This is a genomic window from Nocardia thailandica NBRC 100428 (assembly GCF_000308795.1).
Taxonomy (GTDB): Bacteria; Actinomycetota; Actinomycetes; order Mycobacteriales; family Mycobacteriaceae; genus Nocardia; species Nocardia thailandica.
In genome coordinates, this window is the sequence record NZ_BAGK01000196.1 from 1 (window position 1) to 51,743 (window position 51,743).

56 protein-coding genes are annotated in these 51,743 nt (G+C 71.1%); 33 read left to right on the plus strand and 23 right to left on the minus strand.

Features of this window, described 5'->3' with window-relative positions; genetic code table 11:
• A partial coding sequence (locus ON36_RS21900) for a molybdopterin-dependent oxidoreductase (protein WP_043656832.1) occupies window positions 1-970 on the plus strand: 970 nt, incomplete at its 5' end.
• Window positions 971-1,077: 107 nt separating this feature from the next.
• On the opposite strand, the gene ON36_RS21905 is transcribed toward ON36_RS21900, so the two are convergent.
• From ON36_RS21905 to ON36_RS21915, 3 genes are all read right to left on the minus strand, one after another.
• Window positions 1,078-2,553, minus strand: coding sequence for a DHA2 family efflux MFS transporter permease subunit (locus ON36_RS21905; protein ID WP_043656835.1), 1,476 nt, complete (start codon window positions 2,551-2,553; stop codon window positions 1,078-1,080).
• Window positions 2,554-2,565: 12 nt separating this feature from the next.
• Window positions 2,566-3,264, minus strand: coding sequence for a PadR family transcriptional regulator (locus ON36_RS21910; RefSeq protein WP_245558159.1), 699 nt, complete (start codon window positions 3,262-3,264; stop codon window positions 2,566-2,568).
• Between the two features lie 137 nt (window positions 3,265-3,401).
• Window positions 3,402-4,280 carry a glycine betaine ABC transporter substrate-binding protein gene (locus ON36_RS21915; protein ID WP_043656838.1) on the minus strand — a complete coding sequence of 293 codons (879 nt, stop codon included), beginning with the start codon at window positions 4,278-4,280 and terminating at the stop codon, window positions 3,402-3,404.
• Between the two features lie 193 nt (window positions 4,281-4,473).
• Between ON36_RS21915 and ON36_RS21920 the strand changes: the two genes are divergently transcribed.
• A complete protein-coding gene (locus ON36_RS21920; protein ID WP_043656840.1) occupies window positions 4,474-5,406 on the plus strand; it encodes an ABC transporter substrate-binding protein in 933 nt (310 codons plus the stop codon).
• A 5-nt stretch (window positions 5,407-5,411) separates the two neighbouring features.
• Here ON36_RS21920 and ON36_RS21925 read toward each other — a convergent pair whose 3' ends face one another.
• Complete coding sequence (locus tag ON36_RS21925; RefSeq protein ID WP_043656843.1) at window positions 5,412-5,621, minus strand: hypothetical protein; 210 nt, start codon at window positions 5,619-5,621, stop codon at window positions 5,412-5,414.
• A 229-nt stretch (window positions 5,622-5,850) separates the two neighbouring features.
• Between ON36_RS21925 and ON36_RS21930 the strand changes: the two genes are divergently transcribed.
• Window positions 5,851-7,350: an MFS transporter gene (locus ON36_RS21930; RefSeq protein ID WP_043656846.1), complete on the plus strand. Its 1,500-nt coding sequence runs from the start codon at window positions 5,851-5,853 to the stop codon at window positions 7,348-7,350.
• Window positions 7,351-7,423: 73 nt separating this feature from the next.
• Here ON36_RS21930 and ON36_RS21935 read toward each other — a convergent pair whose 3' ends face one another.
• The 4 genes from ON36_RS21935 to ON36_RS21950 all read right to left on the minus strand — a co-directional run bounded on the left by ON36_RS21935 (window position 7,424) and on the right by ON36_RS21950 (window position 11,793).
• Window positions 7,424-8,635: an NAD(P)-dependent malic enzyme gene (locus ON36_RS21935; protein ID WP_373281824.1), complete on the minus strand. Its 1,212-nt coding sequence runs from the start codon at window positions 8,633-8,635 to the stop codon at window positions 7,424-7,426.
• A 395-nt stretch (window positions 8,636-9,030) separates the two neighbouring features.
• Window positions 9,031-10,572, minus strand: a complete 1,542-nt coding sequence (locus ON36_RS21940; RefSeq protein ID WP_043656852.1) for an FAD-dependent oxidoreductase — start codon at window positions 10,570-10,572, stop codon at window positions 9,031-9,033.
• A gap of 103 nt (window positions 10,573-10,675) precedes the next feature.
• Window positions 10,676-10,942: a hypothetical protein gene (locus ON36_RS21945; RefSeq protein WP_043656855.1), complete on the minus strand. Its 267-nt coding sequence runs from the start codon at window positions 10,940-10,942 to the stop codon at window positions 10,676-10,678.
• Window positions 10,939-11,793, minus strand: a complete 855-nt coding sequence (locus ON36_RS21950) for a PHP domain-containing protein (protein ID WP_043656857.1) — start codon at window positions 11,791-11,793, stop codon at window positions 10,939-10,941. Before ON36_RS21950 ends, ON36_RS21945 begins: the two co-directional genes overlap by 4 nt.
• Before the next feature lie 69 nt (window positions 11,794-11,862).
• Between ON36_RS21950 and corA the strand changes: the two genes are divergently transcribed.
• Window positions 11,863-12,939 (plus strand): magnesium/cobalt transporter CorA, encoded by a 1,077-nt coding sequence (gene corA, locus ON36_RS21955; protein ID WP_043656860.1) that lies wholly within the window; start codon window positions 11,863-11,865, stop codon window positions 12,937-12,939.
• Window position 12,940: 1 nt separating this feature from the next.
• Here corA and ON36_RS21960 read toward each other — a convergent pair whose 3' ends face one another.
• Genes ON36_RS21960 through ON36_RS21970 form a run of 3 tightly spaced genes read right to left on the minus strand, consistent with a single transcriptional unit; the run spans window position 12,941 to window position 14,966 of the window.
• Window positions 12,941-13,522, minus strand: a complete 582-nt coding sequence (locus ON36_RS21960) for a suppressor of fused domain protein (RefSeq protein WP_085999671.1) — start codon at window positions 13,520-13,522, stop codon at window positions 12,941-12,943.
• A gap of 3 nt (window positions 13,523-13,525) precedes the next feature.
• A complete protein-coding gene (locus ON36_RS21965; RefSeq protein WP_043656863.1) occupies window positions 13,526-14,023 on the minus strand; it encodes a YflT domain-containing protein in 498 nt (165 codons plus the stop codon).
• A gap of 13 nt (window positions 14,024-14,036) precedes the next feature.
• A complete protein-coding gene (locus ON36_RS21970; protein WP_043656865.1) occupies window positions 14,037-14,966 on the minus strand; it encodes an HpcH/HpaI aldolase/citrate lyase family protein in 930 nt (309 codons plus the stop codon).
• Between the two features lie 79 nt (window positions 14,967-15,045).
• Here ON36_RS21970 and ON36_RS21975 point away from each other — a divergent pair, with 79 nt between their 5' ends.
• From ON36_RS21975 to ON36_RS22015, 9 genes are all read left to right on the plus strand, one after another.
• Window positions 15,046-16,341, plus strand: a complete 1,296-nt coding sequence (locus ON36_RS21975) for a magnesium transporter MgtE N-terminal domain-containing protein (RefSeq protein WP_043656866.1) — start codon at window positions 15,046-15,048, stop codon at window positions 16,339-16,341.
• Window positions 16,338-16,928: a DUF1003 domain-containing protein gene (locus ON36_RS21980; protein WP_043656874.1), complete on the plus strand. Its 591-nt coding sequence runs from the start codon at window positions 16,338-16,340 to the stop codon at window positions 16,926-16,928. Before ON36_RS21975 ends, ON36_RS21980 begins: the two co-directional genes overlap by 4 nt.
• Window positions 16,929-17,047: 119 nt before the next feature.
• Window positions 17,048-18,466: a lytic transglycosylase domain-containing protein gene (locus ON36_RS21985; protein ID WP_043656876.1), complete on the plus strand. Its 1,419-nt coding sequence runs from the start codon at window positions 17,048-17,050 to the stop codon at window positions 18,464-18,466.
• 89 nt (window positions 18,467-18,555) lie between these two features.
• A complete protein-coding gene (locus ON36_RS21990; protein WP_043656878.1) occupies window positions 18,556-19,404 on the plus strand; it encodes a lytic transglycosylase domain-containing protein in 849 nt (282 codons plus the stop codon).
• A 20-nt stretch (window positions 19,405-19,424) separates the two neighbouring features.
• Window positions 19,425-20,561, plus strand: a complete 1,137-nt coding sequence (locus ON36_RS21995; RefSeq protein WP_043656881.1) for an Mrp/NBP35 family ATP-binding protein — start codon at window positions 19,425-19,427, stop codon at window positions 20,559-20,561.
• A gap of 16 nt (window positions 20,562-20,577) precedes the next feature.
• Window positions 20,578-20,913 (plus strand): DivIVA domain-containing protein, encoded by a 336-nt coding sequence (locus ON36_RS22000; protein ID WP_052314234.1) that lies wholly within the window; start codon window positions 20,578-20,580, stop codon window positions 20,911-20,913.
• Window positions 20,910-21,551, plus strand: a complete 642-nt coding sequence (locus tag ON36_RS22005; RefSeq protein WP_043656885.1) for a DNA-3-methyladenine glycosylase I — start codon at window positions 20,910-20,912, stop codon at window positions 21,549-21,551. Before ON36_RS22000 ends, ON36_RS22005 begins: the two co-directional genes overlap by 4 nt.
• A gap of 105 nt (window positions 21,552-21,656) precedes the next feature.
• The gene (locus ON36_RS22010; protein ID WP_011211259.1) at window positions 21,657-21,824 is read left to right on the plus strand and encodes a DUF3117 domain-containing protein; all 168 of its coding nucleotides are present in this window, start codon (window positions 21,657-21,659) and stop codon (window positions 21,822-21,824) included.
• Window positions 21,825-21,838: 14 nt separating this feature from the next.
• Complete coding sequence (locus ON36_RS22015) at window positions 21,839-22,648, plus strand: putative RNA methyltransferase (RefSeq protein WP_157224973.1); 810 nt, start codon at window positions 21,839-21,841, stop codon at window positions 22,646-22,648.
• Here ON36_RS22015 and glgA read toward each other — a convergent pair whose 3' ends face one another.
• Window positions 22,649-23,812 carry a glycogen synthase gene (gene glgA, locus ON36_RS22020; protein WP_043656962.1) on the minus strand — a complete coding sequence of 388 codons (1,164 nt, stop codon included), beginning with the start codon at window positions 23,810-23,812 and terminating at the stop codon, window positions 22,649-22,651.
• Window positions 23,813-23,886: 74 nt separating this feature from the next.
• On the opposite strand from glgA, the gene glgC reads away from it, so the two are divergent.
• On the plus strand, window positions 23,887-25,104 hold the full coding sequence (gene glgC / locus ON36_RS22025) for a glucose-1-phosphate adenylyltransferase (protein WP_043656891.1): 1,218 nt from the start codon (window positions 23,887-23,889) through the stop codon (window positions 25,102-25,104).
• Here glgC and ON36_RS22030 read toward each other — a convergent pair whose 3' ends face one another.
• Window positions 25,105-25,737 carry an O-methyltransferase gene (locus tag ON36_RS22030; protein WP_043656894.1) on the minus strand — a complete coding sequence of 211 codons (633 nt, stop codon included), beginning with the start codon at window positions 25,735-25,737 and terminating at the stop codon, window positions 25,105-25,107.
• Window positions 25,738-26,197: 460 nt separating this feature from the next.
• Here ON36_RS22030 and sigE point away from each other — a divergent pair, with 460 nt between their 5' ends.
• The 7 genes from sigE (at window position 26,198) to ON36_RS22065 (ending at window position 32,314) form a co-directional block, all read left to right on the plus strand.
• A complete protein-coding gene (gene sigE, locus ON36_RS22035) occupies window positions 26,198-26,806 on the plus strand; it encodes an RNA polymerase sigma factor SigE (protein WP_052314236.1) in 609 nt (202 codons plus the stop codon).
• 58 nt (window positions 26,807-26,864) lie between these two features.
• Entirely contained in the window at window positions 26,865-27,242 is a 378-nt protein-coding gene (locus ON36_RS22040) for an anti-sigma factor (protein WP_043656968.1), read from the plus strand.
• 10 nt (window positions 27,243-27,252) lie between these two features.
• The gene (locus ON36_RS22045) at window positions 27,253-28,788 is read left to right on the plus strand and encodes a S1C family serine protease (RefSeq protein ID WP_043656897.1); all 1,536 of its coding nucleotides are present in this window, start codon (window positions 27,253-27,255) and stop codon (window positions 28,786-28,788) included.
• Between the two features lie 195 nt (window positions 28,789-28,983).
• The gene (gene tatB, locus ON36_RS22050; RefSeq protein WP_043656898.1) at window positions 28,984-29,400 is read left to right on the plus strand and encodes a Sec-independent protein translocase protein TatB; all 417 of its coding nucleotides are present in this window, start codon (window positions 28,984-28,986) and stop codon (window positions 29,398-29,400) included.
• 184 nt (window positions 29,401-29,584) lie between these two features.
• Window positions 29,585-30,442, plus strand: a complete 858-nt coding sequence (locus ON36_RS22055; RefSeq protein ID WP_043656900.1) for a hypothetical protein — start codon at window positions 29,585-29,587, stop codon at window positions 30,440-30,442.
• Window positions 30,443-30,556: 114 nt separating this feature from the next.
• Complete coding sequence (locus tag ON36_RS22060) at window positions 30,557-31,120, plus strand: hypothetical protein (RefSeq protein WP_043656903.1); 564 nt, start codon at window positions 30,557-30,559, stop codon at window positions 31,118-31,120.
• Between the two features lie 99 nt (window positions 31,121-31,219).
• Window positions 31,220-32,314 carry an XdhC family protein gene (locus tag ON36_RS22065; RefSeq protein WP_043656905.1) on the plus strand — a complete coding sequence of 365 codons (1,095 nt, stop codon included), beginning with the start codon at window positions 31,220-31,222 and terminating at the stop codon, window positions 32,312-32,314.
• On the opposite strand, the gene ON36_RS22070 is transcribed toward ON36_RS22065, so the two are convergent.
• From ON36_RS22070 to ON36_RS22090, 5 genes are read right to left on the minus strand one after another with little or no spacing between them, the layout of a single operon-like run.
• Window positions 32,311-33,249 (minus strand): glucosyl-3-phosphoglycerate synthase, encoded by a 939-nt coding sequence (locus tag ON36_RS22070; RefSeq protein WP_043656907.1) that lies wholly within the window; start codon window positions 33,247-33,249, stop codon window positions 32,311-32,313. The two genes, ON36_RS22065 and ON36_RS22070, sit on opposite strands and share 4 nt — an antisense overlap.
• Entirely contained in the window at window positions 33,246-34,127 is an 882-nt protein-coding gene (gene folP / locus ON36_RS22075) for a dihydropteroate synthase (RefSeq protein ID WP_043656910.1), read from the minus strand. Before folP ends, ON36_RS22070 begins: the two co-directional genes overlap by 4 nt.
• 22 nt (window positions 34,128-34,149) lie before the next feature.
• A complete protein-coding gene (locus ON36_RS22080; RefSeq protein ID WP_373281830.1) occupies window positions 34,150-35,856 on the minus strand; it encodes a long-chain-acyl-CoA synthetase in 1,707 nt (568 codons plus the stop codon).
• 56 nt (window positions 35,857-35,912) lie between these two features.
• Window positions 35,913-36,488, minus strand: a complete 576-nt coding sequence (locus ON36_RS22085) for an LOG family protein (RefSeq protein ID WP_083885308.1) — start codon at window positions 36,486-36,488, stop codon at window positions 35,913-35,915.
• Window positions 36,485-37,288, minus strand: a complete 804-nt coding sequence (locus ON36_RS22090; RefSeq protein ID WP_043656917.1) for an LOG family protein — start codon at window positions 37,286-37,288, stop codon at window positions 36,485-36,487. Before ON36_RS22090 ends, ON36_RS22085 begins: the two co-directional genes overlap by 4 nt.
• Window positions 37,289-37,396: 108 nt before the next feature.
• Between ON36_RS22090 and ON36_RS36960 the strand changes: the two genes are divergently transcribed.
• From ON36_RS36960 to ON36_RS22125, 9 genes are all read left to right on the plus strand, one after another.
• Window positions 37,397-37,645, plus strand: coding sequence for a putative T7SS-secreted protein (locus ON36_RS36960; RefSeq protein WP_373281831.1), 249 nt, complete (start codon window positions 37,397-37,399; stop codon window positions 37,643-37,645).
• A gap of 1,917 nt (window positions 37,646-39,562) precedes the next feature.
• Window positions 39,563-39,907 carry a WXG100 family type VII secretion target gene (locus tag ON36_RS22095; RefSeq protein ID WP_043656920.1) on the plus strand — a complete coding sequence of 115 codons (345 nt, stop codon included), beginning with the start codon at window positions 39,563-39,565 and terminating at the stop codon, window positions 39,905-39,907.
• Window positions 39,904-40,203 carry a WXG100 family type VII secretion target gene (locus tag ON36_RS22100; protein WP_043656923.1) on the plus strand — a complete coding sequence of 100 codons (300 nt, stop codon included), beginning with the start codon at window positions 39,904-39,906 and terminating at the stop codon, window positions 40,201-40,203. Before ON36_RS22095 ends, ON36_RS22100 begins: the two co-directional genes overlap by 4 nt.
• 15 nt (window positions 40,204-40,218) lie before the next feature.
• Window positions 40,219-40,932 (plus strand): hypothetical protein, encoded by a 714-nt coding sequence (locus ON36_RS22105; RefSeq protein ID WP_157224974.1) that lies wholly within the window; start codon window positions 40,219-40,221, stop codon window positions 40,930-40,932.
• Between the two features lie 6 nt (window positions 40,933-40,938).
• The gene (locus tag ON36_RS22110; RefSeq protein WP_157224975.1) at window positions 40,939-41,454 is read left to right on the plus strand and encodes a hypothetical protein; all 516 of its coding nucleotides are present in this window, start codon (window positions 40,939-40,941) and stop codon (window positions 41,452-41,454) included.
• A 55-nt stretch (window positions 41,455-41,509) separates the two neighbouring features.
• Window positions 41,510-41,851 carry a hypothetical protein gene (locus ON36_RS22115; protein ID WP_043656930.1) on the plus strand — a complete coding sequence of 114 codons (342 nt, stop codon included), beginning with the start codon at window positions 41,510-41,512 and terminating at the stop codon, window positions 41,849-41,851.
• On the plus strand, window positions 41,838-42,329 hold the full coding sequence (locus ON36_RS34970; RefSeq protein WP_157224976.1) for a hypothetical protein: 492 nt from the start codon (window positions 41,838-41,840) through the stop codon (window positions 42,327-42,329). The genes ON36_RS22115 and ON36_RS34970 overlap by 14 nt, the downstream gene beginning before the upstream one ends.
• Window positions 42,330-43,049: 720 nt before the next feature.
• Window positions 43,050-43,616, plus strand: a complete 567-nt coding sequence (locus ON36_RS22120; protein ID WP_043656933.1) for a DUF3558 domain-containing protein — start codon at window positions 43,050-43,052, stop codon at window positions 43,614-43,616.
• An 18-nt stretch (window positions 43,617-43,634) separates the two neighbouring features.
• Entirely contained in the window at window positions 43,635-44,021 is a 387-nt protein-coding gene (locus tag ON36_RS22125) for a hypothetical protein (protein WP_043656936.1), read from the plus strand.
• Window positions 44,022-44,150: 129 nt separating this feature from the next.
• Here the strand turns inward: ON36_RS22125 and dapE are convergent, their stop codons facing one another.
• Window positions 44,151-45,254 carry a succinyl-diaminopimelate desuccinylase gene (gene dapE, locus ON36_RS22130; protein WP_043656939.1) on the minus strand — a complete coding sequence of 368 codons (1,104 nt, stop codon included), beginning with the start codon at window positions 45,252-45,254 and terminating at the stop codon, window positions 44,151-44,153.
• 167 nt (window positions 45,255-45,421) lie between these two features.
• Between dapE and dapD the strand changes: the two genes are divergently transcribed.
• Window positions 45,422-46,369 carry a 2,3,4,5-tetrahydropyridine-2,6-dicarboxylate N-succinyltransferase gene (gene dapD, locus ON36_RS22135; protein WP_043656941.1) on the plus strand — a complete coding sequence of 316 codons (948 nt, stop codon included), beginning with the start codon at window positions 45,422-45,424 and terminating at the stop codon, window positions 46,367-46,369.
• Window positions 46,370-46,422: 53 nt separating this feature from the next.
• Here dapD and ON36_RS22140 read toward each other — a convergent pair whose 3' ends face one another.
• Both ON36_RS22140 and ON36_RS22145 read right to left on the minus strand, forming a co-directional pair.
• Complete coding sequence (locus ON36_RS22140; RefSeq protein WP_043656944.1) at window positions 46,423-46,806, minus strand: PPOX class F420-dependent oxidoreductase; 384 nt, start codon at window positions 46,804-46,806, stop codon at window positions 46,423-46,425.
• Between the two features lie 23 nt (window positions 46,807-46,829).
• Window positions 46,830-48,263 carry an acyl-CoA synthetase gene (locus tag ON36_RS22145; protein ID WP_174377600.1) on the minus strand — a complete coding sequence of 478 codons (1,434 nt, stop codon included), beginning with the start codon at window positions 48,261-48,263 and terminating at the stop codon, window positions 46,830-46,832.
• Window positions 48,264-48,379: 116 nt separating this feature from the next.
• Here ON36_RS22145 and ON36_RS22150 point away from each other — a divergent pair, with 116 nt between their 5' ends.
• Window positions 48,380-49,231, plus strand: a complete 852-nt coding sequence (locus tag ON36_RS22150; protein ID WP_043656947.1) for an oxygenase MpaB family protein — start codon at window positions 48,380-48,382, stop codon at window positions 49,229-49,231.
• A gap of 100 nt (window positions 49,232-49,331) precedes the next feature.
• Complete coding sequence (locus ON36_RS22155) at window positions 49,332-50,051, plus strand: hypothetical protein (RefSeq protein ID WP_245558160.1); 720 nt, start codon at window positions 49,332-49,334, stop codon at window positions 50,049-50,051.
• 25 nt (window positions 50,052-50,076) lie between these two features.
• Here the strand turns inward: ON36_RS22155 and dapC are convergent, their stop codons facing one another.
• Entirely contained in the window at window positions 50,077-51,192 is a 1,116-nt protein-coding gene (dapC, locus tag ON36_RS22160; RefSeq protein WP_245558161.1) for a succinyldiaminopimelate transaminase, read from the minus strand.
• A 7-nt stretch (window positions 51,193-51,199) separates the two neighbouring features.
• Window positions 51,200-51,523, minus strand: a complete 324-nt coding sequence (gene fdxA, locus ON36_RS22165; RefSeq protein ID WP_043656952.1) for a ferredoxin — start codon at window positions 51,521-51,523, stop codon at window positions 51,200-51,202.
• Window positions 51,524-51,743: the final 220 nt, after the last annotated feature.

Below are 51,743 nucleotides of genomic sequence, written 5' to 3' on the forward strand. Positions count from 1 at the left end.
CGGCGATGTCGGCGCGGAGCGGGCCGCCGTGACGCTGCCCGCGCCGCGGGTGCCGACGCCGGGGCTGCCCGCCGACGCCGATCTCCCGGTCCCGGGGCTGACGCCGTACGTCACCGCCAACAGCGAGTTCTACCGGATCGACACCGCGCTGATCGTGCCGCAGGTGTCCAAGGAGTCGTGGTCGCTGCGGATCCACGGGCTCGTCGAGCGCGAGATCCGGCTCGGCTGGGACGATCTCGCGCGCCGCGCGCCGGTGGAGCGGCTGATCACCCTGGCCTGCGTGTCCAACCCGGTGGGCGGGGACCTGATCGGCAACGCCCGCTGGCTCGGCTACCGGCTCGACGAACTGCTCGCCGAGGCGGGACCGCTGCCCGAGGCGGACATGGTCCTGTCCCACAGCAGCGACGGCTGGACGGCGGGTACACCGCTGGCCGCACTCACCGACGGCCGCGACGCGCTGCTCGCGGTCGGCATGAACGGCGAGCCCCTGCCGGTGAAGCACGGCTATCCGGCGCGGCTCGTCGTGCCCGGGCTGTACGGGTACGTGTCGGCGACGAAGTGGGTCACCGAGCTGGAGGTCACCCGCTTCGACCGGGCCACCGCCTACTGGACCCGCCGCGGCTGGTCGGACCGCGGGCCGATCAAGACCGGGACCCGCATCGACACCCCAGGGGCGCGGATCCGCCCCGGCCGCACCGTGATCGCCGGTGTCGCCTGGGCACAGCATCGGGGCATCGCCGGTGTCGAGGTGCAGGTCGACGACGGCCCGTGGCAGCCCGCGCGGCTCTCGGCCGAGGTCACCACCGACACCTGGCGCCAGTGGGTCCTCGACTGGGACGCGACGGCGGGCCCGCACACCCTGCGCGCCCGCGCGATCGACGAGACCGGGCGGCCGCAGACGGCCGTGCAGACCGACGTGGTGCCCGACGGCGCCACCGGGTATCCGACGCGGACCGTCCAGGTCGCGTGATCCGCGCCCGCGGCGACCGCACCGCCGGGGCGGATGTTGACCGGCACGCACGACGGCGCCCGACCCCGGGGGCGGGGTCGGGCGCCGTGGACCGGGGACGAGACCCGTCAGACCGACGTGTCGGCCGCGACCTTGTCGACGGTGACCGTCCGCGCCGAGGCCTTGTGGCTGATGAACAGCGCCGAGGCGGCGACGCCGATCAGCAGGATGAAGCCCGGCAGCAGGATCGACTGGCTCAACGCCGAGGAGAACTCGTCGAGGATGTGCGGCGGGATCGGTCCCTGCCCCGCGCCGCCCTCGGCGACCTGGCCGCCGCCCAGACCGTGCGCGGCCATCCGGGACGAGATGAGCGCGCTGATCGCCGCGCTACCCAGCACCGAACCCACCTGGCGGGTCGTGTTGTAGATGCCCGCGCCCGCGCCCGCCTGGGTGACCGGCAGGTTGTGGGTGGCGGTGGAGGCCAGCGGCGCCCAGATGCACGCGTTGGCGATACCGGCCAGCCCGGCGGCGAGCAGGAACCACACCAGCGACGAGTCCGGCGTCATCAGCGCGGCGAAGGCGAACACCGAGGCGGCGAACAGGGTGAAGCCGATGGTCGGCACCACGCGCGGCGGGAGCCGGTCGGAGAACTTGCCGATCAGCGGGGCCGCGATACCGGTCAGGATGGCCATCGGCGCGAACACCAGCGCCGAACGGGTGGGCGACAATTCGCGCACCGCCTGCAGGTAGAAGTACGACGGCACCATCAGCGAGGTGACGGCGGCGCCCATGGCCGCGATGGCCAGGTTCGACAGCGCGAAGTTGCGGTCGCGGAACAGGCCGAGCGGTACCAGCGGCTCCCCGGTGTTGCGGGCCTGGTTGACCACGAAGACCGCGAGCACGGCCAACCCCGCGGCGATCAGCAGCCAGATCCGCAGCGACCAGTCGTAGGTGTTGCCCTCCTGGATGCCGAACACGAGCAGGAACATGCCGATCGCGCTGAGGAGCACGCCGGGGATGTCGAAGCGGTGCGAGCTGGTCGGCAGGGCGGGCACCAGCCACACCGCCAGCGCGAACGCCACGATGCCGACCGGGACGTTGACGTAGAAGATCCACTGCCAGCTCAGGTTGTCGATGAGCACGCCGCCGAGGATCGGGCCGACCAGGGTGGCCAGGCCCGCCACGCCGCCCCACAGGCCCATCGCGGCGCCGCGGCGATCCGGCGGGAAGGTGCGGGTGATGACGGCCATGGTCTGCGGGGTCATCAGCGCCGCGCCGATGCCCTGCGCGGCGCGCGCGGCGATCAGCATGCCGATGCTGGTCGACAGGCCGCACCACAGCGACGCGGCGGTGAACACCGCGAGGCCGATCAGGTAGATGTTCTTGGGGCCGAAGCGGTCACCGAGGCGCCCGGTCACCAGCAGCGGGACGGCGTAGGTGAGCAGGTAGGCGCTGGTCACCCAGATGACCTGGGAGATGTCGGCGTGCAGGTCGGTCATGATCGCCGGGTTGGCGACCGCGACGATGGTCATGTCCAGCAGGATCATGAAGAAGCCGACGACAAGCGCGAACAGCGCGTGCCACGGATTGCGTTCTGATGTCATGGGTTTCTCCGGTCAGGAGTAGCGAAAACTGCGTCGGGGATCGTGATGGACGGCGCGGGCCCAGCGGGGCACCGGCGCGGCCGACGGGTCGGCGTGATCGGTCCAGGCGAGGTCGTGCTCGTGGTCGCCGGTGTCGATCCGTACTCCGGTTTCGGGGTCGAACTGTTCCCAGGCGATGCCGCCCGCCTCGACCTCGGCGATGAACGCGCGCAGCCAGTCGAGTTCGGCGGTCGCCATGTGGTGGACGTACTCGAGGACGAACCAGTAGCGGCGGGGCACCTCGCGCCGGCGCGCCCACTCCCGCATCGCCGCGAAGTCGGCCACCTCGCCCGCCATGTGCTCGGCGCGCTCGGAGAGCAGGGCGACGACCTCGGCCTGCGGCAGGCTGTGCGCCTCGGCGAGGCCGACCCGGAAGATCGGGAACTCCTGCACCGGCTCGCGCAGGATGTCGGCGATCCGGGCGCGCAGCGCCTTCCGGCCCGCGTCGGTGATCCGGTAGGTGGTGCGTTCGGGCCGGTTGCCCGCCCGGTCGGTGCCGTCGGCGACGGCCAGTTCGGCCTCGGCGAGCCGGTCGACGGCGTGGTACAGCGAGCCGGGTCGGACCTTCACCAACAGGTCTTCCCGCCTGCTCACCAGCACCTGGTACATCTCGTAGGGGTGCATGGGCCGCTCGTCGAGTAGGGCGAGCACCGCTATCGCCAGCGGCTTCAACCCGGCACTCCTCGGCTGCCCCATCAAGGCGTACCTCCCTATCCCAGTCCGTATATTCCAATAGGAATATACGAGCTGGAACATCGATGGGCAAGGGGGTGCCGCGAGGCGGGGAGAACGAGGCGGGACCGCCGGGGTCAGAGGGCGTGGGCGTCGAGCCAGGTGCGGGCCGCGACCTCGGCCGGGGTGCCCGCGTCGACGGCGCGGATCAGCTCGACCAGCCCGTCGGTGGTGAGTTCGCCGGAGACGTAGTTGAGCTTGCGGCTCTCGACCCGGTCGAAGACCCCGGAGTGGTAGAGCGCCAGCACATTCTGGGCGCGCACCGCGTAGGCGCTGTCGCCGAGCACGGTCAGACCCTCGGCCGCGGGACCCGCCAGGGCGGGCGGGCCCGCGACCACGCCGGCCTGGACCTGCCCGTCCCGCAGCGCCTTCCGCAGCTCGGCCGCGTCCGGGAAACGGACCGAGGCCGCGAACTCGCACCCGTCGATCCGCAGGCCCAGGGGGTCGGCGGCGAGGCCGGGCAGGTCGGCATAGCCCGCGGTGTACCCGGCGCAGCGCGGCGCGAGATCGGCCACCGAGGCGATACCGTCGCGCGCGGCCAGCGCCGGATCGAGCAGGACCCGCGGGCGCAGGTCGGCGCCGTCGGCGGGGTCGGACACCGTGAGCCCCTGGGGCAGCGCGCCGTTGACGGCGGCGGCCACGTCGGCCGGTTTCCGGGCGGGCGCCGCGGGCTGCCAGCGGTCGAGCAGGGCGCCGGTGCGGGCGCCGAGGACCGCGACCCGGCCCGCGTCGAGATCGGCGTGCGGCGCGGCGAGGCCGGTGGCGACCGCGGTCCGCAGGCCGGTGCGCGCCAGCGCCTGTGCGTAGACGTGGGCCAGCACCACCGACTCGGTCGAGGCGTCCGCGCCGACGGTGAACACCGGTTCGGGGTCGTCGTTTCCGCAGGACACCGCGGCGAACGCGCCGGCGAGCGTCAGCACCAGCGCCGTCAGGCGCCTTGCCGCGGCCGATCTCATGGTCCCGACACCAACTCTCTGTTTTCCGGCTCTGCCCGTCCGAAACCCCGCGACGCGGGCAGTATGGACACCCAGAATGTACCCGTGGCCCCCGGGCCGCGCGCACATCGCACTGCCCGCCTTTGCCGGAAGGACACCAGTGAAAACCGCGTACGGCTCCACATCGACCGGACATCGACGGCCCGCCCTTCGCATGGCGGTGCGGGCGGGGAAAATCGTGGCGGCGGCGCTCGCCCTCGCGGCGGCCATGGTCGCGGCGGCCTGCGGCAGTTCCGACCCGGCGACGGCGGCGGGCGACTGCGTCAGCGACGAACTCGTCGTCGGCTCGGCCGGATTCCCCGAATCCGAGACAGTGGCGGGCATCTACACCGAGGTCCTGCGGATCAACGGCTTCAAGGTCCGTACGCGCACCGACGTGGGCACCCGCGAGGACTACGTGCCCGCCCTCCGCCGCTGCGCGATCTCGCTCGTGCCCGACTACACCGGAAACCTGTTGCGCTACCTGGACTCCGGGACCACCGCCACCGCGCCCGGCGAGGTCGACCGGGCCCTGCTCGGCGCGCTGGGCGACGAGCTGGCCATCGCCTCACCCGCGCCCGGCCAGGACGCCGACGCGATCGTCGTCACCCGGGCCACCGCCCAGCGCTGGAATCTCAAGGCCATCGGCGACCTCGCCGCCCACGCGGGCGAGGTCACCCTGGCCGCGCCCGCCGAGTTCGCGCACCGCCCCTCCGGCCTGCCCGGCCTGAAGAAGAACTACGGGCTCGACATCGCCCCGGCGGCTTTCGTGGCCACCGACGATCCCGAGGACGCGGTCCGGGCGCTGGTCGAGGGCAAGGTGATCGCCGCCGACATCTTCACCACCTCCCCCGCCATCGCCGCCAACGATCTCGTGGTGCTGTCGGACCCGAACCACAACTTCGCCGCCCAGAACGTGGTGCCGCTGTTCGCGGGCGCCAAGCGGTCGGACAAGGCGGTCGCGGTCCTGGATTCGGTCTCGGCCAGGCTGACCACGGCCGAGCTGATCGCCCTCAACGACGCGGTCGCCGGGGACGACCGGACCGAGCCCGCGGTGGTGGCCCGCGCCTGGGTCGCGGCGCAGGGACTCAACGCGCCGCTGGGCTGACCGGCTCAGTCGTCGCCGAGGAGGGCGCGCAGGGCGGGGTCGTCGTCGAGGGCGCGGCGCAGCCGGGCGCGGTCGGCGCTGCGGTGCGCGTGCGCGGTCAGCCAGCCCTCGGCCGCCTGGACCAGCGCGGCGTCGACGGTGAGGCCCTCGCTCGTCGCCGCGGCGCGCAGCTGCTCGAGCAGGTCGTCGGGCAGGTGCACACGCAGGGTCGCCATGCCGGAGATGATGCCATCGTCCCCGCGGCGCGGGCGCGGCGGCCGGGTCTGTGATACACGCCGAAACCGCTGGGTAACCCCGCCGCCCCCTCGGGTGACATGCCTGTCAGGCATATTCGCCTCCCACTGGATGGGAGGGCCGGAGCTATGACACGCCGGGGGAAAGTGTGATGTCGGGCACGCATTCCGACCGATCGCCGGATGCGGGAACGACCCGAAAGGACCACTCATGGTCGCTGCACCCCCTCCCCCCGACACCACCCGGCGCTGGAGCCCACGGCTGATCTTCTCGCTCGCCTCGATCGTGCTCCTGCTCGAGATGCTCGCGGTCAGCTACATGATGATCTCCACGGCGCTGCCGTCGATCGCCGCGCACTACCGGACCACCCAGGGCGCCTGGCTGCTCACCGCGTTCCTGCTCGTCGGCGCCGTCACCGCCCCGCTGATCGGCAAGCTCGCCGACATGTACGGCAAGCGCAAGGCCCTGCTCGGCTGCGTCGCGATCAGCGCGGCGGGCTCGCTGCTGTCCGCGGTCGCGGGCAGCTACGCGGTGCTCATCGCGGGCCGCGCGCTGTCGGGCCTGCTCGTCCCCTGCCTGTTCCTGAGCTACTCGCTGATCCGGGACGTTTTCCCGGCCAGGACCATCGCGCTCGCGGTCAGCATCGCCACCAGCGGAATGGGCCTGATCGCGATCCCCGCGCCGTTCCTCACCGGCTGGCTCATCGACAACCACGGGTTCCGCAGCATCTTCTGGTTCTTCGTGATCGGCCTGATCGTGCTGGGCGGGCTGATCTTCCTCACCACCGACGAATCGCCGGTGCGGCTGCGTTCCCGGATCGACCTGCTCGGCGCCGTCCTGCTCGGCGGCGGCATCGCGGGCGTGCTCGTCGCCGTCAGCTTCGGGCCGACCTGGGGCTGGCGCGACGGCACCACCCTGGCCTACCTGGCAGGCGGCGCCGCGCTGCTGGTCGCCTGGCTGATCACCGCGCGGATGATCCGCGAACCGCTGATCGACCTCGACGTCCTCGGCCGTCGCCCGGTCCTGCTGACCACCCTGGGCGCCGGGCTCTGCTACGGGTCGAGCGGCCTGTTCACCATCCTGCTGCCCATGCTCGTCATGACACCGGCCGCGCTCGGCCTCGGCTACGGATTCGGCGTCTCCGCCGAGGGATTCGCGATCTTCCAGGCCCCGGTCGGCATCATGGTCGTGGTCGGCGGCGTGCTCGTCGGGCTGCTCGTCGGCCGCGACGTCCGGCCCCGCGTCATGATGGCGATCGGCATGGCGCTGATGGCCGCCGGATTCACGCTGACCGCGTTCGCGCACGACAGCAAGGCACCGCTCATCGTGTTCGCCGGCGTGTTCGGCACCGGCATGGGCATGGCCTACGCCTCGGTGCCCAACCTGCTGATCGAGGCGGTGCCGCCGCAGCTGCAGGCGAGCACCGCGAGCATCGTCGGCGTCTCGCAGAGCGTGTTTCCCGCCGTGCTTCCGGTCCTCGCGTTCACGGTCCTCAACAACTCCTACACGGCGCCGATCCCGCCGGAGCTGACCCAGGGCGCGGTGTTCTACCTCGACCGCGGCTTCACCGTCGCGTTCCTGATCGGCGCGGTCGCCGCGGTGGCGGGCGCCGTGGTCGCGGTGGCGCTGCCGCGCCGGATCGTCCAGCTCGCCGCGCCCGGCGCGACGGCGGGCACCGGCGAGGAGGAGGGGCTGGTCTTCGCGCACTGACCCACGGAAACGGACCGAGCCGGCCGCGTCGAGAGGACGCGACCGGCTCGGTCTCGGCTGGGACGATCCGCCGTCAGGCGACACCCTCGGCGCGGGCCGTGGCGGCCACGGCCTCGGCGACCGCCGGGGCGACCCGGGGGTCGAGGGGGCTGGGGATGATCTTGTCGACCGACAGCTCACCGGCGACCACGTTGAAGATGGCGTCGGCGGCGGCGACCTTCATGCCCTCGGTGATGCGGCGGGCGCCCGCGTCGAGCGCGCCCTTGAACACACCGGGGAAGGCCAGCACGTTGTTGATCTGGTTCGGGAAGTCGCTGCGGCCGGTGGCCACGATGGCGGCGTACTTGCGCGCCACCTCGGGGTGGATCTCCGGGTCCGGGTTCGACATGGCGAACACGATCGACTCGGGGGCCATCGAGGCGATGAGCTCCTCGGCGATGGTGCCCGCGGACAGCCCGAGGAACACGTCGGCGCCAGCCAGCGCCTCGGCCGGGCCGCCGGTCAGGCCGCGCGGGTTGCTGCGGGCGGCCAGGTCGGCCTTGACCTCGTTGAGGTCGCCGCGGCCCGCGGACACGATGCCCTTGGAGTCGAGCACGACGACGTCGGGGACGCCCGCCGCGAGCAGGATGTTCGCGCACGCGACACCCGCGGCGCCCGCGCCGGAGACGACGACCTTGAGCGCCGACATGTCGCGGACCTGCTGCGCGGCCGCGCCCTTGAGGGCGGCCAGCACCACGATGGCGGTGCCGTGCTGGTCGTCGTGCATGACCGGGCAGTCCAGCGCCTCGATGACGCGCTTCTCGATCTCGAAGCAGCGCGGGGCGGAGATGTCCTCCAGGTTGACCGCGCCGAAGCTGGGACGCAGGCGGATCAGGGTCTCGACGATCTCGTCGACGTCCTTGGTGTCGAGCACCAGCGGGATCGAGTTCAGGTCGGCGAACTTCTTGAACAGCGCGGCCTTGCCCTCCATCACGGGCAGCGAGGCGCGCGCGCCGATGTCGCCGAGGCCGAGCACCGCGGTGCCGTCGGAGACGACCACGACGAGGCGGTCGGTCCAGGTGTAGGTCTTGGCCAGCGCCTCGTCCTTGGCGATCGCCCGGCTGACCTGCGCGACACCGGGGGTGTAGGCGATCGACAGGTCCCGCTGGGTGTCGAGGGGCGCGCTGAGTTCGACCGAGAGCTTGCCGCCGAGGTGACCCGCGAAGATCTCATCGTTGGTGATCGCGGCCAAGGCGGCCGCGTCATCGGTCTGGGGCGCCGAGGTGGCATTCGGTGCGTCAGTCACAGAAGACACGATTTCACTCCTGCTCGAGTCGTGCTCAACCGGGGGACAGTTACCGCCGGGTAAATAGGGACAAGTGGTTGCATGACGCTCATCGGGTGCGCGGACCGACCCGTTTCCGGGGGTCGGAGGGGTGGCGCGGCACTGATCCGCGGAGCGGAGCCGGACGGGTGGTCCGGTCGAACGAGCGGAGCGACACCCGGCCGCGACGGTACGTCGCGAGGAGGAGGTCGCCGTGGTCCCGGCACCCGGCGGTCGGCGAGGGCACGGAATCGGAGGCGAGTCTATCCTGCGCCCGGTACCGCGAGCCAACCAGCATCATCGTTACAGCCTAGGGGGACGCAATTACCCCGGCGTTAGGGAAAACTCGCCGGTCCGGGGGAACTTCCGGTGAACAGTCACACCGCCGGTCGATACGCGGCTGTGAGGTCGCCGCCGAGCACGCTGCCGCGCCGCACCCACACCTCGTCCAGGCCGCCGCAGTGCAGCCGGGCCCGCCAGTCGTCGGCGGCGCCGGGATGGTCGGTGCGGCGGTGCATGCCCCGGCTCTCGGCGCGTTCGAGCGCGCTGTACTTGGTCCAGCGTGCCACGGCCAGCAGCGCCGCCGCCTGGCGGGCCCGCACCTGACCGGCGCCGACGCCGCCGAGGTCGTAGCGCACCACCGGCCACAGGGCGTCCAGCTCGGCGATGCTGTCGCGCAGGCTGCCCGCGCTGCGCCAGTAGCTGCGCCGCAGCGGCAGCGTGTGCTCCTGGACGAGCCCGATCACCGAGCGCGGGTCGATCCCGGCGTGCGCCCCGAGGCCCGCGCCGCCGACCGGGGACACCCGATCGGGCACGCCGCGCGCCGTGGCGAACCGGGCCGCGCCCGCGCCCGCCCAGACCCCGGAGGCCAGCGCCCAGCCGCCGCCCTGCGCCGACGAACCGCCGACCGCGCCGAGCACCGGTTCCCTGGCCGCGACCCCGCCCGCGCCGTAGAGCCCGGGCACCCCGGTCGCGCAGTCCGGGCCGAGCAGCTCCACGCCGCCGCTGCCGCGGACCGTGCCCTCGAACACCGCGCGCACCGGCACCCGGCCCGCCCGGTCGCAGGCGCCCTGCCGGGCCAGCCACTGCCGCATCGGGGCGGGCAGATCGCGCAGCGCGGCGGTGACCCGCCTGCCCTCGGCGATGGCCGCCAGCGCCGCCGGGCCGCGGCCCGCCAGCGGCTCGCCGGACTCGTCGTGGAGGGCGGCGGCGGGCAGCGTCAGCCCCGGCATCGGTCCCGCCGCCCGGTATCCCGGCGGCAGCGCGGGCGCGAACCCGTAGGCGTTGGAGAACTCCATGCCCGCCAGGTCCGCGCCCGCCTCGGCGGCCATCAGCAGGCCCTCCCCGGTGTCGACATCCGTGCCGGGGCTGCCGGAGAGGAACGCGCAGCCGCCGGTCGCGAGCACGACCGCGCCCGCCCGGATCGTCCACGGCCGGAAGTGCTCCCGGCGGCACACGCCCGCCGCGCCCGCGACCGTCCCGTCCCCGGCGCGCAGCAGCCGCAGCGCCGGGTGGTGATCGAGGATGTCGACGCCGAGCGCGACGGCCGACCGGCGCAGCCGCCGCAGGTAGCCCGCGCCGTCGAGCCGGATGCGTTCGGCGCGGGCGCGCGGGATCCGGTGGCCGCCGTGGGCGAGCTGGTCCACGCGGCGATGCGACTCGTCGAGCACCCGGTCGATCCACTCCGGGGCGCCGAGCCCGCCGCCGTGGGTGAGCGCGCGTTCGACGGCGGCGCCGCGCGCCGGGCCCTCGGCGATGTGCCAGAGGGTGGTGGCGCCGAACGCGGTGGGACCGCTGCTCCCACATCGGTTCTTGTCCACGACGATCACCCGCGCGCCCGCGGTGGCGGCCGCGAGCGCGGCCCAGAGCCCGGCGGGTCCGCCGCCGAGAATCAGAACATCGGTCTCGATGTCGCTCACAAGGTGAAATGTTCGGGGACAGTTCACCGGCCCGCAACCATTCAGCCGCGCGGGAATTCCAATTGCAACCAATCGTGACCCGGCGGCCGCGCGGGGTCGCTCCTCAGTTCCACCATTGCGTCCACAACAGCACGCCCGCGCCCGCGAAGACCACCAGCGCGGCGGGCACCGTCGCCGCCCCGCGCCGCCGGTCCGCCCAGACCTGGGCGACCACCGCGACCAGCGTGATGCCGAGATGCCAGGCCAGCGATTCCGCGCCGGGGCCCGGGAACTCGTTGCGCGCGCCGACGACCGCGACGGTCACCACCACCGCCGTCAGCACGATCAGCCCGCCCGCGACCAGGCCGGACAGCCCACGCAGCAGCGTCACGGAGTGATCACCGCGACGCCACCCGCCTTCGCGATGAGCGCCTCGTACTGGTCCGGTTCGGTGGTGTGGGCGCCGAGCGCGATCGGCTTGTTGGTGCCGTGGTAGTCCGAGGAGCCCGTGCGGATCAGGCCGAGCTCGCCGGCGAGGTCGCGCAGCAGGTCGCGATCGGCGGGACCGTGGTCGGGGTGGTCGACCTCGAGGCCGCCGAGGCCGAGTCCGGCCAGTTCCCGGATCTCGGAGAGCGCGAGCAGCCTGCCGCGCTTGCGTGCCCGCGCGTGGGCGATCACGGTGACCCCGCCCGCGGCGGCCACCATCGGCACCGCCCGGGTCAGCGGGGTGTCGGCCTTCTCCACGTAGTACGGCCCGTGTGGGGCGAGCAGGTGCTCGAACGCCGCCCCGACGCTGTCCACCACCCCCGCCGCGACCAGGGCGCGGGCCAGGTGCGGGCGGCCCGCGGACGGCCCGACCGAGGCCAGCACCGCGTCGGGGTCGATCGGCAGCCCGTCGGCGGCCATGCGCTCGGCCATGGCCCGCACCCGCTGCGAGCGCTCGGCGCGCAGCCGCTCGCGCTCGGTGGCGAAGCCGGGGTCGGCCGGGTCGAACAGGTAGGCGAGCAGGTGCACCGACACCGGGTCGCCGTCCTCGCCGAGCCCGGTGCACGACATCTCCATGCCGCGCACCAGGGTCAGCCCGGCCGGGCGGGCCGCCTCGGCCTCGGCCCAGCCCGAGGTCGTGTCGTGATCGGTGATCGCGACGACGTCGAGCCCCGCGGCCGCCGCGGCGGTCACCAGCTCGGCGGGGCTGTCCGTGCCGTCCGACGCGGTGGAGTGGGTGTGGAGATCGATGCGCACCCCTCAGTCATACCGTGCGCCGTGTCCGCCCGCGCCGTTCCGGGTCCGGTTCGGCCGTAGCATCGAGCCGTGCCCTCGCTACCGCCGCTGCCGTCGTTCCGTGGTCAGGGACGGCCCGGCCCCGTTCCGCGGCCCAAGGTGCCGGTGCCGACCGCGCGCGCGATCGTCGACTGCGGCGTCTACGTCGACGGCGCCCGCCTGCCGGGGCACTTCACCCCCGCGAAGGCGCGGGCGCAGGCCGCCGATCGGGGCGGGTTCGTCTGGATCGGGCTGCACCAGCCCGACGACGCCCAGATGACCGAGATCGCCGAGATCTTCGGGCTGCACCCCCTCGCGGTCGAGGACGTGGTGCACGGCAAGCAGCGCCCCAAGCTCGAGCGCTACGACAACACCCTGTTCCTCGTCATGCGCACCGTGCAGTACCTCGAGCACGACCTCGACTCGACCAGCGAGATCGTCGAGACCGGGAACATCATGGTGTTCACCGGCCACGATTTCGCCATCACGGTGCGCCACGGCGAGCACACCGGGCTCGCCGGCGTCCGCCACGAACTCGAACACCACCCCGGCCGCCTGCGGCTCGGCCCGTTCTCGGTCCTGCACGCCGTGGCCGACCACGTCGTCGACTCCTACATCGAGGTCGCGGGCGAGGTCGAGGAGGACATCGACGAGATGGAGGAGGCGGTCTTCACCCCGAACATGAAGATCGCGATCGAGTCGATCTACCAGCTCAAGCGCGAGGTGGTCGAGCTGCGCCGCGGGGTCGTCCCGCTCGGTGTGCCGCTGCAGCAGCTCACCACCAACGAGAACCTGCCGGTGCCCAAGGAGATCCGGCGCTACCTGCGCGACGTGACCGACCACCACACCGAGGTGTCGGAGACCATCAGCGAGTTCGACGAGCGGCTCAGCAACCTGGTCAACGCGGCCCTGGCGAAGATCAGCGTCCAGCAGAACACCGACATGCGCAAGATCTCCGCCTACGCCGCGATGGCCGCGGTGCCGACCATGATCGCGGGCATCTACGGCATGAACTTCGAGCACATGCCCGAATTGCGCTGGGGCTGGGGCTATCCCGGGGTGGTCGCGCTGATGGTCATGCTGTGCGTCGCGCTGCTGATCACCTTCCGCCGCAACAAGTGGCTCTAGGTCAGAGGTTCACCGCGCGCCGCCGCGGGTCGCGGACATCGATGCCCGCCTCGGCCCACGCCTCGCGCAGGGCGTCCGCGCCCCGCACCCGCACCCAGGCCGCCTCGGTCGCGGTGACCGGGGTGACGCTGAGGTAGCGCACCGGCTCGGCCGGGTCGGGCAGGGGCACCTCGGGCAGCTCGCTCTCGCCGAGCAGCACCGCGGTGAACGGCGCGTCGCGCCACAGCGGTTCGCCGAGATCGAGCAGGGCGTCCGCCTGCAGGACGACGCCCTCCACCGACGGCGTGGCCACCAGCACGCCGAGCGAACGGACCAGCCCGGCCTGCGCGCCCGCGCCGGACAGCAGCGAGAGCACCAGCTCCGCGCGCGGGCCGCGGACCGGGTCGGCGAGCAGGTCGGCCGGGTCGCCCATGGGATGCCGCGAGCCGCCCAGCGTCGCGTAGTGCACGGCGTCGGCGCCGGGGATGCGCAGGATCTCGATGGGCTCGAGGCCGAGGAAGGTCACCGAGGCCGAGTCCGCCCGGTCGCGGGCGACGCCGTAATGCTCCAGAACCGCCGCGCGGACGGTGTTCACCACGTCCACGGGTCACAGGGCCAATCGGGCGAGCATGTCGCGGGCCTGTTCGGCCTCCCGCGGGTCGCAGAGCACGTCGTAGCGGCCCGCCACCAGCTGCATGGTGGAGGCGAAGTCGCGCTGGCCCTTGGTCGCGGCGTAGGGGATCGAGGTCGAGATGACACCGAAGACGATGCCGCCGACCAGGCCGACCGCCAGGGTGCCCAGCGCCGTGCCCGTGGTGAACAGGCTCAGCAGCAGGCCGAGGAACAGCCCTAGCCAGGCGCCCGACACCACGCCGCCGCCGATGACCTTGCCCCAGGTGAGGCGGTACAGCACCCGCTCCACCTGCATGAGGTCGACGCCGACGATGGTGACGTTCTGCACCGGGAACTGGTTGTCGGCCAGGTAGTCGACCGCGCGCTGCGCCTCGGCGTAGGTCGGGTAGGAGCCGACCGGCCAGCCCGACGGCGGCGTCGGCAGCGGCTGCCTGCCACGGTTCGAGGCGGAATACCCCATGGGGTTCGTCATATGTCCTATTCTGCTACGAACGGGTCATTCCCGCGGCACGCCCCTTCTCCGCGATCACCCGCGCCATCTTGGCCGCGGCCTCGTCGATCATCTCCTCGCCCAGCACGATCGCCCCGCGCGCGCCGCCCGCCGCCGAGGTGTGGAAGGCGTAGGCCTCGAGGATCTCCTCGGCGCGGTCGTAGTCGGCCTGACGCGGGCTGAAGATCTCGTTGCACGCCTCGATCTGTCCCGGATGCAGCACCCACTTGCCGTCGTAGCCGAGCGCGGCGGTGCGCCCGGCGGCGCGGCGGAACCCCTCGATGTCGTGGATCTGCACGTAGGGGCCGTCGATGGCCTGCAGACCGTGCGCGCGGGCGGTGAGCAGGATGGTCATCAGGATCTGGTGGTAGGCGTCGCCGTCGTAGCCCGGCGGCTGCTCGCCGACGACCAGGGTGCGCATGTTGAGGCTGGCCATGAAGTCGCCGGGGCCGAAGACCAGCGCTCGCACGCGCGGGCTCGCGGTGGCGATGGCGTCGATGTTGCGCAAGCCGAGCGCGTCCTCGATCTGCGGCTCGATGCCGATGCGCCCGACCTCGAGGCCCGCCGTCCGCTCCAGCTGGGTCAGCAGCAGGTCGAGGGCGCGGACCTGGCCCGCGTCGGTGACCTTGGGCAGCAGGATGCCGTCCAGCGCCGCGCCCGCGCCCTCCACGACGGTGATCACGTCGGCGTAGGTCCACGGCGTGCTCCAGTCGTTGACCCGCACGACCCGCAGCTGCCTGCCCCAGCCCGGCTCGTGCAGCGCGGCGACGACGGTGGCGCGCGCGGCGGCCTTGGCGGCAGGCGCGACCGCGTCCTCCAGGTCGAGGAACACCTCGTCGACCGGCAGTCCCTTGGCCTTGGCGATCATCTTCGGATTGCTGCCGGGCACGGCGAGAACCGAGCGGCGGGACTGCGCGGACGTCATGGGCACTCCTCTGTGATGTTCACCGGCGGCGGCCGCGCCGAGGCCGGGCCGACGCGCCGCACCCTCTAGCCTGACAGGCATGGCAGCTACCAGGGTGTACGTGGCCAGGCTGGCCGGCCTGGCGGTGCTCGGCCCGGACGGGGAGTCTATCGGCCGGGTCCGGGACGCGGTCGTGGCGATCCGGTACGACCACGCGCAGCCACGGGTACACGGCCTGGTGGTCGAATTGCCCACCCGGCGGCGCATCTTCGTGCCGATGCTGCGGATCACCGCGATCGAACCGGGCATGGTCACGCTGAACACGGGCACGGTCAGCCTGCGGCGTTTCGCGCAGCGGCCGGGCGAGCTGCTCGCCCTGGCGCAGATCGTCGACTCCCAGGTCCGGGTGACCGATCCGGACCTGCCCGACCTGGTCGACGTCGACGTGCACGTGGTGGACCTGGGGATCGAGCAGACCCGGACGAGGGACTGGGTGGTCGGGCGGGTCGCGGTGCGCGGGCACCGGCGCCTCGGCAGGCGGCGCACCGTGCACGTGGTCGACTGGTCGCAGGTCACCGGGCTCACCCCCTACGAGGTCGGCAGGCCCGGCCAGGACGTGACGTCGCTGCTGTCGCAGTTCGAGGGCCTCCGCCCGGCCGACGTGGCCCACCGGCTGCGCGAACTGCCGGAGAAGCGGCGCATCGAGGTCGCCGTCGCCCTGGACGACGAGCGCCTCGCCGACGTCGTCCAGGAGCTGCCCGACGACGACCAGATCGACCTGCTCGGCCACCTCGAGGTGCGCCGCGCCGCGGACGTCCTCGAGGCCATGGATCCCGACGACGCCGCCGACCTGCTCGGCGAGCTGCCCGAGAGCGAGGCCGAGTCGCTGCTCGCGCTGATGGACCCGGAGGAGTCCGAGCCGGTGCGCCGCCTGCTGGCGCACTCCCCCGACACCGCGGGCGGCCTGATGACCCCCGAGCCGGTCATCCTGAGCCCGGCGACCACGGTCGCCGAGGCGCTGGCCCGGGTCCGCAACCCCGACCTGACGCCCGCGCTGGCCTCGATGGTGTTCGTCGTCCGCCCGCCGACGGCCACCCCGACCGGCCGATACCTGGGCTGCGTGCACACCCAGCAGCTGCTGCGTGAGCCGCCCGCGCACCTGGTCGGCGGGCTCGTCGACACCGATCTGTCGGCGCTGTCGCCCGGGCAGCCGCTCTCGGCGGTCACCCGGTACTTCGCCACCTACAACCTGGTCTGCGGGCCGGTGGTCGACGCCGAGAACCACCTGCTCGGCGCGGTGACCGTCGACGACGTCCTCGACCATCTGCTACCCGAGGACTGGCGCGAAGAGGACGACCCGCCGCCGGTCGGCGTCGCCGGAGAGGGACATCGATGACCGACAAGAGCTCCGCCCGGCTCCGGCTGGAGACCCCGGTCGGCAGCCGGTTCCGCCTCGACTTCGACGGCGAGGCGTTCGCCAGGGCCAGCGAGCAGGTCGCGCGGTTCCTCGGCACCGGGCGGTACCTGGCGATCCAGACGGTGATCGTGATCGTCTGGATCGTGCTGAACGTGTTCGTGGTGGCCCTGCAGTGGGACCCGTACCCGTTCATCCTGCTCAACCTGGCCTTCTCCACCCAGGCGGCCTACGCGGCGCCGCTGATCCTGCTGGCCCAGAACCGGCAGGACAACCGCGACAAGGTCTCCCTCGAGGAGGACCGGATGCGGGCGGCCCAGACAAAGGCCGACACGGAGTTCCTCGCGCGCGAGCTGGCGTCCCTGCGGCTGGCCGTCGGCGACGTCGCCACCCGCGACTACCTGCGGCGGGAGCTCGACGACATCCGCGACGCGCTGGACCGGATCGCGGTCGCCACCGAGGCGGGCGACGCGCCGGGCGCGGGCAAGAAGCGAAAAGCCAACCGCAAGAAAACCTCCGGTCAAACAGCACCCGAGGTCCAGGTTTCGCCGAGCGTTCCCGATGAATGACCGGAAATGCTCAACAAGATTGTGACCGGTAGGTAACCTGGACCACATTGTGTACGGCGGAGGCGCACGGGGGACCTGCACGGCGCCCTTCGCGACGACGTGAGGGTTGGTGTAGCTACATGCGTATCTCTGCTCCGATAACGATGTCGGCCCTCGTCGTCGCCGGTCTGGTCGCTTCCGGCTCCACCTCCGCCGTCTCGAATCCGAGCACCGCGCCGACCGCGCCGGAGGCCCTGCTCGCCGCCGCCGCGACGGGCACGGGCGCCGAGAGCGACGACCCCGACGCCGAACTGTCCCAGAGTGTCGGGCTGCTACCCGTCAGCGCGGAACCGCCGCGCAAGCTGCGCGCGCTCACCCCGCCCGCCGACGGCGTCGCCCCCTTCGCCGGGACCGTGCCCCTGCAGAGCATCTCCCTCCCCACCGGCAGCGGCGCCCTCGGCATCCCCGAGATCGTGCTCGCCGCCTACCGCAACGCCGAGCTGGCCATGGAGACCGCCGAGCCGGGCTGCGGTGTCACCTGGAACCTGCTCGCCGGCATCGGCCGCATCGAGTCCGCGCACGCGAGCAGCGGGCGCACCGACGCCGCGGGCACGACGACCACGCCGATCTTCGGACCCGCCCTCGACGGCACGCTGCCGGGCAACGAGGTCATCAAGGCCGCCGAGGGCGGTTACGTGCGCGCGGTCGGGCCCATGCAGTTCCTGCCGAGCACCTGGGCACACTACGCCTCCGACGGCAACGGCGACGGCGTCGCCGACCCGCACAACGTCTTCGACGCGGCGCTCGGCGCCGCCAAGTACCTGTGCTCGGGCGGGCTGAACCTGCGCGACGCGGCCCAGGAACTGCGCGCGGTGCTGCGCTACAACAACTCGATGTCCTACGCGGCGAACGTGCTCAGCTGGTCGGCGGCCTACCGGACGGGCGGCGCGCCGAGCCAGGTCAGCATCTCCCCCGACCTGATCCCGCCGGGCAGTTCGCCGATGAACGGTGGCGGCGGCGCGAACATGGTCGCGACCAACGCCGAGGCCCCGGTCACCGCCGCCCCGCCGTCGACCACGAAGGCACTGCCGCCGAACACCCCCAAGGTCACCACGCCGACCGAGGTCATGATCACCCTGCCCGGCCTGCCGCCGATCCCCTGCGGCATCTTCTGCCCCGCGCCGGCGCCCGCCCCGGTGGATCCGTGTGCGGTCCAGGCCGATCCGGCGCCTGCGGTCAAGCCCGAGGACGAGTCGGCGCCGAAGGCGGCCACCGAGCAGACCTTCGGCGCGAACGCCCCGCGCGACCCGGCGCAGGCCGCGCAACCCCGGGAGGACCAGCCCGCCGACGCGCAGGCCGCGCAGTGCCAGGCGGTGGAGACCCCGGCGCCTGCTCCCGCCGCGCCGACGAAGACGCCCGAACCCGGTGTCGCCGAGGCGGCTCCGGAGCCGGAGGCGCCCGCCGCGCCCGCGCCCGCCGCGCCGACACCGACCCAGCAGCCGGGCATCACGCTGCCCTTCGGCATCACCATCCCGGTCCCCGCGCCGCCCGCCCCCTGATCGCGAACACACATCACAACGGGGTAACAAAAAGGTCTCGGATGCGGTAACCTCTTCTCATCCAACATGGTTGAGGAGGGCACCACACCGTGGGTCGTCACCGGAAACAGCCTGCTACCACCGTTCGGCGTAGCTCGCTCATCGCACTGACCGGACTGGTTCCCGCCGGACTCGTCGCGGTCACCGCGGCCGCCGCCACCAACGCGGGCACCGCCGCCGCGCCGGCCGCGGTCGAAACCGACCTGCCCACCGGCGAACTCGAGGCCGTCGCCGCCGCGCAGGCCGAGGCGCCCGCGATGCACGCGATGGCGAACCTGTCGGCCTCGGCGACGCCCGAGGTGCGCACCGTCGCCCAGCCGAACGACCGGGTCGCCGCCGATCTCCCGGCGGGCCCGCTCGGCATCCCCGGCATCGCCGTGGCCGCCTACCAGCACGCCGAGGAGGTGCTGGCCGCGCAGAACCCGAACTGTCACATGCCCTGGACGATGCTGGCGGGCATCGGCCGCGTGGAGTCCACCCACGCCTACGGCAAGGCCGACGCCGCGGGCAACCCGATCAAGGCCGTGTACGGCCCGGTGCTCGACGGCAGCCTCTACGGCAACAACGTCATCCACGACAGCGACAACGGCGCCCTGGACGGCCTCGACGGCTACGACCGGGCCATCGGTCCCATGCAGTTCCTGCCCGAGACCTGGCACCGCTACGCCGCCGACGGCAACAACGACGGCATCGCCGACCCGCAGAACCTGTTCGACGCCGCGCTGACGGCGGGCCGCTACCTGTGCGACGGCGGCCTGGACATGCGCGATCTCGGTCAGCAGACCAAGGCGATCCTGCGCTACAACAACTCCATGGCCTACGTGGCCAATGTGATGGCCTGGGCGGGCTCCTACGCCAGCGGCCTGGCACCCAAGCCCCAGGACCTGCCGCGAATCTGACACCGCCTACCATCGGGCGTATGCCAGTGATTACGGAAGCGGATGTGCGGGCCGCGCTCTCGAAGGTCGACGACCCGGAGATCCGCAAGCCGATCACCGAGTTGGGCATGGTCAAGAGTGTCGCCATCGCCGACAACAACGACGTGCACATCGAGATCTACCTGACCACCTCCGGCTGCCCGTTGCGCACCGAGATCGTGCAGCGGGTGACCGGCGCGGTCGCCGACGTGGCGGGCGCGGGCGCGGTGACCGTCGACCTGGACGTGATGAGCGACGAGCAGCGCACCGAGCTGCGCAAGCAGCTGCGCGGTGACTCCGCCGAGCCGGTCATCCCGTTCGCCCAGCCCGGCTCGCTGACCCGGGTCTACGCCGTCGCCTCCGGCAAGGGCGGCGTCGGCAAGTCCAGCGTCACCGCGAACCTCGCCGTCGCGCTGGCCGAGCGCGGCCTGTCGGTCGGCGTCCTCGACGCCGACATCTACGGCCACTCCATCCCGCGCATGCTGGGCACCGACGCCCGCCCGACCCAGGTCGAGCGGATGATCCTGCCGCCGGTCGCCCACAACGTGAAGATGATCTCGATCGCGCAGTTCACCCAGGGCAACACGCCCGTGGTGTGGCGCGGCCCGATGCTGCACCGCGCGCTGCAGCAGTTCCTGGCCGACGTGTTCTGGGGCGACCTGGACGTGCTGCTGCTCGACCTGCCCCCCGGCACCGGCGACGTCGCCATCTCCATCGCCCAGCTGATCCCGAACGCCGAGATCCTGGTCGTCACCACCCCGCAGCCCGCCGCCGCCGAGGTCGCCGAGCGGGCGGGCGCGATCGCGTTGCAGACCCGCCAGCGCATCGCGGGCGTCGTGGAGAACATGTCCTGGCTGGACCTGCCCGACGGCAGCCGCATGGAGCTCTACGGCTCGGGCGGCGGCGAGGCGGTCGCCGAGCGGCTGACCCGCGCGGTCGGCGCGTCGGTGCCGCTGCTCGGCCAGATCCCGATCGAGCAGGCGCTGCGCGAGGGCGGCGACGAGGGCACCCCGATCGTGCTGGCGGACCCGGAGAGCCCGGCCGCCAAGGCGCTGCGCGCGGTCGCCGACAAGCTGGCCGTGCGCCGCCGCGGCCTGGCGGGCATGTCGCTGGGCATCGACACCACCCGCCACCTCTGACGCGACGGGCCTGCCCATGACACTGCTGATGTACATCCTGATCGTCGGGCTCGTTGCGGTGATGATGTTCCTGCTCGCCAGTGTGATCTTCGGGCGTTCCGAGGAACTGGGCCCGCTGCCCGAGGACACCACCGCCACGGTGCTGCCCGCCCAGGGCGTCACCGGCGCCGACGTGCGGGCGCTGCGGTTCCAGCAGGTGGTGCGCGGCTACAAGGCCGCCGAGGTCGACTGGGCCCTCGCCCGGCTGGCGGGCCGGATCGACGAGCTGGAGACCGAGGTGACGCGGCTGCGCCAGTGGCAGGCTGCGGTCGCCGCGTCGGCGGCGCCCGCGGCGGGCACCCAGCAGCCGTGACCGGCACCGAGCCGCCCGCCGACGACGGCCGGATCCGCTGCGGCTGGTCGACGGGTTCCCAGCTCTACCGCGACTACCACGACCACGAGTGGGGCAGGCCGCTGCGCGGCGCGGACGCGATGTTCGAGCGGCTGTGCCTCGAGGCGTTCCAGTCCGGGCTGTCCTGGCTCACCATCCTGCGCAAACGGCCCGCCTTCCGCGCGGCCTTCGCCGGGTTCGCGATCGAGCGGGTCGCCCGCTTCACCGACGCCGACCGCGCGCGTCTGCTGGCCGACCCCGGCATCGTGCGCAACCGGGCCAAGATCGACGCGGCGATCGCCAACGCCGCGGTTGCCCGGGAGCTGCCCGTCCCGCTCGACGAGCTCGTCTGGTCCTTCGCGCCGCCGCCGCGGCCGCGGCCGGCCACCCTCGCCGATGTGCCCGCCACCACACCCGAATCGATTGCTCTGGCAAAGGAATTGAAGCGCCGCGGCTTCCGTTTCGTCGGCCCGACCACGGCCTACGCACTGATGCAGGCCACCGGAATGGTGGACGATCACATCGCGGTTTGCTGGGTCGGCGGCGTGTCGGACGGAACCGACTCACCAGTCACATTTCGAACTCAGGTGTCCGCCCCGATCGGCAATAGGGAAGAATAGGACCGGTGTGGCCCGCCGAACACCGGCGAGCCCGCCGGTTGGCGACAACCGGCAACGCCGAGAACAGTGCGCAGAAACACCGCGCAGATCTGGAGGGAGCAGAGGATGGCGGCCATGAAGCCCCGTACCGGGGACGGTCCCCTCGAGGCAACCAAGGAAGGTCGTGGAATCGTGATGCGGGTTCCACTCGAGGGTGGCGGGCGACTGGTCGTCGAGCTCACGCCGGACGAGGCGGCGGCGCTCGGTGACGAACTGAAGAGCGTCACCAGCTGACGGCTCTGCACGAGGTGGCCGCACTCCTGGCCTGTCCGGAGTGCGGCCACTCCTTACACCCTGGTGACCGCGCGCTGCGCTGCCCCACCGGGCACAGCTTCGACCTCGCCAAGCAGGGCTATGTGAGCCTGCTGACCGGCGCGGCGACCAAGATGTCCGGCGACACCGCCGACATGCTGGACGCCCGCGCCGCCTTCCAGGGCGCCGGTCATTTCGCGGCGATCGCCGCGGCCGTCGCGGAGGCCGCGACCGGACCGGGCCCGGTCCTCGACGTGGGCGCGGGCACCGGCTACTACCTGGCCCGGGTCCTCGACGCGCACCCCGACCGGCACGGCATCGCCCTCGACGTCGCCAAGCCCGCCGCGCGCCGGGCGGCGCGGGCCCACCCGAGGATGGCGTCGGTCCTCGCCGACGCGTGGGGCGGGCTGCCCGTCCGCGACGCCGCGATCGGCACGGTGCTCTCGGTCTTCGCGCCCCGTAATCCCGCCGAGGTCGCCCGGGTCCTCGGTCCCGGCGGCCGGTTCGTGGTGGTCACCCCGACCGCTGGGCACCTCGGCGAGCTCGTCGGCCCCCTCGGCATGGTCCGGGTCGATCCGGACAAGGAGCGGCGGCTGACCGAGGCGATGGACGGCGTGTTCGCCCGCCTCGCGACGACCCCGGTCGAGTTCGCGATGCCGCTCTCGCGCGCCGATGTCACCCGGGTGATCGCGATGGGGCCGTCGGCCTTCCACGGCGCCCCGGCCGACGATCCGCGGATCGCGGCCCTGCCCGAGACGACCGAGGTGACGGCCTCGGTCACCGTGTCGGTGTTCGCGCCGGCCTGATCAGCGCACCTTGCGGTAGACGTCGAGGGTGCGCTCGGCGATGCGCGCCCAGTCGAACTCCGCGATCGCCCGCGCCCGCCCCGCCCGGCCGTAGCGGGCCGCCGTCGCCGGGTCGCCGGCGACGGCGTTGACGGCCTCGGCCAGCCCGCGTTCGTAGGCGGCCGCGGCGCCCGCGTCGTAGTGCACCAGGGTCCCGGTGACGCCGTCGGCGACCACCTCGGGGATGCCGCCGACATCGGAGGCGACCACGGCGGTGCCGCAGGCCATGGCCTCGAGGTTCACGATGCCGAGCGGCTCGTAGACCGAGGGGCACACGAACACGTCCGCCCCGCGCAGGATCTGGCGTACCTGCTCGGTGGGCAGCATCTCCTTCACCCAGAACACGTTGCCGCGGCGCTCCCGCAGTCGCGCCACCGCGTCGGCGACCTCCCGCTCGAGCTCGGGGGTGTCGGCCGCGCCCGCGCACAGCACGAGCTGGATGTCCGGATCGAACCCGGCCGCCGCGGCCAGTAGGTGCCCGACGCCCTTCTGCCGGGTGATCCGGCCGACGAAGGCCGCGACCGGGGCGTCGGCGCGCACCCCGAGCCGCTCCAGCACCGGTTCCTGTCCGGGCGCCGGGTCGCCCGGATGCCACACGGTGGCGTCGATCCCGTTGTGCACGACGTGGACCCGGCCCGGGTCGATCGCCGGATAGGCGTCGAGGACGTCGCGGCGCATGCCCTCGCTGACCGCGATGACCGCGTCGGCCTGTTCCATGGCGGTGCGTTCCGACCACGAGGACAGCCGGTAGCCGCCGCCGAGCTGCTCGGCCTTCCAGGGGCGCCGCGGTTCGAGGGAGTGCGCGGTGAGCACGTGCGGCATGCCGTAGAGGGTGGCCGAGAGGTGCCCGGCCAGGCCGGTGTACCAGGTGTGCGAGTGGACCACGTCGGCGGCGCCGAGCGCCGCGGTCATCCGCAGCTGCGCCGACATCATCGCCAGCGCGGGATTGGCGGCGCGCAGCGCGGGATCCGGTTGGTGCACCTCGGCGTTCGGCCGCGGGACGCCCATACAGTGCACGGTCACCTCGCACAGCTCCCGCAGGCGCGCGGTGAGCTCGGTGACGTGCACCCCCGCCCCGCCGTAGACCTCCGGCGGGTACTCCCGGGTCAGCATGGCCACTTGCAGTCGCACCGATCCAAATTAGACCCTCGGGTCCACCCGGGCCACCGCAGGAGGCGACTCACGGTAGGTTGGCAGGGGTGAGGAGCCAGCCGCACGTACTCGGGATCGTGCTCGCCGGTGGCGAGGGTAAGCGCCTTTTTCCGCTCACTGCCGACCGTGCCAAGCCCGCGGTGCCCTTCGGTGGCGCCTACCGTCTCATCGACTTCGTTCTCAGCAACCTCGTCAACGCCGGCTATCTACGCCTGTGCGTGCTCACCCAGTACAAGTCCCATTCCCTGGACCGCCACATCTCCCAGACCTGGCGGCTGTCCGGGTTCACCGGCGAGTACATCACCCCGGTGCCCGCCCAGCAGCGGCTCGGGCCGCGCTGGTACACCGGCAGCGCCGACGCGATCATGCAGTCGCTCAACCTGATCTACGACGAGGACCCCGACTACATCGTGGTCTTCGGCGCCGACCACGTCTACCGGATGGACCCGGAGCAGATGGTGGCCAGCCACATCGCCTCCGGCGCCGGGGTCACCGTGGCCGGTATCCGCGTGCCGCGCAGCGAGGCGAGCGCCTTCGGCTGCATCGACTCCGACGAGTCCGGCCGCATCACCCAGTTCCTGGAGAAGCCCGCCCATCCGCCCGGCACACCCGACGACCCCAACGTCACGTTCGCCTCGATGGGTAACTACGTCTTCACCACCCGGGTCCTGGTCGACGCCATCCGCGCGGACGCCGAGAACGGCGACTCCGATCACGACATGGGCGGCGACATCATCCCCACCCTGGTCGCCGCGGGCGAGGCCGCGGTCTACGACTTCGCCGACAACGAGGTCCCCGGCGCCACCGAGCGCGACCGCGGCTACTGGCGCGACGTGGGCACCATCGACGCGTTCTACGCCGCGCACATGGACCTGGTCTCGGTGCATCCGGTGTTCAACCTCTACAACAAGCACTGGCCGATCCGCGGCGCCGCCGAGAATCTGCCGCCCGCCAAGTTCGCCCAGGGCGGGCTCGCCCAGGAGTCGATCGTGGGGGCGGGCTCGATCCTGTCGGCGGCGACGGTGCGGAACTCGGTCCTCAGCTCCAACGTCATGATCGACGACGGCGCGACCGTGGAGGGCAGCGTGCTCATGCCCGGCGTGCGGGTCGGGCGCGGCGCCGTGGTGCGTCACGCCATCCTGGACAAGAACGTGGTGGTCGGCGAGGGCGAGATCATCGGCGTCGACCTCGACCGCGACCGCCAGCGGTTCGCGGTCAGCAACGGCGGCGTGGTGACCGTCGGCAAGGGGGCGTGGGTCGGCTGATCAGCCCCGGGAGGCGCACAGCACGCCGTCCCCGACGGGGATGAGCACGCTGGTCAGCTCGGGGTTCTCGGCGATGGCCCTGGTGGCCGCCCTGACCGCCTGGGTGGCCGGATCGCGCTGGGCCGGGTCGGGCACCCGCCCGCCGAGCAGCGCGTTGTGCAGCACGAACACCCCGCCCTCGCGCAGCAGCCGCACGCCCTGCTCCACGTACTGCGGGTGCTCGAGCGGGGCGGCGTCGACGAAGACCAGGTCGTAGGCGCCGTCGGCGAGCCGGGGCAGCACGTCGAGGGCGCGGCCGTTGATGAGGCGGGTCCGCGCGGGCGGGATCTCGGCGGTGCGGAACGCCTCCTTGGCGGCGCGCTGATGCTCCGGCTCGGAGTCGATGGTGGTCAGGGTGCCGTCCTCGCGCATGCCGTCCAGCAGCCACAGCCCGCTGATCCCGGCGCCGGTGCCGACCTCGACGACCGCCCGGGCGCCCAGCATCTGCGCGTACATGCTCAGCAGCGCTCCCACCGAGGCGGGCACCGGCGCCGCGCCCAGCTCGGTGGCCCGCTCCCGTGCGCCGAGCAGGACTTCGTCCTCCACGACGGACTCCTCCACAAAGGCGAGGTTGCGCTCCACGTTCGATGCCACGGCTATGAGGCTAGGGCACCGACCGGGTCTGTGTATTCAGCGAAGCCGCCCGTTTCGGTAAGTGTTCTACAACACCACAGCGGTTGCCGGAAGTTTGCGGATTGGTCACGACCGGCCCCGCGATGATGCGTTCGCGCACGCCGCGGCGATGTACTGACAGCGGTGACCGATTCTCAGGTGCTCCTCAGGGTATCCATACGTCACCCATACCAGCGCAGGAAATAGTTGCCCTACGCAAGACCAGCCGATCGCGGCCGGTGCGGGACACGGGAACAAACGGCACACCGCTGCCGGTTGATCCCGGTGAAGTTCAGGTTCGCTGACCCGGACCGGAGCGGTGTCGCACCCGCGGTCCCGAGTAGGAGGTGTCCCCATCCACATGGTCGACGCGGCGCGTGAAAACGCCACACTGTCCGAGCAGGCTCTCACCGCCGATCTCGCCCTCACCGGCGCGGATCCGATGATCGACGCCGCCGATGTCCCCGACGCCGAACTCACCGGAACCGCCGCCTTCGACGCCACCGGCGACCGCGCCGTCATGCCGTCCTGGGACGAGCTGGTCCGCGAACACGCCGACCGGGTCTACCGCCTGGCCTACCGCCTCTCCGGCGACGCGCAGGACGCCGAGGACCTGACCCAGGAGACCTTCATCCGGGTCTTCCGCTCCCTGCAGAACTACCAGCCCGGCACCTTCGAGGGCTGGCTGCACCGCATCACCACCAACCTCTTCCTCGACATGGTCCGCCGCCGCAACCGCATCCGCATGGAGGCGCTGCCCGAGGACTACGACCGGGTGCCCGCCGAGGGCCCGACCCCCGAGGACGTCTACCACGACGCCCGCCTCGACCCCGATCTGCAGTCCGCCCTTGACTCGCTGGCGCCGGAGTTCCGCGCCGCGGTGGTCCTGTGTGACATCGAGGGCCTGTCCTACGAGGAGATCGGCGCGACGCTCGGCGTCAAACTGGGTACCGTCCGCAGCCGCATCCACCGCGGGCGGCAGGCACTGCGTGAATACCTTGCGCATAATGGAAGCGGGCAGCGGTTCGCCGCTGATTCCTACGCAGGGTGACGCCGTGATCCGGCATCATCGGTTCGGATAGATGTCGGTCGGAAGGATGAACTCGCAGATGAGTGTGGATCCCGGCACCTCAGGCCGTGCACCGCGATTCCAGCCCACCGAGCATCTGGCCAGCGAGGCCGTGGCCGCCTATGTCGACGGCGAGCTGCGCATGAACGCCTATCTGCGCGCCGCGCAGCATCTCTCGCTGTGCCCGGAGTGCGCGGCCGAGGTGGAAGCCCAGCAGCAGGCGCGCATCGCCCTGCGCGGCGCGGGCGAGGTCTCGATCCCCCGTTCGCTGCACGACAGCCTGACCCGGATCCCGCTGGCGGAACTGCCCCCGACCGTCGGCAACGCCGCGGGCGAGCCCCGCCGCAACGAGGCGATTCGCGGATTCCTCACCGATTCGTTCACCGCGACCCGGTGGACCACGTGGCGGCGCAAGTAGAGTTTCGGGCGTGACAGGCGAATCGACGAATTCCGGCCGGGACGAGAACGCGGAATCGGCCGCCGATCGGGGGAATCTCCGCCCGGCCGACGCACCGGTCCTCGGCCCGCGCCCGGTGCTCCGGCCGCACATCGACTCCCACACCGCGCGCGCGTTCCGCCGCCCGCAGGGCCTGACCGGCTCGTTCTCCGCGCACGACCCGCAGCGCGGCGCGGACAGGCGCCCCACCGACGAACAGATCTCCACGCCGCGTCCGCCCGACGCCGTGCTGGCCGAGGCGTTCGGCCGCCCCGAGGGGTCCGACGAGCTGCTGCAGCGCGAGCCCGGCAGCGAGGAGCAGGTGGTCGTCGCGGGCCCGGAGGATCCGTGGCGCGATCCCGCCGCGCCCGCCCGGCTCGGCTCCCCCGCCGTGGCGACCCCGGCGCCCGCGCCGCGCCCCAAGGGCCGCAAGCTGAGCGCGCGCGAGGTCCTCTTCGGCTCCACGGTCGCGCCCAAGGCGCTGGCCCTGCTCGCGGTGCTGGCCCTCGGCATCGGCGTGCTCGGCGGGCTGGTCGGCCGGATCACCGCCGAGACCGCCTCGACCCTGACCTCCCGCAAGGTCACCCTCTCCCAGACCGAGGACCAGGAACGGCCGCACGGCCAGATCGCGGCGGTCGCCAACGCCGTGCTGCCCTCGGTGGTCTCGATCCGGGTGACCGTCGGCGAGAACGGCGCGACCGGCTCGGGCGTCGTGATCGACGGCAACGGCTACATCGTCACCAACAACCACGTGATCTCCATGGCGGCCACCGACAAGACCAACCGGGCCGCCATCCAGGTCCAGTTCTCCGACGGCTCGCGGGTGCCGGCCAAGATCGTCGGCCGCGACCCCAAGACCGATCTGGCCGTCCTGAAGGTCGATGTGAAGAACATCACCGTGGCCAAGCTGGGCAAGTCCTCCGACGTGCAGGTCGGCGACGACGTGCTCGCCGTCGGTTCGCCGCTCGGCCTGAGCAAGACCGTCACCTCCGGCATCGTCAGCGCCCTGCACCGCCCGGTGAAGCTGGCCGGCGAGGGCAGCGACACCAACGCGGTCATCGACGCCGTGCAGACCGACGCCTCCATCAACCCGGGTAACTCCGGTGGCGCGCTGGTCGACATGCAGGGCCGCGTGGTCGGCATCAACACCGCCATCCGCTCGGAGACCGGCGGTTCGGTCGGCCTCGGCTTCGCCATCCCGGTCGACGTGATGACCACCGTCGCGCAGACCCTCATCCGCGACGGCCAGATGCACCACCCGTTCATCGGCCTGAGCGCGCGCACCAAGACCGTCGCCAACGAGGTCATGAGCGGCGCCGCGGTGGCCGACGTGCAGCCCGGCGGCCCCGCGCAGAAGGCGGGCATCGTCGAGAACGACGTCATCGTCAAGATCGGCGACCGCGAGGTCACCGGCCCCGACGAACTCGTCGTCGCGGTCCAGCAGCACAAGATCGGCGACACCGTCAACGTCCAGCTGATCCGGGACGGCCGCCAGGTCGACGTCCCGGTCACCCTCGAATCCGACTGACGGAGAACGGCTTCGAGGATCCCGAGCGAGAACATGCTCGGGCAACCCCGCCGGGCCTGCCTCGAGGAGGCACCCGGCGCGGCCGTCCCGTCGAGCAGTGGACCGAGACCGTGCGGCGCGGCCGCGCGCATCGGTTCGGTGTTCGACGGGACACCTGGGGCCGCGAACACGGCGCGCCGGCGCTAAAATATCCCCGTGTTCAGCAATGTCGGTTGGAGCGAGATGATGATCTTGCTCGTGGCCGCCCTCGTCATTCTCGGTCCGGAGCGCTTGCCCGGCGCCGTGCGCTGGACCACCCGTTCCCTGCGTCAGGTCCGCGACTACGCCAGCGGCGCCACCTCGCAGCTGAAGGAGGAGCTGGGGCCGGAGTTCGACGAGCTGCGCAAGCCGCTGGCCGAGCTGAACGAACTGCGCTCGATGTCGCCGCGCGCGGCGGTCACCAAGCATCTGCTCGGCGGGGACGATTCGGTACTGCGGGATCTGGAGAAGGCGGTCCCGGACAAGCAGCAGTTGTTCGGGACGAGCAGCGGCATGCCCGCGCCGTCGATGCCGCCCGCGCAGAAACCCCTCGATCGCAACGAGCGCCCGCCGATCGATTTCGACGCGACCTGAATTCGCACAGAACACACCGCACGGTCGTCATTTGCCACCGGATCGCGTGCCGACGCGACAGCGCCACCGACCTCCGCTGATCACGATTGCTGACCCCGCCCGTGCCATAGTCGTTGTTACGCAGTGCAGTTCGATGTCAACCGGAATAGACACGAAACGCTGTCGAGCTGTCTAAACTTCGCACATGTCGGCCGATGACGTGGCAAAGGTCTTCGCGATCGAGGACAAAGTCGAAAGACTCAAAGCAGCCACCGATGGGGTGGCGGCTGCCCAGCAGACCATCAACGAACTGACCCGGATCCGTCGCGCGGTCATCCGGGAACTCCACGCCGACGGGTGGACCTTCGCCCGCATCGGCGCCGCAGCGGGGTTGTCGCGGGCGCGCATCCATCAGGTGAGCACCCAGGGGCCCGTGCCGGAGGGGCTGTTCTTCGGGACCGGCGCGCTGACCGTGCTGGCGCCCGAGGTGCGCGCCGGACGCCTGCTCGGCGCGCCGGACCCCACCGCCGCCCAGCGCCTCGCCGAGCTGCTGCGGCAACTGGGATTCCCGGCGTCGGTGGAGACCTTCCTGCCGGGCAGGCCGGTGGACCTCAACCGCGACGGCCTGGTGATCCTCGGCGGCCCGGAACTCTCCCCCAGCCTGCGCCAGCTGGTCGTGGCGGACCCGCGCCTGCGCCGCACGGTCACCCGCGCGGGCGACACCCGCCGCGGCATCGAGGACCGGGCCGCGCGCCGCGTGTACCGCCCGGGCGGGACCGAACCGCACGACATCGCCTATCTGGCCCGGCTGCCCCGGCCGGACCGCAGGGGCAGCATTCTGCTGATCGACGGCCTGCATCCGCCGGGGTCGCTCGGCGCCATCCGATTGCTGGCCACCCGCCTGGCGACCCTGCACGAACGGGCCGGAAACCACCTGTTCTCTGTCCTGATCGCCGTCCGCTATGACCGGGCCACCGGGGAGCCGGTCGACGCCGATCTGCTGACGCCGGTCTATCGGCACGAAACCGACCCCCGGTTGGCTTCTGCACGAACCCGCCCATAAAAGGTTTGTAACCTCGCACATATGTGATCTGCATCACGCTATGGTTATGCGGCACGTACCGAGCCCGATGGATAGATTGCTAGCGAGTAACCAAACGTGAGTAGGTGAGCTTCGATGTTCCCCGCGCCCGAGGCGCGCGCACACCGGATTCTTCCGGCCCGTGCCGCCCACGCTCCGGAGACAGCTTCCGCCGATGCCGGTGAGCACGTCGCCGAGATCACCCTGACCACCCATCGCGTCACCTACAGCGATCGCCTGAAGGTGTTCATCGGCCCCGACGAGGACGTCGACAGCTTCCTGCGCCCGCTGCGCCGGATGGACGGCATGCAGCGCTACGCGCTGGAGGTCTCGCTGCTGCCCGAGCCACTACCCGCCACCGAGGTCACCCCCGCCGTCAGCGCCGCCCGCGGCGACCACGCCCTGTCCTGCGTCGGCTCGGCCGACGCCATGGCGATCCACCTGCGCAGCACCGTCGACCACGTCTCGCGCACCCACGTGCTGGGCTTCGAGGGCACACGCGCCGGCCTGCCGACCGTCTACCTGCCGCACGGCACCGACGAGACCTACGTGTACCCGGAAGAGGTGTTCACCGCCCAGCACGCGCTGGCCATCTTCCGCACCTGGTTCCGCAGCGGCCGCCTCCCGGGCGGCCTGCAGCGTCGCGAACTGCTCGACTAGCCCGCGCCGCCGCGCACGAACCGACCGGCCCGATTAGGCTGGTCGGCAGCGGTCCACGACCGGGATCCGGTGTGGTTCCCGCGGAGAGGCCGGTGTGCGATGCGTGCGATCCTCCCCCCACTGCTCGACGCCCTCGACCGGGCGCCGGTGGCCCTGGCGCGGATCGTGGACCGCACCGGGTCCGGCCCGCGTGACACCGGCAGCGCCATGGCCGTGACCGCCTCGGGCACCGTCCTCGGTTCGCTCTCGGGCGGGTGTCTCGAAGCGGCGGTGGTCGCGACCGCCGAGCAGGTGCTCGCCGACCGCGGGTCCGCGCTCGAACGCTTCGCCGCCACCGGCGAATTCGGCGTCGGCCTGCCGTGCGGCGGCGAGATCGAGGTGTTCACCGAGTACCTCGACCGGTCGGCGCTCGCCCTGCTGCGCGAACTCGACGCCGCGGTCGCCGCCGCCACACCGGTCGCCCTCGTGACGACCCTGGAGGCCACGCCCGACCGGACCCTGCTGTACCCCGGCGACCCGCGCCTTTGGCGCCACCTGGACCGCGACGCGGCCGCCCGGCTCGCCTCGGGCCGCGACGGGATCGTCGGCTCGGAGGACACCGCGGGCGCGCGCCCGCGCGCGTTCGTCCAGGTCTTCGCTCCCCCGCCGCGCATGATCCTCGCCGGCGCCAACGACTTCACCCGCGCCCTCGCCGTCACGGCGGCCCAGCTCGGCTATCACGTGACCGTGGTGGACGCGCGCGAAACCTTCACCACCGCCGCCCGTTTCCCCGCCGCCCACGAGGTCGTCGTCGACTGGCCGCACCGCTACCTCGACGCCGAACGCGCCGCGGGCCGGCTGGACGGGTGCACGGTGGTCTGCGTCCTCACCCACGACCCGAAGTTCGATGTCCCCACGCTGATCTCGGCCCTCGACCTCCCCGAGCTCGCCTTCCTCGGCGCCCTCGGCTCCCGCCGGACCCACGACGATCGCCTGGCCCGTCTCCGCGCGGAGGGCGTCTCCGACTCGGCCGTGGCCCGCATCCACAGCCCCCTCGGTCTCGATCTCAACGCCCACACCCCGGAAGAGACCGCGATCTCGATCGCCGCGCAGATCGTGGCGGTCCGCGGCGGCGGCACGGGCAGGGCACTGTCCACCGAGGCCGGCCCGATCCATCACCGACGCCGAGCCCCGTGGCGGGTGAGCGAGTCCTAGGCGGCGACCTCTTCGGGGCGCAGCGTCTGCATGGGCGGGCGGTCCTCGAGGGAGACCTCGGTGCGGTGGGCGACGAACTCACCGTCGACGAGCGGGAACTGGGTGAGCGCGGCGCCGGAGTCGGGGATGCCGCAGCGGCGCAGCGCGGTGCCGAGGATCTGGCGGCTCATCACGCCCAGATCGGACAGCGGGCGGTTCCGGTGGGTGCGGACGCCGAGGTTGACCTGGGCGATGGCGTCCATGCCGAGCCGGGCGTGCGTATCCAGGAGCAATCCGATCTCGACGCCGTAGCCCGCAGCGAACGGCACGGCGGTGAGCAATTCCCGGGTGCCCGCGTATTCGCCGCCGAGCGGCTGCAATACCTGCGCCAATTCCGGGCGCAACGCGGCAAGCACGGGCCGGGCGACGAGTTCGGTGACCCGTCCGCCGCCCGTGGCGTCCACGGTTTCGCCCTGCCGCAGCGGGCGCCGGTAATAGGCCTTGGACAAATGCGTGCCGGAAACGGTCAGCAGCGGGCCGAGCAATTTCGGCACGAATCGCGGATCGGGGTCGATCAGGTCGGAGTCGACGAAGGCGATGAGGTCGCCGGTGGTGCAGGCCAGCGAGCGCCACAGCACCTCGCCCTTGCCGGGCACCGGGTCGAGCTCGGGCACGGCCTCCTCCCGGGTGACGACGGTGGCGCCCGCGGCGAGCGCCCGCGCTCGGGTGGCGTCGGTCGAGCCGGAATCGAGCACGATCAGTTCGTCGACCAGCGTGCCGACCAGCGGCCGGATGCTGGCGACCACGTCGGCGACGGTCCGCTCCTCGTTCAGCGCGGGCAGGACCACCGAGACCGTGCGGCCCGCTTTCGCGGCGACGAGTTCGGCGACCGTCCACGACGGGTCGTCCCAGGTGTGCGTGCTGGCCCAGGCGGGCTCGCGGTGGGTGATGTTCATACCAGACCTCGCAAGGTTCGTGCGGGGGGCCGGATGCCCTGGATGGCGGCGATCATGTCCACGACCCGCCGGGTTTCGGCGACCTCGTGGACCCGGAAGATCCGGGCGCCCGCGGCGGCCGACCAGGCGGTCGCCGCGAGTGTTCCCTCGACCCGTTCGGTGAGACCTACTCCTAGAGTCTCCCCGATGAAATCCTTATTACTCAGCGCCATCAAGACCGGCCATCCGGTATTTACGAGAACGTCCACTCCCCGCAACAGAGCGAGCCCGTGATAAGTGTTCTTACCGAAATCGTGGGTGGGATCGATCACGATCCCGTCGCGCCGGACGCCTGCCGCGGCGGCCCGTTCCGCCGCGGCGACAACGGTCTCGGTGACCTCGGCGACCACGTCGGCGTAGCGCACCCGGAACGGGCGGGTCCGGGGCACCGCGCCGCCGGTGTGACTGCACACGATCCCGGCGCCGGTCTCGGCCGCCACGGGTACGAGCTCCGGGTCGGCACCGGCCCAGGTGTCGTTGATCAGGTCGGCGCCCTCGGCGACGGCCGCGCGGGCGACCTCGGCGCGCCAGGTGTCCACACTGATCAACAGGTCCGGGTACTTCGCCCGGATGGCGGCGACGAACGGCACAACCCGGCGGTTCTCCTCGGCCGCGTCCACCGTCTGGCCGGGGCCTGCCTTCACCCCGCCGATGTCGACCAGGTCGGCGCCCTCGTCGACCGCGCGGGCGACCCGTTCCATGGCCGCGGCGTCGGTGAAGGTCGCACCCCGGTCGTAGAAGGAGTCCGGGGTGCGGTTCACGATCGCCATCACCAGCGCCCGGTCCGTGGGGACCGGCTTGCCGCAGAACGTCGGGAGCGGTGCTGCGGCGGTGAACATGGTTCCGACTGTACTGGGCGCCTCAGCGCGGAGCGCGGCCCGCGGCGACGTCGGCGGCGTACCCCTCGTAGGCGGGCACGTACCCCTCCTCGCGCCCGGCGAGGACGTAGAGCCGGGAGTCGGCGTCGGGCTGGTAGCCCTGTTTGCGCAGCTCGACCTTGCGGCTCTTGAACGTCGAGGTCTGTTCCAGCTCGGCCACGACCCGCACGAACAGCGGCACCGCGTAGAACGGCAGCCGCTCGTAGGCCACGGCGGCCAGGCGCCGCCCGTCGAAGGTGGCGCCCTCGTGCAGGGTGACCGCGGCCATGCCCGCCTTGCCGTCGGTGCCGGGGATGTCGACGCCGTAGACCACGGCCTGGTCGATGTCGGGGTCGTTGCCCAGCGCGCCCTCGACCTCGGTGGTCGCCACGTTCTCGCCCTTCCAGCGGAAGGTGTCGCCGAGCCGGTCGACGAAGGCGATGTGCCAGAACCGCTGGTCCCGGACGAGGTCACCGGAGTCGAACCAGGCGTCGCCCTTCTTGAAGGCGTCGCGGACCAGCTTGGCCTCCGAGGCGCCGCGGTCGGTGTAGCCGTCGAAGGGCTGACGGTTGTTGACCTTGGCCAGCAGCAGGCCGACCCCGCCGGACTTCACCCGCCGCAGCTTGCCGTCCGCGCCGCGGCGCGGCTTGCCGGTCTCCTCGTCGTACTCCACGATCGCGTACGGCAGCGGGCCGAACCCGGCGGTGCGGTCCATCCCGAAGGCGTTGACGAAGGCAACGGGCGCCTCGCTCGACCCGTAGAACTCCACGATGCGCCGGATGCCGAAGCGGGAACGGAACTCGTCCCACAGCTCGGGCCGCAGCCCGTTGCCGACGGCCAGCCGCACCCGGTGCTCCTTCTCCACCGGCCGCGCGGGCTGGTTGAGCAGGTAGCGGCACAGCTCGCCGATGTAGATGAAGGCGGTGGCCTCCTCCCGGATGACCTCGTCCCAGAACCCGGAGGCGGAGAACTTGCGGCCCAGCGCGTAGGTGGCCTCCCCGGACAGCACCGCCGACAGCGCGACCGTGAGCGCGTTGTTGTGGTAGAGCGGCAGGCAGCAGTACATGGTGTCGTCGCCGCGCAGCCGGATACCGAGACCGCCGAGGCCCGCCATGCTCTTGGTCCAGCGGTGGTGGGTCATGACGCTGGCCTTGGGCAGGCCGGTGGTGCCGGAGGTGAAGATCAGGAAGGCGCGTTCGCCCGCGGTGACCCGCGCGCACACCTCCGGATCGGTGTCGGGGGCGAAGCGCGCGGCCTCCTCCAGCTCGGCCGCGGGCAGGACCTTGCCGTTGGGTTCCGGGAGCGAGTCGAGCGCGTCGGCGCATTCCTCGCCGACCACGTCGACCACGCTGTCGAGCAGCCCGAAGCTGTGCGCGAGCACCTCGTCGCGCTGGTGATGGTTGAGCAGGCCCGCGGTCGCGCCGAGCTTGAGGATCGCCAGGGTGGTGAACAGGGTCTCGGGCCGGTTGGTCATGAGCACGCCGACCACGTCGCCGCGCGTGACGCCGCGGGCGCTGAGCACGGCGGCGTAGCGGTTGACCAGGCTGTTGGCCTCGCGGTAGGTGAAGGAGCGGCCCTCGAACCGCAGGAAGAGCCGGTCGGGGTGCTTGTGGGCGACCCGCTGGAAGTACAGGCCGACCGACGCCTTGTCCTTGGGCCCGACGAGCATGCCGCGCGCGTTGCGCAGCATGCCGGGCGCGTCCAGTGCCATGCCGGGCAGCGCCTTGGCCAGATCGATCAGGCTCACGGTGTTGCGGGCGTCGTTGCTCACGGTGTTGCTCCTCGGGGATTGCGCGCGGCGGCTTCGAGCGCCGCGAAGGCGGCGGTGAGGTCGGGTACCACGACGAGCCGCTCGCGCGCCTCGGGTGCCACCATTCTGCGGGCGGCCAGCTCGTCGAGCCAGGACAGCAGACCGTCGTAGAAACCGCCGTGGTTCAGCAGCACAACGGTTTTCGCATGTTCGCCGAGGTAGCCGCCGGTCCAGGTCTCGAACAGCTCCTCCATCGTGCCGATGCCGCCCGGCAGGGTGAGGAAGGCGCCCGCCCGCGCCTCCATCTCGCGTTTGCGTTCGCGCATGGTGTCGGTGACGACCAGGTCGTCGGCCTCGACGTCGGCGACCTCGCGGTGCACCAGATGCTTGGGGATGACCCCGACCGTGTGCGCGCCGCCCGCGCGGGCGGCGGTGGCGACCGCGCCCATCATCGACACGTGCCCACCGCCGGAGACCAGTTGCCAACCGCGGCGGGCGATCTCGGTGCCCGTGCGGGCGGCCAGCCCGATCAGGTCGGGGTCGCCGGTGCTGGCCGAGCAGTACACGCAGACCGCGAAGGGCGCCGGGCTCACCACTGGTCCTCCGTGCCGAGCCGTTCGATGTTGTCGCGGTCGCCCGCCGCGTTGCGGATGATCTGCACGACCTCCTCGACGCTGTCGGTGACCCGGATCAGGTCCAGGTCGCCGGGCGAGATCTTGCCCGAGGCCTCCATCGTCTCGCGGATCCAGGTGACCAGGCCGGTCCAGTACCGGCTGCCGAACAGGATGATCGGGAACCGGGTGATCTTGCGGGTCTGCACCAGGGTCAGGGCCTCGAACAGCTCGTCGAGGGTGCCGAAGCCGCCGGGCAGGCAGACGAAGGCCTGCGAGTACTTGACGAACATCGTCTTGCGGACGAAGAAGTAGCGGAAGTTGATCCCGAGGTCGACCCAGTCGTTGAGGCTCTGCTCGAACGGCAGCTCGATGCCGAGCCCGATCGAGTAGCCGCCCGCCTCGCTGGCGCCCCGGTTGGCGGCCTCCATCGCGCCCGGCCCGCCGCCGGTGATGACGGCGAACCCGGCGGCGGCCAGCGCCTGCCCGATCGATTGCCCCGCCGCGTACTCCGGGTGGTCGTGCGGCGTGCGCGCCGAGCCGAAGACGGTGACCGCGCGCGGCACCTCGGCCAGCGCCCCGAACCCCTCGACGAATTCGGCCTGGATCCGCAGCACCCGCCACGGATCGGTGTGCACCCAGTCGCTGTCCCCGCGCTGGTCCAGCAGATTGCGGTCCGCCGTCCGGACGCCGGGCTTCCGGTCCCGCCGGAACATCACCGGCCCCCGGAACTTCGCGGTGGACTTGTGCTTGCTTCCTACTTCCTCACCCTCAGCGGACATGCGTCCGACACTAGCGTGAGGGCCGATCGGCTCGAGCGCAGTCACCGCATCCGGCCGATCCGGTAGCGGTACCCTGGGGAGGGGATTCGATGGACACGATCGAGGCAGATTCCGCACGCCGAACACCTCGGCAAGATCGGAACCTCGATCGAGCAGACCGGTGACGCACTACCCAAGATCGACGCCGCCGACTGGACCGGATCCGCCGCGGAGGCAATCGACGACGAAATCGCGAAACAGACCACTTTGTGGCGGGACGGCGCCGACGCGATGTCCAGGACCAAAGCCGCGCTGGGCAGCTGTTTCCACGACGTCACCGCCGCCCAGACGAAGGCCGCCGAAGCGATCGCGAAGTGAAAGAAGCCGACACCGAGGAGAACAGCCGGCGCAACGAGCGGAGCACCAAGTCCGATGACGACCGCAGAGGCAAGAACCTCACCGACACGTGGACCGTCCTGCGCGATCAGGCTCGCGCGAACCTGCGGGACGCCCGACCCAACGTGACAACGCCGCAACCACCGCTGCCGCCGCGATCAGCGCGGCTACCGACATCGCACTGACCGAGCCACCCAGTCCTGTCACGGTGAGGCACAAACATCATCGATGCCAACGCAACCCTCGAACACGCGAAGCTCAACTTCACCGCAGGCCTGCTGACCTCACTGACCGGCGACCTGCTCACCACTGTCGCGACCGGCGGAGCCGGCTCGGCAGAACTCAGAGCGTCCGCCCTGGACAAGGCCGGCGACGCCGCCGCGCTCGGCCGGGCCGGCCGCAACCTGGTCGAGGACGCCGGTAGCGCGCGCCCGCGACCTGCGCCCATCTCTCCAGCGAGCACCACCGCACCCAAACCCGCTGATGCCGTGCCGAAATCAGCCGAAACGTCACGCGCAACCAAACCTTGTGACAGCAAACCGAATCCGGCCGGTGCGAAGGTCGAACCCAATACACCACCAGCCGCCACTGGGCCGACACCCGCCCGACTGCGGCTGCACGCTGGGTCGGATTCGATTGCTGAATAGTCGTCAGCAGACGAGCGCCGCAGCAAGGTCGAGGAAACCCTGGTGGATGTCGGTGCGGGTGATCCCAGCGGATGGCCAGGTGCCGGTATTGGTGCAGTACGGCCAGGGTTTGCTCGACGATCCAGTGGCCTGCGGTCACCTTGTCGCGGGTACCGCGGTGGGGAATGAAGCCGGCGATCCGTCATTGCTCGAGTTCGGCGTGACCCCAGGGCCTTGTCCGTGATCAGGGTCGTACCTTCTCACGGGTTCGGCCGGTGCGTCCTCGTGGCGGCCGTACTCGATCGAGCCGTCCGGGCAGCACGAGATTGTCATTGATGTTGGCCGCTGATTGCAGGATTGCGAGCTAGCGCCCGTTGCCGCAAGTCAGGATGTGGTGCTTCGCTCCGGCCTTGCGGCGGTCGACCGGGCCGGGACCAGTACCGCCCCCATTTTGGCCCGCACATGCGAGCCGTCGGGGATGACGCGGTCGAAATCGATCAATCCCGCGCGGTGGCAGTGGGCTAGCATCGTGGTGTGCATGGCCTAGCTATCGCCGGTGAGGTGCCGAAGATGCCGTCGCTGATGAATCTGGTTCCACTGAAACTGAAGTGGGCATCTCGTTCGGCGCGCTCATCCACGACCTCGCCACCTCGAATCAGATCGACGAGCGTCGCTATCAGATGCTGCGCCGCCAGCTCTACACCCGCGTGAATCCCGACACCAGCCACACATGGAGCAAACCGAACCTGGTTGGGACGCCCACGAACCCGAACGGCCCCGCCTGGTATCACGCTGCGTCGAGCACTGCTACGGCACCATCACCGCTACCATGCTCGACCCCCTTCACTGAAGTGGCCCCAAGTCCTCATCGGAGACGTCCTCACCGGACAACGCCCGGCACCGGCCCGGTCGGCGAAGACCCATCAGCACAACTCTCCCCGGCTGCAGAGGGTGCTGCCGTGATCGCGTTCGACCAATTCCGCCAGCGCCGGCGCGCGTAGCTCAACCGCGCCGCGTGCACTCCGGTGACCAGGCTGACACTTCCAATCAGCGGCCCCACCTGCCTTGATCTCGATCCACGACGCGCATTCGCGACGGGTGGAAGCCGGTTCAGGCGCCATTTCAGGTTGACGGGTGGGTTTGGGTGTGGGTGGCCGCTGGTCTGTTCAGCTTTCCGGGTTCAGGTTCGGCTCAGGCCGTGTCAGCGGGACGGTCCGCTGCAGGCTCTGGCTCAGGTCGCTACCTCAGTCCGGGGACCGGTATCCTCGTTCCCATGACTGAACCCGGGGGGATACCAGGCACAGACCAGAGCGTGACGGTCGTACCTGAGGAGGTTCGCACGGTCGGCAACTTCGTTTACGGCCTCGCGGAAACACTACGCGATGCCGTGGATTCGGCCGCCTCGGATGTCGATGCGCTGACCAGAGCCAGCTGGACCGGGCATGCTGCCGATGCATTCGCCGACGGCTGGAACGATATTCGCACAGGTAGCGCACAGATAATCGCTGCCCTTACCGGGATGGCCGAGAAGCTCGGCGTTACCGCGGATACGTTCAGCGTGCAGGATGAAAGTCGCGCAAGCGAATTCGCGGGTGCCTTATCGCTGGATCTGCCGTGAGGTCCGGATTCTCCGTCGAGCTCGACGAACTCGACCGGATTGTGAGTAGGCTCTCCGGCCTGGCGGGCTTCATCTCCGAGCACTTGGACGAGATCGACGACAAGGTTGCCACCCTGGCGGGCACCGAGTGGAGCGGTGTCGCTAGCCAGGCGTACTCCGAAGCTCACCAGCAATGGGTGGCAGGTGCTCGTGATCTGGCCGAAGGAATCAGCGACATCAGCAAGGCTGCACGGACCGCGCACGACGAATACACGGGCGCAATCGAACGCAACCGCAGATTGCTGCAGGGAAGATAGCTAGGGGGACTTCGGGTGGTTACCGTCGATCCAGCGACGTACTACGCGGCTGCCAAAGCTGTTCACAGTATCTCGAATGATGTCGCGGCAGTGGCTGGTCAGAATCTCAATCCGGGTCTGTTCGATACTGCGGGAATGGCTGGCAACTATGCCGCGGTCAGACCGTGGCTCAACGCCTATCGCGAATACTCGGAGAGCTTCGTGCAGACCGTCGTCTCCTTCGTATCGGCAACGCGCACGATGGGCGACATCCTCAATATGGTCGGATACCACTGGGACCTGGCCAACTTCAACAGCAACCGGAAGGGGACGCAGGGGCACGAACCCCAGGCACCGGTCAACGGGTCCTGGTCGCCATTCGATAAGTCCAGCATCTCGGTCCCAGATCCGGAACCGGCTCCCTACACGACGCCGGACAGCGGATTGACTACCGATCCGAGAGATATGCAGGACGCGCTGCGATCGGCTATCAAGGCCGGCGGAACCGAGATCCCGAAAGGCAACACCACGAAACTGGAGATCGGGGTCGCCGGTTGGCGCGCGGTGGCGACCAATGCGGCGATCACGGGTGCTGCGGCGAGGATTCAGAGCGTCGCAGCATCGTTCGATGCGACCGACACGCCAGACAAGCCCACCCTTCTAGAGATGCTCGAGACCCTCCGCAAGGGTGCTGACGGGATCGGCGCCGCGGCTGCAGGTTTCGCGTCGGGGATCCAGCCCCACCAGTAGGAGCTTGTGAACTACCGCGCCCAGATGGCAGCTGCCGCACCAGGTGCGTTCCCGGACCTTGCAGTTTCCGCGGGATCCGTAGCCGATGCCGTCACGATTTCCTACAGCGGTGACGCCACGGCCGAGATGGTCACCACCGGCGGGCAGAGTCTGTGCGCCGCCGTCACCGGGCATGCCTTGTATGCCGTGATCGCCAACCCGGTATTCCCGGGCATGGACGGCATGGATATTCGGAGCAGGCTGAACGAACTGGCGCAGCTCCAGACCGACTCACTCGCCAACCTCGACTCCTGGAAAGAGGCTCCCGTGAAGTGCACCCTGAAGTCGAACTGGGAGGAGGAGATGGCGAAGATCGATCAGCGTGAAAAGCCATGGCTGGAAGCCGCTGTCAATTACGGCAACGCCGCCGGAGTGGATCCTCGGTTGGTGATGGCTATCGTGCTCAACGAGGGCGCCGACAAGAATCTGGGTCCGCTGGGATCGGGAGGGCAGTGTCTGGGACGTCATCCGGCTCGAGGGTAGCGACCTGCGGTCCGAATGGGATGAAGGCGTCGGCAATTCGATCGGACTGACCAACATGAAGGAGACGACCTTCAATGCCGTAAAGGAGAGGTATCCCGACGAGTTCAAGGACGTCGAATGGAAGCACCTGGCCGCCAATCATGACCTGGCGGTGAAGGCGGCGGCATGGAATCTCCGATACATCCAGGACACGTGGGCGCCGCAGTTTTCTGACGAGTTCCGTGAGAAGTACTCCATCAATGAGTTCATGGCAGCGGGATACAACGCCGAGGGCATGTTCGGTGACTACAAGGACGCCAACGACTTCGGACCGAAGGCCCAGAGCTACATCGAGATGAGCAACCAGTCGTATGGTCGCGCAAAGAACCTCATGGACAAACTGTATGTCTGCTGCTGATTCACAGACCCGGCGGAGGCGGGTATCGCTCGTTGTCACGCTACTGGCCGCGGTGGCGCTTGCCGACGCCGGATGCGGGGCACCTCACGAGGCACTGACCGCACTCCGCAGTATCAATGTTCGCGACTACAGCAAGGCAGTTGAACGCAACGGACGCATGGAGGGGGACACGTGGTCCAGGGGATACTTCATCGGACCGGCTACGCCGAACGTACTCCAAAACGTCACCGGCGACGGGTTGACCATCGAACCAGCGGCAGGTGTCAAGTATGGTTCGCCGCCCGTGCAACCGAAGGGGATTCCGGCACAGAGGGACCTCATTGCGGAAGGGAAATTCCTGAACGGATGCAGGGTCACGATGTGGCACGAAATCCAATCCCCAGAATACGAGGCAGAGTTGACGTCCGAGCAGATTTCCGAGCTGCGTGCTGGCACCAGTGCGGCGTACAGCATTCACGTCACCTGCGGAACTGGTTGAACCACACTCCCACCTCGGTTCGTGCTGGGCTGGGACCGGCGCCCTGCTGGTTTCTCCGGCAGTAGCGGCTCGACGACCACCCAGAGTTCATCATCCACGACCGTCGGCGCCCACACAGCGAAAAACCCTGCACGACAACGAACCTCATCGCTACCTGGCCGCTCTCGTGAGGGGCTCTATGTCGCGAGCGGCAATGGGTATCGCATCGTCGGCTGCGTGTTGGAGGACCGGTCTCATGCCGCAGTTCGCGGCGGTGTTCGGCGTCTCGAAGACGACGACGGTCCGGGTGATCGAGGACCTGGGACCGGCATTGGCGCTATGCCCCGGGCACGGCCCCGCGCGATGCGGTGTTGATCGTGGGCGGCGGCTGCCAGGGCACCGGCTGGTCGTCCCGCACCGCCGGTCACCCGGTGGCGAGCTGCCGGAGGGGAAACAGGCCCACAACAAGTCAGACCGCAAGGTCCGCACTCGCGTCGAGCAGGCTCTCGCTCGGACGAAGACCCAGGAGATCGTGAGTGATTGCCGGTACGGGACGCCCCTACGCCGGATGGTGAAGATCCCACCGCAGCCCGTGAACTCCGCACACTGCGGTCCCGACCTCAGGGCCGTGCCGTGGTTTGATGGGAACCCGTCACGATCCGGAGGGAACCGATCGGGGCCGGGACGCGTCCAACCTCTGTAGGGCGGGAGCTGTTCGGGTTCGACCAGGTAGGGAGTGCTGTGCGAAGCGATGCGGTGAGGCGGGTGGCGGTCTGCGCCGCGGTCGGGGCGGCCGTGCTCGCCGGGTGCGGGACCACCACGGACGGATCGGCCGGGCCGACCACGACCGTGCGCGACCTGGACAAGATCGAGGTGTTCAACCCGTGCCGGGGGGCGTTGTCCGACGACGCGCTGCGGGGGGCGGGGTTGGATCCGGCGACGAAGCGGATCACCACCGATCCGCCGACGGGCGTTTCGACTTGGCGTGTGTGCAGCTGGCAACCGCTTGACGACCGGTACGGATCCGGCCGCCGCAGCGTCGGGGTCTACTCGACGAGTCACACCCTCGACGAGGCGCGCGCGAAAGAGAGCCTGACCGACATCCGCGAAGTGCGCGTGAACTCCCGGCCAGGGCTGATCTACCGCGACAAGGCCGTTCCCGACAGTTGCTACGCCGCGTTCGAAGCGGAGCAGGGCATGTTCAACGTCGACGTCGTGTGGACCAGTTCTGAAGGCCGCCGGGTGGGCGACCTGTGCGACATGGCCGCGAAATACGCGGAGGCACTCGAACCGAACCTGCCGAAGTAAGCCACCGGGGGACACGACATGACCGAGGATCAAGCCGCTTACTGGCGGAACATGAAACAGCAAGCCATCAATGGCCAGTTCAAGATCGAGGAGGACCTCGGCCAGGCGATCGCCGGCGTGGTCAGCCAGTACATCACCGACCTCGAAGCTCAGAAGGTCGAGGCCGGGCGTCTGCAATACCTATCCGGCTGGGGCGGCCTGCCGTCTGCCAAGGCCATCCAGCAGAAGTTCGAGAAGAAGGCCGTCGCGGGTGGAGATGCCGGCGACTCCGCCACCAAACGCCTGGACCAGCACATCTCCATCGCCCGCGACCAGCGGGACACTTTCCTGGCCGCCATCGGCAAGCTCCAGGCCGTCGACCAGCAGACCGCGGGCGCCCTCGGCGCGAACGGGGAGGGCATCTGACGGGGTCCCTCGGTGGATCGACTCCCTTCTCGCAGAACCCGATACATTCACCACTCACCCCGCCGACCTCGGCGGTCCCGCGCCGGGCTGTCCCGATCGTCGCTCGGATGCCCTCGCTCCGCGCGACCGCTAGCCCCTTCCTCCTCCGGTCAGATACGTGCGCAGCATGGCGGTGACGGCGGTGATCTGAGCGAGGGGGACGTGTTCGTCGCGCTTGTGGGCGAGGTTGGGGTCGCCGGGGCCGAAGTTGACGGCGGGGATGCCGCGGGCGGCGAAGCGGGAGACGTCGGTCCAGCCGTACTTGGCGCGGACCCCGCCGCCGCCGTGGGCGTTGACCGAGTCGATGAGGGTGCGGGCGGCCGGGGCGGTGAGGCCGGGCAGGGCGCCCGGCGAGGAGTCGGTGACCTCGAAACCGACGTCGAGCCCGTCGAAGACCTCGCGGACGTGGGCGATCGCCTCCGGCACGGAGCGGTCGGGGGCGAAGCGGAAGTTGACGTCGACCTCGGCGACATCGGGCACGACGTTGCCCGCCACGCCGCCGGAGACCCGGACCGCCGACAGGCCCTCGCGGTAGACGCAGCCGTCGATGTCGACCTCGCGGGCGGTGTAGCCGGCGAGCCGTTCCAGGACCGGCGCCAGGCCGTGGATCGCGTTCTCCCCCAGCCAGGCCCGCGCGGAGTGGGCGCGCACGCCGCTGGTGGTCAGGCGCACCCGCAGGGTGCCCTGGCAGCCCGCCTCGATCCAGCCGCCGGACGGCTCGCCCAGGATGGCCAGGTCGCCGTCGAGCCATTCGGGGAGTTCGCGTTCCACCTTGCCGAGGCCGTTGAACTCGGCGGCGATCTCCTCGCCGTCGTAGAAGATCAGCGTCAGGTCGCAGACGGGGTCGGCGATGGTGGCCGCCAGGTGCAGGAAGACCGCGTCGCCGGACTTCATGTCCACGGTGCCGCAGCCGAACAGCACCGGCTCGCCGTCCACCTCGTCGGGCCGGCTCGGCACGTTCTCCGCGATCGGCACGGTGTCGAGGTGCCCGGCCAGCACGACCCGGGTCGGCAGGCCGCGCTGCGAGCGGGCCAGCACGACGTTGCCGTGGCGCAGGATCTCGAATCCCGTGGTCTGCGCGCGCAGCGCCTCCTCGACCAGGTCGGCGATCTTCGCCTCGTCCCGGGAGACGCTGGGGACGTCGACGAGGGCGGCGGTGAGCTGGACGGGGTCGGCACGCAGATCGAGAGTCATCCGTGTAGTTTATGAGCGCTCACCGTCCGGGGTCGGCGAGCACGGGTGTGGCGCAGGTCAGCGGGCCGATTCCGGCGCCGCCGCGTCCGGGGACGGCGGGGAGGCGGCAGTCACATCGGCGGGGCTGCGAACACACCCGGATCGGCGCGCCCCATAAACTCTCCCCCATGACTTCTCAGGGCGCATCTGCACTCGGCATTGCCACCGTGACCACGGACGGCACCGTCCTCGACACCTGGTACCCGGCGCCCGAGCTGGGCGAGTTCGCCGAGACCGGCACCCAGGTCCTGGCCGAGGCGCCCGCCGACTACGCCGCGCTGCTGGGCAAGGACGAGGCCCGCGGGGTCGAGGTCGTCGCAGTGCGCACGACCATCGCCGACCTGTCGGCGGCGCCGGTGGACGCGCACGACGTCTACCTGCGGCTGCACCTGCTCTCGCACCGCCTCGTCGCCCCGCACGGCCTGAGCCTGGACGGCCAGTTCGGCCTGCTCAGCAACGTCGTGTGGACCAATCACGGCCCGTGCCCGGTGGAGGGTTTCGAGCGGACCCGGCTGCGGCTGAAGGCGCGCGGCCCGGTCACCGTCTACAGCATCGACAAGTTCCCCCGCATGGTGGACTACGTCGTGCCGACCGGGGTGCGCATCGGCGACGCCGACCGCGTCCGCCTCGGCGCGCACCTGGCCGCGGGCACCACGGTCATGCACGAGGGCTTCGTCAACTTCAACGCGGGCACCCTGGGCAACTCCATGGTGGAGGGCCGGATCTCGGCGGGTGTCGTCGTCGGCGACGGCTCCGACATCGGCGGCGGCGCCTCCACCATGGGCACCCTGTCGGGAGGCGGCAAGCAGGTCATCGCGGTCGGCGAGCGTTCGCTGCTCGGCGCCAACTCGGGGCTGGGTTTCCCGCTCGGCGACGACTGCGTCGTCGAGGCGGGCCTCTACGTCACCGAGGGCACCAAGGTGACCACCCCGGACGGCACCGTGGTCAAGGCCGTCGAGCTCAGCGGCAGGCCCAACCTGCTGTTCCGCCGCAACTCCACCACGGGCGCGGTCCAGGTCGTGGACCGCAAGGGCACCGGCATCGAGCTGAACGCCGCGCTGCACGCCAACGACTGATCCGGCGCGACGGGCGGGGCCCCGGACGGATCCGTCCGGGGCCCGCACGTCGGTCAGGCCGCCGCGTCGTCGAGCCCGAAGGCGATGACGCGCTCGGGGTGGATGCGGATGAGCGCGTCGGGTTCGTCGGAGATGTAGGAGGCGACGCCGGTCAGCGCCTCGGCGGTGCCGCGGATCTCCAGGCAGCGGACCCGCCACGGCCGCACACCGGCGACGTCGTCCACCACGAAGGCCACGTGCGGGTTGCCCGCCAGGTTGCGGAACTTCTTGGACGCGGCCATGTTCCAGCCCGCGATGTCGATGGTGCCCAGGTCGGGGTTGTAGCGGAAGCCGACCGGGTTGTTCTGCGGCGTGCCGTCGGGGCGCACGGTGGCCAGTCGGCCCAGCTTCCGGCCCGCGAGGTAGGCGCGGTGCGCCGGGGTCAGCAGTTCGTTCATGGCCCCGACGGTAGAACCTCGAGTCAGCTCGAGGTCAAGAGCTTCTTCTGCACCTTGCCCATGGCATTGCGCGGCAGCGTCTCGACCAGGCGGACCTCGCGCGGCCGCTTGTGCGCCGAGAGCTGGTGCGCGACATGGTCGATCAGCCGCTCGGGCAGGTCGGCGGCCGCCTCGCCGCGCGGGACGACGAAGGCGGTGATGCGCTGGCCGAGGTCCGCGTCGGGCAGGCCGACGACGGCGACCTCGGCCACGGCCGGATGACCGAGCAGCGCGGTCTCGATCTCGCCGGCGCCGACGCGGAAGCCCCCGGACTTGATGAGGTCGACCGATTCCCGCCCGACGATGCGGTGGAAGCCCTCGGCGTCGATCACCGCCACGTCACCGGTCCGGAACCAGCCGTCCTCGGTCCAGCTCTCGGCCGTCGCCTCCGGGCGGTTCAGGTACCCGTCGAAGAGCATCGGACCGCGGACCTCGAGGCCGCCCACCGATTCCCCGTCGTGCGCGACGGGCTGCCCGGTCTCGTCGCGCAGGCGGGTCTCGACCCCGGCGACCGGGACGCCGACCCAGCCGGGCCTGCGTTCCCCGTCGGCGCGGGTGGACAGGGTGATCATGGTCTCGCTCATGCCGTAGCGCTCGACCGGCGCCAGGCCGGTCAGCTCGGTGAGCCGCTCGAACACCGGAACCGGCAGGGGCGCGCTGCCCGAGACCAGCAGCCGGGCCTTGCCCAGTTCCCGTGCCCGCTCGGGGTTCTCGGCGATCCGGGACCACACGGTCGGCACGCCGAAGTACAGCGTGCCGCCCGCCTCGGCGTACGCCTGCGGGGTCGGCCGTCCGGTGTGGATCAGCGGCGAGCCGACGCGCAGCGGGCCGAGCAGGCCGAGGATCAGGCCGTGGACGTGGAACAGCGGCAGGCCGTGCACGAGGACGTCACGGCGGGTCCACGCCCACGCCTGCGCCAGGGCGTCCAAGCCCGCCGCGATGGCGCCGCGCGAGAGCAGCACGCCCTTCGGGGCGCCGGTGGTGCCGGAGGTGTAGAGGATGAACGCCGTGGCTGCGGCGGCGGGTTCGGGATAGGTGTGCCAGGACCGGGCGTGCCTGCGCACGGGGATCACCGGCAGCGTGGCGCCCGCGGGCGCGACGCCGAGCCAGGCCTGCGCCCCGGAGTCCCGCAGGATGTGATCGAGTTCGGCCGCCCCGGAATCCGGCGGGACCGGCACCACGGTGACCCCGGCGATCAGGCAGCCGACCACCGCCAGCACGGTCGTCACCGTCGGTTCGGCCAGGACCGCCACCCGCTCGGCCCGCGCCACCCGCTCGGCCACCGAGGTGGCCGCGCCGAGCAGGTCGCCGCGGGAAAGCGTGACCCCGTCGATGGTCACCGCGTCGGGGATGTCGTCGCCGGCGGCCACGGCCGACGGGTCGAGGGAGCGGAGCAGCAGCGGCGAACCGTAGGACATCGGTCCACGGTAACGGGACGCGGCGGTGACCGTTTCGCCGCCGTCCGTTGACGCCGAAGCTGCCACAATGAGAGATTAGAAGTGGAAGTCTCTCAACGACGAGAACGAGGTCGACGATGACCATCGCAGATCGGGCCGCGCCGCGGAACTTCGATCCCGCCGATTTCGATGTCCGCGACTACATCGACGGGGCGTCGGCGCTGTTCGGCGCGACGGCGAACGTGATCATGCAGCTGAGCCTGGCCCCGGTCGGCCACGGCGTCGCCGAATCGACGGTGCACAGCGGCAGCATCATGCTCCATCCGATCAAACGCACCCGCACCACGCTGACCTACCTGTCGGTGGCGATGATGGGCGACGAGCAGGATCGCGCGGCCTTCCGCGAGGCGGTCAACGGCGCGCACCGCCAGGTCCGGTCGACGGCGAGCAGCCCGGTGAAGTACAACGCCTTCGACCGCAACCTGCAGCTGTGGGTGGCGGCCTGCCTGTACTGGGGGTCGGTCGACCTCCGGAACCGGCTCTACGGCCCGGTCGACGAGGACCTGGCCGACTTCTTCTACACCTTCTCCGCCCGCCTCGGCACGACGTTGCAGGTTCCGGAGAGCATGTGGCCCGCCGACCGTGCCGCCTTCGACGCCTACTGGACCGAGAACCTCGCCCGCACCAGCATCGACCCCACCATCGCCGCCTACTTCGACGACCTGCTCGACCTGAAGATGCTGCCCCGGCCGGTGCGCGCGGTCTTCGCCCGGCCGCACCGCTGGATCACCACCGGCATGCTGCCCCCACACATCCGCGACCAGCTGGGGCTGTCCTGGTCCGACGCGGAGGAGCGTCGGCTCAACCGGATGATCCGCGCCACCGGCTCGGTCTCCCGGCGCCTGCCGCGCCCGATCCGCAACTTCCCGTTCAACGCCACCCTCGCGGACACGCGATGGCGCCGCCGCACCGGTAGACCATTGATCTGAACGGCGGCGGCACTTTTCGTGTCCCGCGGGTAAAACCTCGGTTCGCCGGAAACCGTGATCCGGGTGACGATGGGTCCTCGTTCGGCGAGGAGGTCGGGAGATGATGCGGGCACACGGTTTCGCGGCGGGACTGGTGGCGACGGCACTGAGCTGCTGCCTGTGGGCGGGCGGCGCGGCGGCGGGCGCGCCGGAGGCGGCCCAGGTGCCCACGCGCACCGCACTGGCGGCACGCACCCCGCTCGGCGGCTCCTGGGGCACCGCGAACCAGCACGAGGCAAGGGCGGCGCTGTCCACGGCCAAGCTCTACCTGGCCGATTACGCGCTGCGCCACGGCGACGGCGCGGAGGACGACCGGGCGCTGGCCGAACGGATGATCCGGTACTCCGACGACGCCGCCGCCGACAAGCTGGCCGCCAAGTATCCCGGGGCCATCGACGCCGTCGCCGCCGAGTACGGGCTCACCGCGACCAGCGGCGGCGCGAGCTGGGGCATGTCGTGGACCAGCGCCGCCGACCTCGCCGACTTCCTCTGCGGCACAACGACATCCGACCCGGGCTCACCGATCCTGGGCTGGATGCGCGCGGCGGGCGCGGTGGCCGCCGACGGTACGGTGCAGGACTGGGGCACCGCCCGCCTGCCCGGCGTGCGCGGCACCAAATGGGGCTGGGCCGATCGCGGCACCGCCGCCGAGGTCGCCTCGGCCTCCTTCGGCGACGGCTTCACGATCGCCGCCATCACCTACGGCTCCCCCGACGATCAGACCACCGACGTCGTCACCGCCGCCACCGACATCCACGACGGACCCCTGGGCTACCGCTGAGGCGGAACCCGGGGCCCGCCGGGGATCACGGGCGGCTCTCGCGCAGGCGTTCGGCCGCCGCGGCGACGCGTTCGTCGGTGGCGGTGAGCGCGATGCGCACGTGCTCCGGCGACCGGGGGCCGTAGAAGTCGCCCGGCGCGGCGAGGATGCCGCGCTCGGCCAGCCAGTCCAGGGTGGCCCGGCAGCTCTCGCGCCGGGTGACCCACAGGTACAGCCCGGCCTCGGAGTGATCGATGCGGAAACCGGCCTGCAGCAAGGCATCCCGCAGGATCTCGCGGCGGGCGCGGTAGCGCTCGCGCTGGGCCGCCTCGTGCGTGTCGTCACCGAGCGCCGCCGTCATGGCGGCCTGGATCGGGAACGGCACCATCATGCCCGAGTGCTTGCGCACCTCGAGCAGCTCCGCGACCAGCGCCGGGTCACCGGCGACGAACCCGGCGCGGTAGCTCGCCAGGTTCGAGGTCTTGGACAGCGAGTGGATCGCCAGCAGGCCCGTGTGGTCGCCGTCGCAGACGCGCGGGTCGAGCACCGAATAGGCCTCGCCCTCCCAGGTCAGGCCCAGGTAGCACTCGTCGGAGGCGACGATCGCGCCGCGCTCCCTGGCGAAGGCGACGACCTTGCGCAGATGCTCGAGGCCGAGCACCTTGCCGGTCGGGTTCGACGGCGAGTTCACGTAGATCAGCGCCGGATTCTGCGGGCCGATCTGGGTGAGGCCGTCCGCACGCCAGGGCTTGGCCCCGGCCAGCAGCGCGCCGACTTCGTAAGTGGGGTAGGCGATCTCGGGGATCACCACCAGGTCGTCGGCGCCGATACCGAGCAGGCGGGGCAGCCCGGCGATCAGTTCCTTGGTGCCGATCACCGGCAGCACCGCCGCCGGATCGACACCGGTGACACCGAACCTGCGGGCCAGCGCGGCGACCGCGGCGGCCCGCAGCTCGGCGGTGCCGTGCGTGGTCGGATAGCCCGGCACCTCGGCCACGGACTGCAGGGCCGACCGGATCAGCGGGTCCACCGGGTCGACGGGGGTTCCCACCGACAGGTCGACCAGGCCGCCGGGATGCGTGGCGGCCTTCTCCTTGACCGCGGCGATGGTGTCCCAGGGGAAATCGGGCAGCAGCGAGCTCACCCGTCCACGCAGCGACACGCCGTCCTCAGCCTTCGGCCATGGGGGGCAGCGCCTTCACGAACGGCGGGTCGAAGTCGACCTTGCCCACCTTCGTCGCGCCGCCGGGCGAACCGAGCTCGTCGAAGAAGTCGACGTTGGCATTGATGTAACCGCTCCACTGATCCGGGGTGTCGTCCTCGTAGAAGATCGCTTCCACCGGGCAGACGGGCTCACAGGCACCACAGTCCACGCACTCGTCGGGCTGGATGTAGAGCATGCGGCCACCCTCGTAGATGCAGTCCACGGGGCATTCCTCGATGCACGCCTTGTCCTTCACGTCAACGCACGGTTCAGCGATGATGTACGGCACTGCCGCCCTCCTGGTCTGTCCTCACTGCGGGGTTACTCCGCCGCGTCAACCCTATCCCGGTTCCCGCCCTGCTCACAGGTCAGCCTGCCCTAACCACACCCCGTGCCAGGCGGGACCGGCCCGCCCGCGGGCGGGCCGGTCCGCCCGCTCAGCGCCCCCGCGACCCGCCCCGGACCGGCCGCGCGGCGGGCTCCGCCGCGGCGAGGGCGCCGTACTCCGT

What these genes read in the sequence shown, in the direction of transcription:
- ON36_RS21980 (WP_043656874.1), top strand. Translation starts at nt 16,338, where the DNA reads ATGACCGACAAGAGCTCCGCCCGGCTCCGGCTGGAGACCCCGGTCGGC.
- ON36_RS21975 (WP_043656866.1), top strand. Translation starts at nt 15,046, where the DNA reads ATGGCAGCTACCAGGGTGTACGTGGCCAGGCTGGCCGGCCTGGCGGTG.
- ON36_RS22095 (WP_043656920.1), top strand. Translation starts at nt 39,563, where the DNA reads ATGACTGAACCCGGGGGGATACCAGGCACAGACCAGAGCGTGACGGTC.
- ON36_RS22060 (WP_043656903.1), top strand. Translation starts at nt 30,557, where the DNA reads ATGTTCCCCGCGCCCGAGGCGCGCGCACACCGGATTCTTCCGGCCCGT.
- ON36_RS22010 (WP_011211259.1), top strand. Translation starts at nt 21,657, where the DNA reads ATGGCGGCCATGAAGCCCCGTACCGGGGACGGTCCCCTCGAGGCAACC.
- ON36_RS22070 (WP_043656907.1), bottom strand. Translation starts at nt 33,249, where the DNA reads ATGAACATCACCCACCGCGAGCCCGCCTGGGCCAGCACGCACACCTGG.
- ON36_RS21915 (WP_043656838.1), bottom strand. Translation starts at nt 4,280, where the DNA reads ATGAGATCGGCCGCGGCAAGGCGCCTGACGGCGCTGGTGCTGACGCTC.
- ON36_RS21930 (WP_043656846.1), top strand. Translation starts at nt 5,851, where the DNA reads ATGGTCGCTGCACCCCCTCCCCCCGACACCACCCGGCGCTGGAGCCCA.
- ON36_RS22150 (WP_043656947.1), top strand. Translation starts at nt 48,380, where the DNA reads ATGACCATCGCAGATCGGGCCGCGCCGCGGAACTTCGATCCCGCCGAT.
- ON36_RS22145 (WP_174377600.1), bottom strand. Translation starts at nt 48,263, where the DNA reads ATGTCCTACGGTTCGCCGCTGCTGCTCCGCTCCCTCGACCCGTCGGCC.
- ON36_RS22065 (WP_043656905.1), top strand. Translation starts at nt 31,220, where the DNA reads ATGCGTGCGATCCTCCCCCCACTGCTCGACGCCCTCGACCGGGCGCCG.
- dapD (WP_043656941.1), top strand. Translation starts at nt 45,422, where the DNA reads ATGACTTCTCAGGGCGCATCTGCACTCGGCATTGCCACCGTGACCACG.
- ON36_RS21920 (WP_043656840.1), top strand. Translation starts at nt 4,474, where the DNA reads ATGGCGGTGCGGGCGGGGAAAATCGTGGCGGCGGCGCTCGCCCTCGCG.
- ON36_RS22125 (WP_043656936.1), top strand. Translation starts at nt 43,635, where the DNA reads ATGACCGAGGATCAAGCCGCTTACTGGCGGAACATGAAACAGCAAGCC.
- ON36_RS22000 (WP_052314234.1), top strand. Translation starts at nt 20,578, where the DNA reads ATGACACTGCTGATGTACATCCTGATCGTCGGGCTCGTTGCGGTGATG.
- ON36_RS22115 (WP_043656930.1), top strand. Translation starts at nt 41,510, where the DNA reads ATGAAGGAGACGACCTTCAATGCCGTAAAGGAGAGGTATCCCGACGAG.
- ON36_RS34970 (WP_157224976.1), top strand. Translation starts at nt 41,838, where the DNA reads ATGTCTGCTGCTGATTCACAGACCCGGCGGAGGCGGGTATCGCTCGTT.
- ON36_RS22155 (WP_245558160.1), top strand. Translation starts at nt 49,332, where the DNA reads ATGATGCGGGCACACGGTTTCGCGGCGGGACTGGTGGCGACGGCACTG.
- ON36_RS22040 (WP_043656968.1), top strand. Translation starts at nt 26,865, where the DNA reads ATGAGTGTGGATCCCGGCACCTCAGGCCGTGCACCGCGATTCCAGCCC.
- ON36_RS21905 (WP_043656835.1), bottom strand. Translation starts at nt 2,553, where the DNA reads ATGACATCAGAACGCAATCCGTGGCACGCGCTGTTCGCGCTTGTCGTC.
- ON36_RS21925 (WP_043656843.1), bottom strand. Translation starts at nt 5,621, where the DNA reads ATGGCGACCCTGCGTGTGCACCTGCCCGACGACCTGCTCGAGCAGCTG.
- ON36_RS21965 (WP_043656863.1), bottom strand. Translation starts at nt 14,023, where the DNA reads ATGACGAACCCCATGGGGTATTCCGCCTCGAACCGTGGCAGGCAGCCG.
- dapE (WP_043656939.1), bottom strand. Translation starts at nt 45,254, where the DNA reads ATGACTCTCGATCTGCGTGCCGACCCCGTCCAGCTCACCGCCGCCCTC.
- sigE (WP_052314236.1), top strand. Translation starts at nt 26,198, where the DNA reads ATGATCGACGCCGCCGATGTCCCCGACGCCGAACTCACCGGAACCGCC.
- ON36_RS22140 (WP_043656944.1), bottom strand. Translation starts at nt 46,806, where the DNA reads ATGAACGAACTGCTGACCCCGGCGCACCGCGCCTACCTCGCGGGCCGG.
- ON36_RS21995 (WP_043656881.1), top strand. Translation starts at nt 19,425, where the DNA reads ATGCCAGTGATTACGGAAGCGGATGTGCGGGCCGCGCTCTCGAAGGTC.
- ON36_RS21985 (WP_043656876.1), top strand. Translation starts at nt 17,048, where the DNA reads ATGCGTATCTCTGCTCCGATAACGATGTCGGCCCTCGTCGTCGCCGGT.
- folP (WP_043656910.1), bottom strand. Translation starts at nt 34,127, where the DNA reads ATGTTCACCGCCGCAGCACCGCTCCCGACGTTCTGCGGCAAGCCGGTC.
- ON36_RS22090 (WP_043656917.1), bottom strand. Translation starts at nt 37,288, where the DNA reads ATGTCCGCTGAGGGTGAGGAAGTAGGAAGCAAGCACAAGTCCACCGCG.
- ON36_RS22055 (WP_043656900.1), top strand. Translation starts at nt 29,585, where the DNA reads ATGTCGGCCGATGACGTGGCAAAGGTCTTCGCGATCGAGGACAAAGTC.
- ON36_RS22080 (WP_373281830.1), bottom strand. Translation starts at nt 35,856, where the DNA reads ATGGCACTGGACGCGCCCGGCATGCTGCGCAACGCGCGCGGCATGCTC.
- ON36_RS21970 (WP_043656865.1), bottom strand. Translation starts at nt 14,966, where the DNA reads ATGACGTCCGCGCAGTCCCGCCGCTCGGTTCTCGCCGTGCCCGGCAGC.